The 56,709-nt window shown below is 68.1% G+C and carries 59 protein-coding genes (2 of these 59 running past the window's edge); 43 read left to right on the top strand and 16 right to left on the bottom strand.

The features are described 5' to 3' along the window. The 16 genes from infB to SK803_RS26225 all read left to right on the top strand — a co-directional run. Positions 1–1,658, top strand: partial view of a translation initiation factor IF-2 gene (gene infB, locus SK803_RS26300; RefSeq protein ID WP_319968771.1) — the 3' portion only. 1,519 nt of this gene lie to the left of the window's left edge; only the last 1,658 of its 3,177 coding nucleotides appear in the window; its start codon lies beyond the left edge, outside the window; it ends in the stop codon at positions 1,656–1,658. 72 nt (positions 1,659–1,730) lie between these two features. Beyond that, positions 1,731–2,027: a DUF503 domain-containing protein gene (locus SK803_RS26295; RefSeq protein ID WP_258947864.1), complete on the top strand. Its 297-nt coding sequence runs from the start codon at positions 1,731–1,733 to the stop codon at positions 2,025–2,027. Positions 2,028–2,040: 13 nt separating this feature from the next. Continuing rightward, positions 2,041–2,490, top strand: a complete 450-nt coding sequence (gene rbfA, locus SK803_RS26290) for a 30S ribosome-binding factor RbfA (RefSeq protein WP_319968770.1) — start codon at positions 2,041–2,043, stop codon at positions 2,488–2,490. A gap of 518 nt (positions 2,491–3,008) precedes the next feature. Beyond that, positions 3,009–3,995 (top strand): DHH family phosphoesterase, encoded by a 987-nt coding sequence (locus SK803_RS26285; RefSeq protein WP_319968769.1) that lies wholly within the window; start codon positions 3,009–3,011, stop codon positions 3,993–3,995. Then, complete coding sequence (locus SK803_RS26280) at positions 3,992–5,125, top strand: ROK family transcriptional regulator (protein WP_319968768.1); 1,134 nt, start codon at positions 3,992–3,994, stop codon at positions 5,123–5,125. The genes SK803_RS26285 and SK803_RS26280 overlap by 4 nt, the downstream gene beginning before the upstream one ends. A 678-nt stretch (positions 5,126–5,803) precedes the next feature. Further along, positions 5,804–7,105, top strand: coding sequence for an MATE family efflux transporter (locus SK803_RS26275; RefSeq protein ID WP_319968767.1), 1,302 nt, complete (start codon positions 5,804–5,806; stop codon positions 7,103–7,105). Positions 7,106–7,566: 461 nt separating this feature from the next. Then, positions 7,567–8,892 carry an MFS transporter gene (locus SK803_RS26270; protein ID WP_319968766.1) on the top strand — a complete coding sequence of 442 codons (1,326 nt, stop codon included), beginning with the start codon at positions 7,567–7,569 and terminating at the stop codon, positions 8,890–8,892. Between the two features lie 11 nt (positions 8,893–8,903). Further along, entirely contained in the window at positions 8,904–9,791 is an 888-nt protein-coding gene (gene truB / locus SK803_RS26265) for a tRNA pseudouridine(55) synthase TruB (RefSeq protein WP_319968765.1), read from the top strand. Positions 9,792–9,824: 33 nt separating this feature from the next. Then, on the top strand, positions 9,825–10,757 hold the full coding sequence (locus SK803_RS26260) for a bifunctional riboflavin kinase/FAD synthetase (protein WP_319968764.1): 933 nt from the start codon (positions 9,825–9,827) through the stop codon (positions 10,755–10,757). An 83-nt stretch (positions 10,758–10,840) separates the two neighbouring features. Next, positions 10,841–11,320, top strand: a complete 480-nt coding sequence (locus SK803_RS26255; protein ID WP_319968763.1) for a helix-turn-helix domain-containing protein — start codon at positions 10,841–10,843, stop codon at positions 11,318–11,320. A gap of 32 nt (positions 11,321–11,352) precedes the next feature. Continuing rightward, the gene (locus SK803_RS26250; RefSeq protein WP_319968762.1) at positions 11,353–11,763 is read left to right on the top strand and encodes a 2'-5' RNA ligase family protein; all 411 of its coding nucleotides are present in this window, start codon (positions 11,353–11,355) and stop codon (positions 11,761–11,763) included. Positions 11,764–11,891: 128 nt separating this feature from the next. After that, a complete protein-coding gene (gene rpsO, locus SK803_RS26245) occupies positions 11,892–12,161 on the top strand; it encodes a 30S ribosomal protein S15 (protein WP_045318466.1) in 270 nt (89 codons plus the stop codon). 228 nt (positions 12,162–12,389) lie between these two features. Beyond that, positions 12,390–14,636 (top strand): polyribonucleotide nucleotidyltransferase, encoded by a 2,247-nt coding sequence (locus tag SK803_RS26240; RefSeq protein ID WP_319968761.1) that lies wholly within the window; start codon positions 12,390–12,392, stop codon positions 14,634–14,636. A gap of 107 nt (positions 14,637–14,743) precedes the next feature. Continuing rightward, positions 14,744–16,036 (top strand): M16 family metallopeptidase, encoded by a 1,293-nt coding sequence (locus tag SK803_RS26235; RefSeq protein ID WP_319968759.1) that lies wholly within the window; start codon positions 14,744–14,746, stop codon positions 16,034–16,036. Continuing rightward, on the top strand, positions 16,033–16,770 hold the full coding sequence (gene dapB / locus SK803_RS26230; protein WP_319968758.1) for a 4-hydroxy-tetrahydrodipicolinate reductase: 738 nt from the start codon (positions 16,033–16,035) through the stop codon (positions 16,768–16,770). Before SK803_RS26235 ends, dapB begins: the two co-directional genes overlap by 4 nt. Continuing rightward, positions 16,767–17,204 (top strand): tetratricopeptide repeat protein, encoded by a 438-nt coding sequence (locus tag SK803_RS26225; RefSeq protein ID WP_319968757.1) that lies wholly within the window; start codon positions 16,767–16,769, stop codon positions 17,202–17,204. The genes dapB and SK803_RS26225 overlap by 4 nt, the downstream gene beginning before the upstream one ends. 8 nt (positions 17,205–17,212) lie before the next feature. Here the strand turns inward: SK803_RS26225 and SK803_RS26220 are convergent, their stop codons facing one another. Then, the gene (locus SK803_RS26220; protein ID WP_319968756.1) at positions 17,213–17,974 is read right to left on the bottom strand and encodes an SDR family NAD(P)-dependent oxidoreductase; all 762 of its coding nucleotides are present in this window, start codon (positions 17,972–17,974) and stop codon (positions 17,213–17,215) included. Positions 17,975–18,063: 89 nt separating this feature from the next. Between SK803_RS26220 and SK803_RS26215 the strand changes: the two genes are divergently transcribed. Continuing rightward, positions 18,064–18,645 carry a TetR/AcrR family transcriptional regulator gene (locus SK803_RS26215; RefSeq protein ID WP_319968755.1) on the top strand — a complete coding sequence of 194 codons (582 nt, stop codon included), beginning with the start codon at positions 18,064–18,066 and terminating at the stop codon, positions 18,643–18,645. Here the strand turns inward: SK803_RS26215 and SK803_RS26210 are convergent. After that, positions 18,635–19,840, bottom strand: a complete 1,206-nt coding sequence (locus tag SK803_RS26210) for a winged helix-turn-helix domain-containing protein (protein ID WP_319968754.1) — start codon at positions 19,838–19,840, stop codon at positions 18,635–18,637. The two genes, SK803_RS26215 and SK803_RS26210, sit on opposite strands and share 11 nt — an antisense overlap. 70 nt (positions 19,841–19,910) lie before the next feature. Here SK803_RS26210 and SK803_RS26205 point away from each other — a divergent pair, with 70 nt between their 5' ends. Beyond that, positions 19,911–20,453 carry a GNAT family N-acetyltransferase gene (locus tag SK803_RS26205; protein WP_319968753.1) on the top strand — a complete coding sequence of 181 codons (543 nt, stop codon included), beginning with the start codon at positions 19,911–19,913 and terminating at the stop codon, positions 20,451–20,453. Between the two features lie 21 nt (positions 20,454–20,474). Further along, on the top strand, positions 20,475–20,987 hold the full coding sequence (locus tag SK803_RS26200; RefSeq protein ID WP_319968752.1) for a hypothetical protein: 513 nt from the start codon (positions 20,475–20,477) through the stop codon (positions 20,985–20,987). 171 nt (positions 20,988–21,158) lie between these two features. Here the strand turns inward: SK803_RS26200 and SK803_RS26195 are convergent, their stop codons facing one another. Together SK803_RS26195 and SK803_RS26190 are read right to left on the bottom strand one after the other, a co-directional pair. Beyond that, positions 21,159–22,034: an SRPBCC domain-containing protein gene (locus SK803_RS26195; protein WP_319968751.1), complete on the bottom strand. Its 876-nt coding sequence runs from the start codon at positions 22,032–22,034 to the stop codon at positions 21,159–21,161. Beyond that, positions 22,031–22,573, bottom strand: a complete 543-nt coding sequence (locus SK803_RS26190; protein WP_319968750.1) for a helix-turn-helix domain-containing protein — start codon at positions 22,571–22,573, stop codon at positions 22,031–22,033. Before SK803_RS26190 ends, SK803_RS26195 begins: the two co-directional genes overlap by 4 nt. Positions 22,574–22,702: 129 nt before the next feature. Here SK803_RS26190 and SK803_RS26185 point away from each other — a divergent pair, with 129 nt between their 5' ends. The 3 genes from SK803_RS26185 to SK803_RS26175 are packed head-to-tail and all read left to right on the top strand — an operon-like array spanning position 22,703 to position 24,813. After that, complete coding sequence (locus tag SK803_RS26185) at positions 22,703–23,686, top strand: aldo/keto reductase (protein ID WP_319968749.1); 984 nt, start codon at positions 22,703–22,705, stop codon at positions 23,684–23,686. Positions 23,687–23,691: 5 nt separating this feature from the next. Continuing rightward, a complete protein-coding gene (locus SK803_RS26180; protein WP_319968748.1) occupies positions 23,692–24,300 on the top strand; it encodes a TetR family transcriptional regulator in 609 nt (202 codons plus the stop codon). 18 nt (positions 24,301–24,318) lie between these two features. Beyond that, positions 24,319–24,813: a hypothetical protein gene (locus SK803_RS26175; protein WP_319968747.1), complete on the top strand. Its 495-nt coding sequence runs from the start codon at positions 24,319–24,321 to the stop codon at positions 24,811–24,813. An 86-nt stretch (positions 24,814–24,899) separates the two neighbouring features. Here SK803_RS26175 and SK803_RS26170 read toward each other — a convergent pair whose 3' ends face one another. Then, complete coding sequence (locus SK803_RS26170) at positions 24,900–25,805, bottom strand: DUF4097 family beta strand repeat-containing protein (protein ID WP_319968746.1); 906 nt, start codon at positions 25,803–25,805, stop codon at positions 24,900–24,902. Positions 25,806–25,810: 5 nt separating this feature from the next. Continuing rightward, positions 25,811–26,326, bottom strand: a complete 516-nt coding sequence (locus tag SK803_RS26165; protein WP_319968745.1) for a toxin-antitoxin system HicB family antitoxin — start codon at positions 26,324–26,326, stop codon at positions 25,811–25,813. Positions 26,327–26,393: 67 nt separating this feature from the next. Here SK803_RS26165 and thyX point away from each other — a divergent pair, with 67 nt between their 5' ends. The 8 genes from thyX to atpB all read left to right on the top strand — a co-directional run bounded on the left by thyX (position 26,394) and on the right by atpB (position 33,714). Continuing rightward, complete coding sequence (gene thyX, locus SK803_RS26160) at positions 26,394–27,098, top strand: FAD-dependent thymidylate synthase (RefSeq protein WP_319968744.1); 705 nt, start codon at positions 26,394–26,396, stop codon at positions 27,096–27,098. A 5-nt stretch (positions 27,099–27,103) separates the two neighbouring features. Then, positions 27,104–27,505, top strand: coding sequence for an ACT domain-containing protein (locus SK803_RS26155; RefSeq protein WP_319968743.1), 402 nt, complete (start codon positions 27,104–27,106; stop codon positions 27,503–27,505). A gap of 71 nt (positions 27,506–27,576) precedes the next feature. Then, on the top strand, positions 27,577–29,019 hold the full coding sequence (locus tag SK803_RS26150) for a serine/threonine-protein kinase (protein ID WP_319968742.1): 1,443 nt from the start codon (positions 27,577–27,579) through the stop codon (positions 29,017–29,019). A gap of 172 nt (positions 29,020–29,191) precedes the next feature. Beyond that, entirely contained in the window at positions 29,192–29,605 is a 414-nt protein-coding gene (locus tag SK803_RS26145; RefSeq protein WP_319968741.1) for a hypothetical protein, read from the top strand. A 25-nt stretch (positions 29,606–29,630) separates the two neighbouring features. Next, on the top strand, positions 29,631–30,242 hold the full coding sequence (locus SK803_RS26140; protein ID WP_319968740.1) for a TIGR03085 family metal-binding protein: 612 nt from the start codon (positions 29,631–29,633) through the stop codon (positions 30,240–30,242). Positions 30,243–30,261: 19 nt separating this feature from the next. Continuing rightward, positions 30,262–31,158, top strand: coding sequence for a 4-hydroxy-tetrahydrodipicolinate synthase (dapA, locus tag SK803_RS26135; RefSeq protein WP_319968739.1), 897 nt, complete (start codon positions 30,262–30,264; stop codon positions 31,156–31,158). Further along, the gene (locus SK803_RS26130; RefSeq protein WP_319968738.1) at positions 31,155–32,834 is read left to right on the top strand and encodes a ribonuclease J; all 1,680 of its coding nucleotides are present in this window, start codon (positions 31,155–31,157) and stop codon (positions 32,832–32,834) included. The genes dapA and SK803_RS26130 overlap by 4 nt, the downstream gene beginning before the upstream one ends. A 76-nt stretch (positions 32,835–32,910) precedes the next feature. Then, positions 32,911–33,714 carry a F0F1 ATP synthase subunit A gene (gene atpB / locus SK803_RS26125; RefSeq protein ID WP_319968737.1) on the top strand — a complete coding sequence of 268 codons (804 nt, stop codon included), beginning with the start codon at positions 32,911–32,913 and terminating at the stop codon, positions 33,712–33,714. 40 nt (positions 33,715–33,754) lie between these two features. Here the strand turns inward: atpB and SK803_RS26120 are convergent, their stop codons facing one another. Continuing rightward, entirely contained in the window at positions 33,755–34,369 is a 615-nt protein-coding gene (locus SK803_RS26120; protein ID WP_319968736.1) for a class I SAM-dependent DNA methyltransferase, read from the bottom strand. Positions 34,370–34,507: 138 nt separating this feature from the next. Between SK803_RS26120 and SK803_RS26115 the strand changes: the two genes are divergently transcribed. Together SK803_RS26115 and SK803_RS26110 are read left to right on the top strand one after the other, a co-directional pair. Further along, on the top strand, positions 34,508–37,279 hold the full coding sequence (locus SK803_RS26115) for an AfsR/SARP family transcriptional regulator (RefSeq protein ID WP_319968735.1): 2,772 nt from the start codon (positions 34,508–34,510) through the stop codon (positions 37,277–37,279). Between the two features lie 51 nt (positions 37,280–37,330). Further along, entirely contained in the window at positions 37,331–38,011 is a 681-nt protein-coding gene (locus SK803_RS26110; protein ID WP_319968734.1) for a hypothetical protein, read from the top strand. On the opposite strand, the gene SK803_RS26105 is transcribed toward SK803_RS26110, so the two are convergent. Further along, entirely contained in the window at positions 37,908–38,651 is a 744-nt protein-coding gene (locus SK803_RS26105) for a lysophospholipid acyltransferase family protein (RefSeq protein WP_319968838.1), read from the bottom strand. The genes SK803_RS26110 and SK803_RS26105 overlap by 104 nt on opposite strands. A 148-nt stretch (positions 38,652–38,799) precedes the next feature. On the opposite strand from SK803_RS26105, the gene SK803_RS26100 reads away from it, so the two are divergent. After that, the gene (locus SK803_RS26100; protein ID WP_319968733.1) at positions 38,800–41,181 is read left to right on the top strand and encodes an FtsK/SpoIIIE family DNA translocase; all 2,382 of its coding nucleotides are present in this window, start codon (positions 38,800–38,802) and stop codon (positions 41,179–41,181) included. Between the two features lies 1 nt (position 41,182). Here the strand turns inward: SK803_RS26100 and SK803_RS26095 are convergent, their stop codons facing one another. The 7 genes from SK803_RS26095 to SK803_RS26065 form a co-directional block, all read right to left on the bottom strand. Then, positions 41,183–41,650, bottom strand: a complete 468-nt coding sequence (locus SK803_RS26095) for a phospholipase (protein ID WP_319968732.1) — start codon at positions 41,648–41,650, stop codon at positions 41,183–41,185. 91 nt (positions 41,651–41,741) lie between these two features. After that, positions 41,742–42,398 (bottom strand): nitroreductase family protein, encoded by a 657-nt coding sequence (locus tag SK803_RS26090; RefSeq protein WP_319968731.1) that lies wholly within the window; start codon positions 42,396–42,398, stop codon positions 41,742–41,744. Between the two features lie 4 nt (positions 42,399–42,402). After that, positions 42,403–43,557, bottom strand: a complete 1,155-nt coding sequence (locus SK803_RS26085) for a YcaO-like family protein (protein WP_319968730.1) — start codon at positions 43,555–43,557, stop codon at positions 42,403–42,405. Next, the gene (locus tag SK803_RS26080) at positions 43,554–44,084 is read right to left on the bottom strand and encodes a hypothetical protein (protein WP_319968729.1); all 531 of its coding nucleotides are present in this window, start codon (positions 44,082–44,084) and stop codon (positions 43,554–43,556) included. Before SK803_RS26080 ends, SK803_RS26085 begins: the two co-directional genes overlap by 4 nt. Next, positions 44,056–44,847, bottom strand: a complete 792-nt coding sequence (locus tag SK803_RS26075) for a hypothetical protein (protein WP_319968728.1) — start codon at positions 44,845–44,847, stop codon at positions 44,056–44,058. Before SK803_RS26075 ends, SK803_RS26080 begins: the two co-directional genes overlap by 29 nt. Beyond that, positions 44,831–45,682: a MerR family transcriptional regulator gene (locus SK803_RS26070; protein WP_319968727.1), complete on the bottom strand. Its 852-nt coding sequence runs from the start codon at positions 45,680–45,682 to the stop codon at positions 44,831–44,833. The genes SK803_RS26075 and SK803_RS26070 overlap by 17 nt, the downstream gene beginning before the upstream one ends. Positions 45,683–45,745: 63 nt before the next feature. Next, positions 45,746–46,246, bottom strand: a complete 501-nt coding sequence (locus SK803_RS26065) for an amino-acid N-acetyltransferase (RefSeq protein ID WP_319968726.1) — start codon at positions 46,244–46,246, stop codon at positions 45,746–45,748. Between the two features lie 134 nt (positions 46,247–46,380). Here SK803_RS26065 and SK803_RS26060 point away from each other — a divergent pair, with 134 nt between their 5' ends. From SK803_RS26060 to SK803_RS26015, 10 genes are all read left to right on the top strand, one after another. Then, positions 46,381–47,745 (top strand): AAA family ATPase, encoded by a 1,365-nt coding sequence (locus SK803_RS26060; protein ID WP_319968837.1) that lies wholly within the window; start codon positions 46,381–46,383, stop codon positions 47,743–47,745. Further along, on the top strand, positions 47,726–48,289 hold the full coding sequence (locus SK803_RS26055) for an RloB family protein (protein ID WP_319968725.1): 564 nt from the start codon (positions 47,726–47,728) through the stop codon (positions 48,287–48,289). Before SK803_RS26060 ends, SK803_RS26055 begins: the two co-directional genes overlap by 20 nt. Positions 48,290–48,328: 39 nt before the next feature. Continuing rightward, positions 48,329–49,732: a 30S ribosomal protein S12 methylthiotransferase RimO gene (gene rimO, locus SK803_RS26050; protein ID WP_319968724.1), complete on the top strand. Its 1,404-nt coding sequence runs from the start codon at positions 48,329–48,331 to the stop codon at positions 49,730–49,732. After that, the gene (gene pgsA, locus SK803_RS26045; RefSeq protein ID WP_319968723.1) at positions 49,729–50,307 is read left to right on the top strand and encodes a CDP-diacylglycerol--glycerol-3-phosphate 3-phosphatidyltransferase; all 579 of its coding nucleotides are present in this window, start codon (positions 49,729–49,731) and stop codon (positions 50,305–50,307) included. The genes rimO and pgsA overlap by 4 nt, the downstream gene beginning before the upstream one ends. Next, complete coding sequence (locus SK803_RS26040; RefSeq protein ID WP_319968722.1) at positions 50,304–50,783, top strand: CinA family protein; 480 nt, start codon at positions 50,304–50,306, stop codon at positions 50,781–50,783. The genes pgsA and SK803_RS26040 overlap by 4 nt, the downstream gene beginning before the upstream one ends. A gap of 102 nt (positions 50,784–50,885) precedes the next feature. Further along, entirely contained in the window at positions 50,886–51,308 is a 423-nt protein-coding gene (locus tag SK803_RS26035) for a helix-turn-helix domain-containing protein (protein ID WP_319968721.1), read from the top strand. Positions 51,309–51,670: 362 nt separating this feature from the next. Further along, on the top strand, positions 51,671–52,522 hold the full coding sequence (locus tag SK803_RS26030; protein WP_319968720.1) for a PspA/IM30 family protein: 852 nt from the start codon (positions 51,671–51,673) through the stop codon (positions 52,520–52,522). 28 nt (positions 52,523–52,550) lie between these two features. Further along, a complete protein-coding gene (gene pspM / locus SK803_RS26025) occupies positions 52,551–53,372 on the top strand; it encodes a phage shock envelope stress response protein PspM (RefSeq protein ID WP_319968719.1) in 822 nt (273 codons plus the stop codon). Positions 53,373–53,539: 167 nt separating this feature from the next. Continuing rightward, the gene (locus SK803_RS26020; RefSeq protein WP_406601583.1) at positions 53,540–54,799 is read left to right on the top strand and encodes a uracil-xanthine permease family protein; all 1,260 of its coding nucleotides are present in this window, start codon (positions 53,540–53,542) and stop codon (positions 54,797–54,799) included. A 165-nt stretch (positions 54,800–54,964) separates the two neighbouring features. Further along, complete coding sequence (locus SK803_RS26015; RefSeq protein ID WP_319968717.1) at positions 54,965–56,179, top strand: glycosyltransferase; 1,215 nt, start codon at positions 54,965–54,967, stop codon at positions 56,177–56,179. On the opposite strand, the gene SK803_RS26010 is transcribed toward SK803_RS26015, so the two are convergent. Beyond that, positions 56,160–56,709 carry the 3' portion of a quinone-dependent dihydroorotate dehydrogenase gene (locus SK803_RS26010; protein ID WP_319968716.1) on the bottom strand. Its footprint extends 428 nt past the window's final position, so only the last 550 of its 978 coding nucleotides appear in the window; the start codon falls outside the window, past its right edge; it ends in the stop codon at positions 56,160–56,162. The genes SK803_RS26015 and SK803_RS26010 overlap by 20 nt on opposite strands.

Here is a 56,709-nt window from a genome sequence, read left to right as displayed (position 1 = left end):
ACGAGATCCTGGAGCTGCTCGGCTCCGAGATGAACTACGTCGTGCAGGTCGTGTCCCCCGAGGAGGAGGACCGCGAGCTGCTCGAGACGTTCGACATCACCTACGGCGAGGACGCCGGTGGTGAGGACGAGCTGCAGGTCCGTCCGCCGGTCGTGACCGTCATGGGTCACGTCGACCACGGTAAGACGCGACTCCTCGACACCATCCGCAAGGCGAAGGTGCACGAGGGCGAGGCCGGTGGCATCACCCAGCACATCGGTGCCTACCAGGTCCAGACCGAGCTCGAGGGCAACCCGCGGCTCATCACCTTCATCGACACCCCCGGTCACGAGGCGTTCACCGCCATGCGTGCCCGTGGTGCGAACGCGACCGACATCGCGGTCATCGTCGTCGCCGCTGACGACGGCGTGATGCCGCAGACGGTGGAAGCGATCAACCACGCCCAGGCGGCCTCCGCGCCGATCGTGGTCGCGGTCAACAAGATCGACAAGGAGGGTGCGAACCCCTCCAAGATCCGTCAGCAGCTGACCGAGTACGGCCTGGTCGCCGAGGAGTACGGCGGCGACACGATGTTCGTCGACATCTCGGCGAAGCAGGGCATCAACATCGACAGCCTGCTCGACGCCATCCTGTTGACGGCCGACGCCTCGCTGGACCTCCGGGCCAACCCGGACATGGAGGCCCAGGGTGTCGCGATCGAGGCGCACCTCGACCGCGGTCGCGGTCCGGTCGCCACGGTGCTCGTCCAGCGCGGTTCGCTCCGCGTCGGCGACTCGATCGTCGCGGGTGACGCGTACGGTCGCGTCCGCCGCATGGTCGACGAGCACGGCGATGACGTCACCCTCGCGACCCCGTCGCGTCCGGTGCAGGTCATCGGTCTGACCTCGGTGCCGCGCGCCGGTGACTCGTTCCTCGTCGTCGACGAGGACCGCGTCGCCCGCCAGATCGCCGAGCGTCGTCAGGCCCGCACCCGCAACGCTGCCAACGCCGCGAAGCGCAAGCGCGTCAGCCTGGAAGACCTGGATGCGGCGCTGAAGGAGACCAGCGCTCTCACCTTGATCATCAAGGGTGACAACTCGGGTACCGTCGAGGCCCTCGAGGACGCGCTCATGAAGATCGAGGTCGGCGACGACGTCGAGCTGCGCGTGATCCACCGCGGTGTCGGTGGCATCACCGAAGGCGACATCAACCTCGCCGTGGCCGGCTCCGCCATCGTCCTGGGCTTCAACGTCCGGGCCGAGGGCAAGGCGACCGAGCTCGCGAACCGCGAGGGTGTGGACGTCCGGTACTACACGGTCATCTACCAGGCCATCGACGAGATCGAGGCCGCCCTCAAGGGTCTGCTCAAGCCGGAGTTCGAAGAGGTCCAGCTCGGCCGCGCCGAGGTCCGCGACGTCTTCAAGTCCTCCAAGGTCGGCACGATCGCAGGCTGCATGGTCCTGTCGGGCGAGATCCGCCGCAACGCGCGCGCTCGCCTGCTCCGTGACGGCAAGGTGATCGCGGAGAACCTCCCGATCAGCTCGCTCAAGCGGTTCAAGGACGACGCCACCGAGGTCCGCGAGGGCTTCGAGTGTGGTCTGACGCTCGGCAACTACAGCGATCTGAAGCTCGAGGACATCATCGAGACCTTCGAGATGCGCGAGAAGCCGCGCGCCTGATGGTTTAGGTGAGGGGGTGCGGAGCCGTTTAACCGGTGGCTCCGCACCCCTTTTCTCTGGAGGATCTTTCCCATGTACGTGGGGGCTCTGGAATTGGACGTGCTACTTGGCGACGTCCACTCGTTGAAGGAGAAGCGCTCGGTCGTCCGGCCCGTGGTGGCCGAACTGCGCAAGCGCTTCGAGGTCGCTGTCTCCGAAGCCGGTCATCTCGACCTGCATCGGCGCAGCTTGATCGGGGTGGCGGCAGTCGCCGCTGACCTGGAGCACGTCAGGGACGTCCTCGCCGGCTGTGAAAGGCTGGTCGCCGGACGTCCCGAACTGGAACTGCTCTCCGCCCGGACGCGTTTCGTCGGGCCGGAGGACGACTAGGAAGGGGAGGCTCGTGGCCGACACGGCACGTGCCCGCAAGCTCGCCAAGCGGATCTCACAGATCGTTGCCTCGGCCTTGGAGCACGAGGTCAAGGATCCGCGTTTGGCTCGGGTCACGATCACGGACACCAAGGTGACCGGGGACCTGCACGACGCGACTGTCTACTACACCGTTCTCGGTGAGCGGCTGGATGTTGAGCCTGACTACGCCGGGGCTGCCGCGGCGCTGGAGAAGGCCAAGGGTGTGCTGCGCTCCATGGTGGGGCAGCAGACCGGGGTCCGGTTCACGCCCACGCTGACGTTCATGACTGACACCGTGCCGGACACGGCTCGGAAGATGGATGAGCTGCTGGCGCAGGCTCAGGCCGCTGATGCTGAGGTTGCTCGGCTGGCGGTGGGGGCTTCGCCTGCTGGTGAGGCGGATCCGTACAAGGCGCCGCGTGAGGATGACGACGAGGACTGATCTGTTGTTGGTTGGGTTGGGTGCGGTGGTCACCTTGCTCAGGGATGGTCCCGTTTAGGGATTTCGGGGCTCCGCCCCGGACCCCGCCAATCTGATCAAGGACCTTGTCCACGCCGTGCGCGGGTTGATGGCACGCCTGTTGCTTTGGGCGGAGTTGCGTTGCGTAGGTGGTGCGGTTCGGGTGGGTGGTCCCGTCACAAGCCGGGCCAGAGCGAGCCACACGCAAGGAGGGGTGTCAACTCGACGAAAAGCGTGTCGAGTTGACACCCCTCCTTGCGTGCAGCGAGTGCTGTGGCACGACTCGTGACGGGACCACCCACCGGAACCTCCCGTTTCAAGCGTAAGGACGCCTCGGCTTCGCCTTCGGGTCGCCTCGCCTGCGGCATCGGCTGGGGGTCTGCCTTCTGGATCCTTGTTGATCGTCCATTTGGCACTCGGGGTCATTTAATCGGATGGAAACTGTCTTGTCCGAGGGCGCCCTGCAGCACATTGAGACGGGTAGCAGCTAACGTCTCCCTGTGGCAGACGATCTGAGCACCACCATTGCCGAGGCCGCGCGGTTACTGGCCGGCGCCCGTGATGTGACCTTGCTTAGTCACATCAACCCCGATGCTGACACGCTCGGGAGTGCCTTGGCGGTGGGGCTTGCGCTGCACCGGCGTGGGGTGAGCGTGCGCGTTGCGTTCGGTGAGCCGGAGGCGGTGCCGGAGTCGCTCAAGGCGTTGGACACCGCTGGGCTGTTGGTTCATCGGGACGAAGTGCCTGCGCAGCCTGAGTTGCTCGTGGTCATGGACACCGGCAGTTTGCAGAGGCTTGGGCCGTTGCAGGATCGGGTCGCTGGTTGCACTGGGCCCGTCATTGTCATTGACCACCACGTGTCGAACACTCGGTACGGGACGTTGCACTGCATTGACGAGCACGCGGAGGCTACTGCCCTCATCGCGTTGAAGTTGCTCGACGCGATGGACGTTGAGATCGATGAGCCCATTGCGCGGTGCATTTACGCCGGACTCGTCACGGATACCGGTGGTTTTCGCAAGGCTGGGCCTGCTGCGCATGAGACGGCGGCGCGGTTGCTTGAGACCGGTGTGGACGCTTACGGCGTCACGCGGCCGTTGATGGACGCGCATCCGTTTGCGTACTTGGGCATGTTGTCGCGTGTGTTGGCTCGGGCTGAGTTGGATCAGAAGGCCGCGCACGGGCTGGGGCTGGTGCACGCGGTGGTTGGCATGGACGACGCGCGCGGTGTTCGCAGTGAGGAGGTGGAGAGCGTGATCGATGTCGTGCGCTCTACTTCCGAGGCTGAGGTGGCGGCCGTGTTGAAGGAGTTGCGGCCTGGGTTCTGGTCGGTGTCGTTGCGGGCTGTGAGCAGGGTCGACGTTCGTGAGGTGGCGCAGGTGCTCGGCGGCGGTGGGCATCGGCTGGCGGCCGGGTTCACCTTCGACGGGGCCGCGGAGCAGGTCGTTGCCGCGCTGAAGGGCGCGTTGGAGCGGGTGGAGTCATGACACGGACAGGAAGCCCGCGGCTGCTGCGGGAGATCAACGACCGGGCCGCCATCGAGACGTTGCTGCGCAGCGGGGCGATGACGCGGGCCGAGTTGGAAGAGGTCATCGGGCTGTCCAAGCCTGCGACGGCACAGTTGCTGGCGCGGCTCGAAGAAGACGGCATGGTCGTGCGCACCGGCTTGCGTGGTGGCGGACGCGGGCCGCGCGCGCAGATGTGGGCCGTCAACGGTGGCGTCGGGCACGTGGCGGCGGTGGCGTTGACGCCAGAGCTGATCGACGTGGCCATCGCGGACATCACCGGGTCGTTGCTGTCGGAGCACAGCGCGCCGATGCCCAAGGAAAACACGCTGCAGGCGTTCCGCGAGACGGTGCAGAAGGCGGCGGCCCTGGCCGGCCTCCGGCTGGACGCTCTGTCGCACGTCGTCGTGGGCACGCCCGGCGCCGTCGACCCGTCCACCGGCCACCTCGGCTTCGCACCGCACCTGCCGGGCCTGGTGGACGTCGACCTGCCGTCGACGCTGCGCGAGCTGCTGGGCGCGTCGGTGTCGATCGAGAACGACATCAACCTCGCCGCACTCGAGGAAATGAGCTCCGGCAAGGCCGTGGGCGTGCGGAACTTCGTGCTGTTCTGGCCCGCGGACGAGATCGGCTCGGCGGTCGTCATCAACGGCGTGCTGCTGCGCGGCGTCACCGGCGGCGCGGGCGAGATCGACTCGATGCAGATCCCCGGCGGCCGCTACGGCGACCAGGTAGACAGCGACGCGATCGTGGCCCTGGCCGCCTCGCACGGGATCTCGGCGGACTCCGGCCTGGAAGCCGTAGCGCACGCTCTGACCGCGGGAACCGAAGGCCGCGAGTTTCTGTCGGACCTCGCTCGTAGAATCGCTTTCGGGTTGGCGAACGTCGTCTGCGTGCTCGACCCGGAGCTCGTGCTCCTGTCGGGCGGCGTGGCGCAGGCGGGCGGCGAGACCTTGTGCGAGCTGGTGGCCACGGAACTGCTGAAGCTGGTGGTGCCGCGCACCCCGGTCCAGCTCGCGCAGATCACGGCGAACCCGGTGCGGTCGGGAGCGCTGCACTCGGCGCTCGCGGTGGCGCGGGAGCAGGTGTTCGGCCTGCCCCAACGGGCGTAGCCAGCCCGACGGGCGTAGTCCGGCCCAAGGGGCGTGGGTGCGGCGGCGCTGTGGCCTGGGTGGGGCCAGAGGGGCGCGGGCTGGGCGGTCTGGGTCGCTCGATCGGGTGAAGGTGGCCCGGAAAGCGTCCTGAAACGCTGTTACCAATCCCTCGCGTAGGAGGAAGCGCGTGGGGAGCGGAACAGGAGTGGGTGCGTGCCGAGCTGATGGTCGCCGGATGGGATGTGGCGGGCTCACCCTGTGGCTGGGTCGGCTGCGGCAGGTCGAGCATTCGGGCTGAGGCCGGACCGGCTGCCTGGGTCGAGCACTCGGATTGAGGCTCGACCGGCTGCGCTCGAGTGCAGGGTGGTTGCTGGCAGGGGCTGCCGGCAGGTGGGACCGGCTGGGCTGGGCCGGGCTGTCGGGTGGCTGGGCTGGGCTGGGTTGTCGGGTGGCTGGGCTGAGCTGAGCCGGGCTGTCGGGTGGGCTGGCCGAGCCGGGCTGTCGGGTCGGCTGGGCTGTCGGGTGAGTTGGCAGGTGGCGAGCCGGGGGCGGTCCGGGTGGGCGCGCTCGCACCGGCTGCGGACACGGGCCGTGTGCTGCGGCGGTGGGGTAGTGGGGCGCCGTCACCGGCTGCGGCGGTGGGGTAGTGGGCGCCGTCACCGGTTGCTGTGGCGGCTGAGCGCATAGGTTCGGTGCGTGGAGGATCGGGTTCCCGCGCGGCGGGTCATCGGGCTGGCCGTGCCTGCGTTGGGTGTGTTGGCGGCCGAGCCGTTGTACGTGTTGGTCGACACGGCTGTGGTTGGGCATCTTGGGGCGCTGCCGTTGGCTGGGTTGGCGTTGGGCGGTGTGTTGCTCACGCAGGTGTCTACGCAGCTGACGTTTTTGTCGTATGGCACCACGGCTCGTACGGCTCGGTTGCATGGGGCTGGGCGGCGGCGGGAGGCCGTTGAGGAGGGCGTTCAGGCCACTTGGCTGGCGTTGGCGGCCGGGGTGTTGGTGGTGGTGCTCGGGCAGGTGTTCGCGCGGCCGCTGGCGGAGTTGCTGGCCGGTGGTGGGGCTGTGGCGGATGCGGCGGTCGAGTGGGTTCGCATTGCGTTGTTCGGGGCGCCGTTCATCCTGGTGACGATGGCCGGCAACGGGTGGATGCGCGGTGTGCAGGACACGCGGCGGCCGTTGAAGTACATCTTGGTGGGCAACGGGATCAGTGCTGTGTTGTGTCCGGCGCTGGTTTATGGGGCCGGGTGGGGGCTTGAGGGGTCGGCCGTCGCGAACGTGGTGGCGCAGGTGTTGTCGGCCGGGTTGTTCTTCCGCGCCCTGTTTGCGGAGCGGGTGCTGTTGCGGCCGCATTGGGGTGCCATGCGCGCGCAGTTGGGCATGGGGCGCGATTTGGTGTTGCGGAGCTTGGCGTTCCAGGCGTGTTTTGTCAGTGCGGCTTCGGTTGCGGCGCGGACGTCTGTTGCGGCTGTGGGGGCGCATCAGGTCGTGTTGCAGTTGTGGACGTTCCTGGCGCTTGTGCTTGATTCGCTGGCGATTGCGGCGCAGTCGTTGGTGGGGGCGGCGTTGGGGGCGTCCCGGCGGCGGCAGGCGGAGGCGCTGGCGTGGCAGGTCACGCGGTACGGGTTGGTGTTCGGGATTGGGCTCGGGGTGGTTTTTGCCGCGCTGTCAACGGTGTTGCCGCAGGCGTTCACGTCGGATGCCGGTGTGCTGGGCGAGATTCCCAACGCCTGGTGGTTTTTTGTTGCGCTGCAACCGATTGCTGGGGTCGTGTTCGCGTTGGACGGGGTGTTGCTGGGCGCTGGGGACGTGAAGTTCATGCGCACGGCGACGCTCGGGTCCGCGGTGGTCGGGTTCTTGCCGTTGGTGTGGGCCTCGTACGTGTTTGGGTGGGGGCTCGCGGGGATCTGGACCGGGTTGTCGGCGTTCATGGTGTTGCGGTTGGTTGCCGTGGTGTGGCGCACGCGCTCGGGGGACTGGGCGGTCGAGGGCGCGGTTCGGTAGCGCGAGGTTCGACGACCCGAGATCGACGATGCGAGGTTCGACGACCGGAGATCGACGACGCGAGGTTCGACGACGTGCGATCGACGACGTGCGATCGACGACGCGAGTCCGACGACGCGAGCTCCGATGGCGCGAGATCGACGGCGGGAGTTTCGACGGGACGAGTTTCGACGGGGCGGGGGTCGACGACGCGGGGTGGACGGCGGGAGGTCCGACGGGGGCGAGATTCCATGAGGCGGGGTGCCGACGGCGCGAGGTGCGACGGCGTGAGGTCTGGGCGGTTCAGGGCGACGACCAGGGGCGATCCACGGCGAAGGATTGCGGGCGGTGTGAGGTGGCGCACGGGTGGAACGCCCGAACGGGCGCTGTGTCCGACCTCACGGCATGAAATCGTTACCAAGAAGGTTGTTTAGGCGATGTAACTAATGTCTGCCCGCCTCCGACCTGGGGAGAGTGCCGTCTTGCCAGCGGTCGATCGCGCCACCCGAACCTCGTGGCTGATCTGGACCACCGCCGTTTTCGTCTACTTCGCCGCCGTTTTCCACCGCAGCACGCTCGGCGTGGCCGGGTTGGAAGCGAGTGAGCGGTTCGGGCTCGGGCCCGCGCAGCTCGGTGTGTTCACCGTGCTGCAGATCGGTGTCTACGCCCTCATGCAGATCCCTACGGGTCTGCTCGTGGACCGGTTCGGTCCGCGCAAGATCCTCACCGTCGCCGCGTTGCTCATGGGCACCGGCCAGCTGTTGTTCGCCGTCGCCGACTCGTACGGGCTCGGGCTCGTCGCGCGGGCCGTGCTGGGCATGGGTGACGCGATGACGTTCATCAGCGTGATCCGGATCGTGGCCACGCACTTCCCGCCGCGCCAGTACTCGCTCGTCGTCGCGGTGACGGCGGCGTTGGGCGGTGTTGGCAACCTCGTCGCCACCGTGCCGTTGACGCTCATGCTCGGCTCGATCGGGTGGACTTGGGCGTTCCTCATTGCGGGCGGCCTCACCGCCGTGTACTCCGCCGTGGCGTTCCTGCGGGTGCGTGACGTGCCGGACGGGTTCGTGGCGCCGAAGCCGGAGATCGTGCCGTTCAGGAGGATCTGGCCGAAGGTCCGGCAGGCGTGGGGCGTGCCCGGCACCCGGCTCGGGTTCTGGGCGCACTTCAGCACGATGTCGACGCCCGCCGTGCTCGGTCTGCTGTGGGGGTACCCGTACCTCGTCCAGGCGCAGGGCATGTCGGCGAAGGCCGCGTCGTCCACGCTCGGACTGCTGGTCATCGGCGCGATCGTGACGAGCCCGATCATCGGCGCGCTGTTCTCGCGCAACCCCGAGTGGCGCATGCCGATCGCGGGCGGGTTCCTGGCGTTCGCGCTCGTCGGGTGGGCTGTGCTGCTGCTGTGGCCGGGCGGGCGCGTGCCGGTGCCGGTCATCGCCGTCGTGTTCCTCGTGCTGACCGTGGGCGGGCCGATCTCCGGTGTCGCGTTCGCGTTGGCGCGGGACTACAACCCGTCGCACCGCCAGTCCACGGCGAGCGGCCTGGTCAACGTCGGCGGCTTCCTCGCCGTGACGGTGACGGCGCTCGGTGTCGGTGTGCTGCTGGACCTGCTCGAGAACCTCATGACTCCGCAGACCGCGTTCCGGATCGCGCTGAGCTTCTGCGTGATCGTGCTCGCGTTCGGCGGCTGGCGGATGCTCGTGTGGTGGCGGCGCGCGCGTGCGGCGGTGTTCGCGGCGGAGGAGCGCGGTGAGACGGTGCCGGTGCAGTTGCGGCGCCGTCGTTGGGACGCTCTGCGCGTCGCTTAGGATTCCCGGCCGTGAAAGCTTCCGCAGCACCGGGCCTGGTCGTCGTCGACAAGCCGGACGGCATGACCTCGCACGACGTGGTGGCGCGTGTGCGCAGGATCCTCGGCACCCGCAAGGTCGGGCACGCCGGCACGCTCGACCCGATGGCGACCGGCGTGCTCGTGCTCGGCATCGAACGTGCGACGAAACTCCTCGGCCACCTCGCGCTCGACAGCAAGGCCTACCTCGCGACGATCGTGCTCGGCGCGTCCACCACCACGGACGACGCCGAGGGCGAGGTTCTGTCCACTGTGGACGCCTCGGGGGTGACCGACGAGGCGATCGCCCCCGAGGTGGCGAAGCTGACCGGACCGATCCAGCAGGTGCCGTCCGCCGTGTCGGCGGTGAAGATCGACGGCAAGCGCGCCTACGCACGCGTCCGTGCGGGTGAGCAGGTCGAGATCCCCGCACGGCCGGTGACGGTGCATCGCTTCGACGTGCTGTTCACCCGCCGTGAGGACAAGACCGTCCTGCTCGACGTGATGGTCGAGTGCTCTTCCGGCACCTACGTGCGCGCGTTGGCCCGTGACCTCGGTGCGGCGCTGGGCGTCGGCGGGCACCTGGGTGCGTTGCGGCGCACCAGGGTCGGTCCGTTCGACCTCCGCGTGGCCAAGACCCTGGAGCAGCTGGAGGAGACGCCCGGCCTGTCGCTCGACCTGGACTCGGCGGTCGCCACGGCGTTCCCGCGCCGGGAGATCGACCCGATGGAGGCTTCGGCTCTGTCGCACGGGCAGCGGCTCAGCGCGGGCGGGATCGACGGCACCTACGGGGTGTTCGGGCCGGACGGGCACGTCATCGCGCTGGTGAAGGACGAGGGCGCCGCGTGCAAGCCGGTGGTCGTCCTGAGCCCGGCCGGCTGACCCGTGCGGGCGGCAGGTCGTAGGCTGATCACCGTGCAACGCTGGCGTGGACTAGATCACCTTCCCGGCGGCTGGGGCCGCTGCGTCGTGACCATCGGCGTGTTCGACGGTGTCCACAAAGGCCACCAGGCGCTGATCGGGCGCGCGGTGGCGCTCGCGGAGCAGCGCGGGCTGCCGGGGGTGCTGATGACCTTCGACCCGCATCCCTCCGAGGTGGTGCGGCCCGGTAGTCACCCCGCGCAGCTCACGACGCTGCGGCGCAGGGCGGAGCTGGTGGAGGAACTGGGGATCGACCACTTCGTCGTGGTGCCGTTCAGCCTCGAGACGTCGCGGATGCCCGCGGACGAGTTCGTGCACGAGGTGCTGGTCGAGAAGTTGCACGCGGCGGCCGTCGTAGTAGGTGAGAACTTCACTTTCGGGCACAAGGCGGCGGGTAACGTCGCGATGCTGCGCCAGCTCGGGCAGCGGTTCGGATTCGTGACCGAGGGGGCTGATCTGGTGTCCGCTGACGACGTGACTTACTCGTCCACCTACATCCGGGCGTGCATCGACGCGGGGGACGTGAAGGCCGCCGCGGAGGCGCTGGGGCGCCCGCACCGGCTCGAAGGCATCGTCGTCAAGGGCGACGGGCGGGGCAAGGACCTGGGGTTCCCGACCGCCAACCTGTCGACGCCGAAGTTCGCCGCGGTGCCCGCCGACGGCATCTACGCGTGCTGGTTCACCGACGCCAAGGGCAAGACGCTCAAGGCCGCGGTGAGCGTGGGGACGAACCCGACGTTCTCCGGGCGTGAGCGCCGCGTCGAGGCGTTCGTGCTGGACGTGAACGAGGACTACTACGGGCAACGGGTCGCGGTGGACTTCGTCGACCGGCTGCGCGAGATGGAGAAGTTCGACTCCGTGGAGGCGCTTCTCGAGCAAATGCATCGAGATGTAGACCGAACGAGGGAACTGCTGACCGACTCGTGACCGTCAGATTGGGCGAAGCGGACGTGAGGGCGTCCACAGGCTGGCAGGATGCTGGTCGGAATACGGCTACGGGAGAGGCCAAAGTGGAGGACCACAAGATCGTTCAGCGCAACCTCGCCCTGCAACGGGAGTGGTACGGGGAGCCGCTGGGTGACCGCGTGCGCCGGCTGGTCGTGGCCTTCAACGTGTCCCAGGCTCAGCTCGCGGACGTGCTGGGGATCAGCGCGCCGATGCTCAGCCAGGTGATGAGCGGCCGCCGCGCCAAGATCGGCAACCCGTCCGTGCTCGCGCGGATGATCATGCTGGAGCGCAAGGTGCTCACGCCGGACGTGGCGACCGGGGCGCCGGAGGCGTTGCAGCGCGCGCTCGACGACGTGCGCGAGTCCAAGCCGACCGTGTCCCGTGACTCCCTGACGGTCAACGGCGAGGAGAGCGTCGCGTACCCGGTGCTGCGCCGCGTCGCCGACCGGACCGAGCTCCAGCAGGCAGCGGACATGCTGCACGAGGAGTTCCCCGCGATCGCCGAACTGTTCCGCCGCGCCATCCGGGCCGCGGGTCGTTGACCTTCTTCACCGCGCTCTACCCACCTCGGCACGTGATCGACGAACTCGAAGCCGTGCTCGATCGAAGCCACGACATGGAGTGGACGAAGCCGGAGAAGTGGCACATCACGTTGTGCTTCCACGGCGAATCCGCTGATGAGGAACGGTTCCGGGCGCTCGAGGGCCATGAGGTTCCCGAAATCCGGCTGAAGAACTTCGGCGACTTCCGCGGCAAGGTCCTGTGGGCCGGAACAGACGGCGATTTAAATCGGTTGGCACGGGCAGCGGGTGCGAACGACAATTGGTTCGCGCACCTGACGGTGGCGTACGGGTACCGGGGACAGCCGATGCCGGCCTTCCTGAGCAGCCCGTGGCAGCCGACCGAAGCAGTGCTCGTGAGCAGCGCCGACGGCGTGTACACACCCGTGGACCGGGTGGGGTTGCGCACGTCAGCGCGCCACTGACCACCGTGCCTGATAGCCTTCGCAGTTGGGTCTGGCTGCGGTCCGTGGCGGCCAGTACCGGCTACCCCGGCCAGCAATTCGGCGGGCGTGGGGCCGCACGGACCTGAACGAAGTAGGAGAAGTACCTAGTGGCACTGTCCACGGATCAGAAGAAGTCCATCCTCGGTGAGTACGGTCTGCACGACAGCGACACCGGCTCGACCGAGGCGCAGGTCGCTCTGCTGAGCAAGCGCATCGCGGACCTCACGGAGCACCTCAAGCAGCACAAGCACGACCACCACTCCCGTCGGGGTCTTCTGCTGATGGTCGGCCGTCGCCGCCGTCTGCTGAACTACCTGACCAAGGTGGACATCAACCGCTACCGCGCGCTGATCCAGCGCCTCGGTCTGCGCAGGTGATACTTGCCGAGGGGGAGTGACCGGCCGGTCACTCCCCCTCGGCGCACAGCCGGGTGTATAGAGATCCCCGGCTGCAAAGAGGCAAAAACAGGACCCGCATCGCGCGAAGCAGTTATCGCCGGTCCTCGGTAGTGGCCCCCTGGCAAGACAACCAGGGGACTTCGATCGAAGACCGGCCTCGTCAGAAAAGCGTGTTGCGGTGTCCAAAAGACGAGGAGTAACAAGTAAATGACGGACATCGAGGTCCACGAGGCGACTGCCGTTATCGACAACGGCAAGTTCGGCTCGCGCACCATCCGCTTCGAGACCGGGCGCCTCGCGCGTCAGGCCGCCGGCAGCGTGGTGGCGTACCTGGACGACGAGACCATGCTTCTGAGCGCCACGACGGCGTCGAAGCACCCCAAGGAGCACTTCGACTTCTTCCCCCTCACGGTGGACGTCGAGGAGCGCATGTACGCCGCGGGCCGCATCCCCGGCTCGTTCTTCCGGCGTGAGGGCCGTCCGAGCACGGACGCCATCCTCACCTGCCGCCTGATCGACCGTCCGCTGCGCCCGTCCTTCGTGGACGGCCTGCGCAACGAGATCCAGGTCGTCATCACGGTGATGAGCCTGAACCCGAAGGACCTGTACGACGTCGTGGCGATCAACGCCGCGTCCGCGTCGACGCAGCTCGCCGGCCTGCCGTTCTCCGGCCCGATCGGTGGCGTTCGCGTCGCTCTGATCGAGGGCCAGTGGGTGGCGTTCCCGACCTACGAGCAGCTCGAGAAGGCCGTGTTCGACATGGTCGTCGCGGGTCGCGTGGTCGCTTCCGGTGACGTCGCGATCATGATGGTCGAGGCCGAGGCCACCGACAACGTGATCGACCTGATCGGCGAGGGCGCCGTCGCCCCCACCGAGGAGGTCGTGGCCGCGGGTCTCGAGGCCGCCAAGCCGTTCATCAAGGTCCTCTGCGAGGCCCAGGCGCAGCTCGCCCAGGTCGCCGCGAAGGCCACCGGCGAGTACCCGACGTACCCGGCCTACCAGGCCGACGCGTTCGAGTCCGTCGAGCAGTCCGCTTCGGCCGAGCTGGCCCAGGCGCTGACCATCGCGGGCAAGGCCGAGCGCGAGAACAAGCTCGACGAGATCAAGGCGGCGACGCTCGAGAAGCTCGCCGAGCAGTTCGAGGGCCGCGAGAAGGAGATCGGCGCGGCGTTCCGCTCGCTGACCAAGAAGCTCGTGCGCCAGCGCATCCTGCGCGACCAGATCCGCATCGACGGCCGTGGCCTCACGGACATCCGTGACCTCGGTGCCGAGGTGGCCGTGATCCCGAGGACGCACGGTTCGGCGCTGTTCGAGCGCGGCGAGACCCAGATCCTGGGTGTCACCACGCTGAACATGCTGCGCATGGAGCAGCAGATCGACTCGCTCGCCCCGGAGACGCACAAGCGTTACCTGCACCACTACAACTTCCCGCCCTACTCGACCGGTGAGACCGGCCGCGTGGGTTCGCCGAAGCGCCGCGAGATCGGCCACGGCGCGCTGGCCGAGCGGGCGATCATGCCCGTGCTGCCCAAGCGCGAGGAGTTCCCCTACGCGATCCGCCAGGTGTCCGAGGCGCTGAGCTCCAACGGCTCGACGTCCATGGGCTCCGTCTGCGCCTCGACGCTGTCGCTGCTCAACGCGGGCGTCCCGCTGAAGGCGCCGGTCTCCGGCATCGCGATGGGCCTCGTCTCCGACGAGGTCGACGGCGAGACCCGCTACGTGGCGCTGACCGACATCCTCGGTGCCGAGGACGCGTTCGGCGACATGGACTTCAAGGTGGCAGGCACCAAGGAGTTCGTGACGGCGCTGCAGCTCGACACGAAGCTCGACGGCATCCCGTCCGAGGTGCTGGCGGCGGCGCTGGGCCAGGCCCGCGACGCTCGCTACACGATCCTCGAGGTCATGGCCGAGGCCATCTCCGACCCGGACGAGATGAGCGCCTTCGCGCCGCGCGTGACGTCGGTCAAGATCCCGACCGACAAGATCGGCGAGGTCATCGGCCCGAAGGGCAAGATGATCAACTCGATCACCGAGCAGACCGGTGCCGACATCTCCATCGAGGACGACGGCACGATCTACGTCGGTGCGGCGGACGGCCCCTCGGCCGAGGCCGCGATCGGCATGATCAACGCGATCGCGAACCCGCAGCTGCCGAAGGTCGGCGAGCGCTTCCTGGGCACCGTGGTGAAGACGGCCGCGTTCGGCGCGTTCGTCTCGCTGCTGCCCGGCAAGGACGGCCTCGTCCACATCTCGAAGCTGGGCAACGGCAAGCGCATCGCGAAGGTGGAGGACGTCGTCAAGGTCGGCGACAAGCTCCGCGTCGAGATCGCCGACATCGACCAGCGCGGCAAGATCAGCCTCGTCGTCGTGAACGAGGACGCTGCCGAGGCGCCCGCCGACGCCCCGGAGGCCGTCGAGGCCACTGAGGCTGCTGAGGCGGCTCCCGCGCAGTGAGTGCGACAGACAACAACGTGACGGCCGCGGGTGCATCCACCCGCGGCCGTCCGCGTACCGGACGGTTGGGGCACCTCCAGCGGCCGGGCAGCACGCGGGTGCTCGAGATGTCCGCCGGGTCGGAGGTGCGGCGCAGCATGCTGCCCTCCGGCCTGCGGGTCATCACCGAGCGCATCCCCGGCGTGCGGTCCGCCTCGGTCGGGCTGTGGGTGCAGGTCGGGTCCCGTGACGAACGGCCCGAAGTCGCGGGTGCCGCGCACTACCTGGAACACCTGCTGTTCAAGGGAACCGCGCGCAGGTCGGCCGCGGGCATCGCCGAGGAGATCGACGCGGTCGGCGGCGAGCTGAACGCGTTCACCGCCAAGGAGCACACCTGCTACTACGCGCACGTGCTGGACGAGGACCTGCCGCTCGCGGTGGATCTGGTGTCCGACGTGGTGTTCGAGGCGATCTGCGGCCCGCGTGACTTCGAGACCGAACGCGGTGTCGTGCTCGAAGAGATCGCGATGCGCGACGACGACCCCGAGGACCTGCTGCACGACGCGTTCATCGAGGCGTTGTTCGGCGGGCATGCGCTGGGGCGCCCGGTGCTGGGCACCGAGAAGTCCATTCAGGACATGGAGAGGGACAACCTCTACTCGTTCTACAAGAAGCGCTACACGTTGCCGCGCATGGTCTTCGCCGTCGCGGGCAACATCGAGCACACGCACGTCATGCGCCTGGTGCGCAAGGCGATCGGTGAGCGGCTGTCGCGGGAGGGCAGCGCGGTCACGCCACGGGCGGGTCGCGCACGCATCGCGGACGCGCGCAAGCTGGTGCTGCACACCGATGACACCGAGCAGGCGCACATGATGCTCGGCATGCGCGGTATCGACCGTCACGACGAACGCCGGTTCGCGTTGAACGTCCTGAACGCGGCCATCGGCGGCGGCATGAGCTCCCGGTTGTTCCAGGAGGTCCGCGAACGGCGAGGCCTGGCCTACCAGGTGTACTCGTCGGTCGGCCTGTACGCGGACACCGGCACGTTCGCCGTCTACGCGGGCTGCCAGCCCGATCGGCTGGGCGAGACCGCCGGCGTCATCCGCGAGGTGCTCGTGGACGTCGCACGTGGCGGACTCTCCGACGCGGAAGTGGCTCGCGGCAAGGGACAGCTGCGCGGTGCGCTCGTCCTGGGCCTGGAGGACACCAGCTCCCGGATGTCGCGCATCGGCAAGTCCGAACTGAACTACGGCGACCACCTGAGCGTCGAGGCGACCCTCGCGCGCATCGACGAGGTCACCGCCGACGAAGTGGCGCTGCTCGCACGTGATCTGCTGCGCCGGCCCGTCGCCGCGGCGGTGGTCGGACCTTACGATCACGCTGACGATCTGCCGGACCAGGTACACGAGGTGATTGCATGATTCGCGTCGGAGTTCTCGGCGCGCGGGGCCGCATGGGTTCCGAGGTGGTCCGCGCGGTCGAGGCCGCGAAGGACATGGAGGTCGTGGCGGCGATCGACGCCGACGACCCGTTGCAGGCTCTCGTGGATTCGGGTGCGCAGGTCGTCGTCGACTTCACGCATCCCGACGTGGTGATGGGGAACCTGGAGTTCTGCATCGCCAACGGGATCCATTGCGTGGTCGGCACTTCCGGCTTCGACAACGAGAAGCTCGCCGCGGTGGAACAGCTGCTGGCGGATCGTTCGGACGTCGGCGTGCTCGTCGCGCCGAACTTCGGCATCGGTGCCGTGCTGCTGATGCGCTTCTCGGAGATCGCCGCCCGCTACTACGAGTCGGCCGAGATCATCGAGCTGCACCACCCGCGCAAGGCCGACGCGCCCTCGGGCACGGCCGCCCACACCGCTCGCCTGATCGCGGCGGCGCGGGAGGGCATGGACCCGATGCCCGACGCGACCACGCAGGAAGAGCCGGGTGCGCGCGGTGCTGTCGTCGACGGCGTGCGGGTTCACTCGCTGCGGATCTCCGGGATGATCGCGCACCAGGAGGTCGTGTTCGGTGGCGAGAGCGAGACGCTGACGATCCGTCAGGACTCGTTGCACCGCACGTCGTTCATGCCCGGTGTCGTGCTGGGAGTGCGGGAGATCGTCGGTCGTCCCGGGCTCGCGGTGGGCCTCGACAAGTACCTGGACCTGTGAAGGTCCGCGTCACCGTCGGGGTGCTGATCGCGGCTCTCGCGGTCTACTTCGTCCTGCTCACCGGTCGGGCTGTCGCTCTGCTGCGGACCGGTGAGCTGGTCGGGATCCTCCTCGGCGTGGGTGTGCTGATCCTGCCGTTGCTCGGCGTCTGGCTCGTGTACTCGAACCTGCGGTTCGGGTGGGAGACCGAGAAGATGGCCCGCGAGCTCGACGCGGACGGGCTGCTGCCCGATGTCTCGCACCTGCCTCGCCGTCCGTCCGGCCGGGTCGACCGGGACGCGGCGGACTCGTGGTTCGAGGAGCGGCGGGCCGAGGTCGAGGCTTCGCCCGAGGACTGGCGGATGTGGTTCCGGCTCGCGTACGCCTACGACATCGCGGGGGACCGCGGGCGGGCGCGCGAGACCATGCGGAAGGCCATCGAGCTGCACGCCTGATCTCGTGGTCAGATCAGGACCTGGGCCTCACCTCCGTCGGCGAACAGCTCGCTGCCGGTCACGAAACTCGACTGGTTCGTGGCCAGGAACAGTGCCGCCTCGGCGATCTCGTCGGGATGTCCCACACGGGCGAGCGCGACCCTGCTTGCTTCGCGTTCGAGCATCGCGTCGACGCCTGCGGGGGTGTTGGCCAGCGCGTTCTTCAGGCCGGTGGTCTCGGTCGGACCCGGCACCAGCGTGTTCACCCGGACGCCGCGAGGCGCGAGTTCCAGCGCCCAGACCCTGCTGAGCTGGCGGATGGCGGCCTTGGTCGCGGAGTAGGTGCCGAACGCCGCGGTCGCGCGGGACGCCGAGGTCGAGCCGAGGGTGATGATCGACGCGTCGGCGTTGAGCAGCGGCAGTGCCTTCTGCACGGTGAAAGCCGTGCCGCGCACGTTGATCCGGAAGTCGGAGTCGAACGCCTCCGGGGTCAGCGTCTCGATGCTCTCCACGGCCGCGGTGCCGCCAGCGTTCGCGACGACCACGTCGAGTCCCTTGCCGTGTGCGGCGATGCGGGCGAACAGCCGGTCCAGGTCGTCCAGATCAGACACGTCACCGCGGACACCGACGGCTTTCGGGCCGAGCTGGGCCACCGCCGCGTCCAGTTCCGGCTGACGCCTGCCGGTGATGAAGACGTCGGCTCCTTCCTCGACGAACCGCGCGGCGATCGCGAGACCGATACCCGACGTACCACCCGTGACCAGCGCGGTCCGTGAAGCAAGCGCACCCATCCGACTGTCCTCCTGGTTAGTTCTGTACCTCTCGGTCCAAAACTAACCAGTTATGGACCGATCGGTCAACAACCGCTATCGTCGGAGGCGTGGCACGACCGCGGCAGTTCGAGGAACAGGACGTCCTGCGCGACGTCCGCGACCAGTTCTGGGCCGCGGGCTACGCGGCCACCTCCCTGGAGGACCTCACCAGGGCGTCCGGGCTCGGCAAAGGCAGCCTCTACGGCGCTTTCGGGGACAAGCACAAGCTGTTCATGCGGACCCTCGACGACTACGTGACCGACTCCTGCGCGGGGCTGCGGCAGAACCTGGAGGAGTCCGAGCGTGCCGTCGACGGGCTGCGCGGGTTCCTCCTGGCCGGAGCCCTGTCCCTGGTCCAGGGCTGCTACCTGGCCAACAGCACCACCGAACTCGCCGGCACCGATCCGGAAGTCGCCGAGAGGGCGCGCGAGGCGTACGAGCGCATCGTGCTGCTGGTCGCGGCCACCGTGGAACGGGCGCAGCGCGAGGGCGACCTGCCCGCCGGGATTGACCCGGTGGCGTTCGCGCGCACGCTGCAGGCGGCCCAGCAGGGCCTCGTCCACATGGGACGCAGCGGCCTGCCCGCCGAGCAGTTGACTCAGGTCGCGGAAGACTTCGTGGCCAGGCTGCTTCCGCCGGTCAGCCGTTGACGACGGCGGCGATCAGGTCCGCGGCCAGGTCTCCCTTCTGCACCACCAGCACGTCCTCCAGCGCCAGCCACTCGGCCATGTGCTTCAGCTCCCCGGCCAGCTCGGCCGCCACCCGAGACCGATCGACACCTTCCTCCGCGAACGCCGACTGCACCCGCAGCACCCCGGCCGCCCGGTCGGCCTTGATGTCCACGCGGGCCACGAGTTCGCCGTCCAACAGGAACGGGAACACGTAGTAGCCGTGCACCCGCCGCGGCTCAGGAACGTAGATCTCGATGCGGTACCGGAAGCCGAAGATGCGCTCGGTCCGCGCCCGCTCCCAGATCAGCGGGTCGAACGGGCACAGCAACGCGCGCCCGAGCACCCTCCGCGGGGCTTTCGCGTCGACGTGCCGGTAGCCGGCCCCGCGCCAGCCGTCGACGGAGACGGGCTCCAGCACGCCGTCCTCCACCAGGGACGCCACCGCGGCCTGGGAACGGCGCGGGTCGAGGCGGTAGTAGTCGCGCAGGTCCGGTTCCGTGGCCACTCCCAACGCCACCGCGGAACGGGTGATCAGTTCGCGGGCGCCCTCTTCCGGCGTCCACTTCTGGGCCAGGACGTCGGAGGGAATGACGCGTTCGGTCAGGTCGTACAGGCGCTCGAAGCTGCGGCGCGTGCCGGTCGTGAGGACGCCGACGCCGAACAGGACCTCGCACACGCGCTTGACCTCGGACCAGTCCCACCAGGGGCCCTTCGACCGGCCGGAGTCGCCGATCAGCGCCTTCTCCAGGGCACCGGCGCCGATCGGGCCGAGCTCCTTCACCGCGGCCAGCACCTCGTCGACCAGCTGGGGTGAGCGTTCGAGAATGGTCTGGTAGTTCTGCCACCAGCCGCGCTTCTTCGCGCCCGAGTGGAACAGCGGCCAGTCGAGCACCGGCACCAGCGACGCCTCGTGGGCCCAGGTCTCGACCAGCATGCGGGGCTTGCGGGTGGAGTGCGTCCACGCGGCCTCGTCCAGCAACGCCGGGTCGTAGGAGCCCAGGCGGGAGAACAGCGGCATGTAGTGCGCGCGCACGGCCACGTTCACGGAGTCGATCTGCAACAGCTGCACGCGCGAGAGCACCCGTTGCAGGTGCCTGCGCGTGGCCACCGCGGGCCTCAGATCGGTGAAACCCTGTGCGCCCAGCGCGATCCGACGGGCCACGTCCGCACTCATCCTCTGCACGTCGCCGATGTTGCCACGCACCCCTGACAATTCCGCGACACGGCGTCTATAAGGTGCGGTTATGGCCGACGCCGGCGTGCAACTCGCCACCGCTGCTGACCTTTCGGAGATCGTCCGCATCCATCGGGAGACGTGGCGGCTCGCCTACGCCGAACTCCTCCCGCAGGAAGTGCTGGACACGCTGGACGCCGACGAGGCGTGGGCGCTGACCGTCCAGAGCGGCGCCGTGCTCAAAGCGACGGAAGGCGACTGGACGGTCGGATTCGTGGTGGCGAGCAAGGCTCCGGACGAGGAGGTGGCCAAGGCGGACGGTTCGCTGCCGGACGACGCCGCGACGACCGCACTGCTCAGCGTTCTCGTGGAGCCTCGGTGGGGGAGGAGGGGCCACGGCACGCGGCTGGTCGCTGAGGCCTGCGCACGCCTCAAGGAATCGGGTGCGACGCGCGGCATCGCGTGGGTGCCGGAAGCCGACAAGGCCTCGAAGAGTTTCTACGAACGACTGGGCTGGACGGGTGACGGCACGGTGCGCACATTGGACGCAGGCGGTCGTCCGTTGCGCGAGATCCGGGTTTCCGGGCCGCTCGCGGTCCGACTCGACGCCTGAGACCTGTGTAGCCTCGGCCGGGTGCTCGGCTTGGTTGGCCTCACCTTCGGGGTCGCGTTCGGCTCGGCCCTCATCCCCTTCATCAGCGTCGAAATGTGGGTGGTGGGCATCGGCGCGCGCTGGCCCGGCGTCTCGTGCTTCCTCGTGGGTCTGGTGGTCGCCGTCGCCCAGGTGCTCGGCAAGCTGCTGTACTTCTACGCGGCACGAGGCGACATCAAGCTGCCCAAGTTCATGCACCGCACCAAGCCGGTGCGCACCAAGCCATCGCGTCTCGCACGCTGGTTCGGACCGGGCACGCGCATGCACCGCTGGGGTGACTGGATCCACGTGAAGTGCAAGGCGCACCCGAACTGGATGGCCGGCACGCACGCGGTGAGCGCGCTGGTGGGGGTGCCGCCGTTCATGGCGACGAGCGTGCTCGCCGGGCTCGCGGGGATGTCCACGCTGATGTTCATCGTGACCGGCATGGTGGGCCGCTTCGCGAGGTTCAGCTTCCTCGCGGCCTCACCGTCCATGGTCATGGCGTGGTTCTAGCTGAAGATGATCGACGCCGTCACGGAGAAGGCGATCAACACGGCGGCGACGGCGACTCGGGCTGAATCAAGCACGACCCCGAAGTTATCGAGCCTGCGCCGACGAAATCCAGGCGCAAACGGGTGAGAACCGAATGATCTGGCTCTCACCCGCCTCCTGACGCCTGATTGTTCAGTAGGTGAGCACTCCGTCGGGCAGGCCGGGGATGTCGTACGAGTGCCACATCGGGCGCCAGTTGGGCAGCTCCAGCATGCGCCGCAGATCCGCGAACCCGCTGAGCCAGCCCATCCACGGACCGTACGGCGGGTTGGCGGTGTCGAACCCGCTCTGCACGAACGTCAGCCGCGTCCTGCCCTCCGAGCCCTTGAGCTCCCAGGACGCCACCATCCCTTGCGGGAAGTCCAGGGTGAAGTGCTCCTCGTCGAGTGCGAGGATCTTCGCCGCGTTCTCGTCGGTCTCGAGGCTGCCCATCGTCCACCGGCCGCCGACGTGCGGCTCGATCTCCATCCGCGCGCCGAACCACCGCGCGAACACCTCCGGGTCGGTCAGCGCGTCGATGATGGCCGCGGGCGTCGCCGCGATGTCGGTCTCGAACCGCTGCTCTGGCGTGGTGAAGTCGCAGAACCCGAACACCGGCCGGCCTTCGAGGTGCTCGACCAGGTTCGCCAGCACCAGCGGCCAGAACGTCTGGATGATCTCGGCCATGTCGTCGTCGTTGCCGATGCCCTCGCCCCAGGCCGGGTACGGGGACTGCGTCATGGCGATCACCGTCTCGCCGTCGCGTTCCTCGATCCCGAGCGAGATCGTGTGGTCCGTGCCGTTCAGGAACCACGAGAAGCGCACCGACGTGTCGTCCACGCCCAGCAGTTTCTGCCGTCCCCGCTCGCCCTCCGGCGTGTAGCGCCCCCAGAACTCGAACGTCCCCTGTTCCAGATCCACGGCGGCGTGCTCGGCGAGCCACGTTCGCAGGCCCTCTGCCGTCGTCAGCGCCTCGTAGATCCTCGCGGTGGGTGCCGTCGTGCGAACGCGGATGGTGCCCGTGCTCATCGGTTGTCTCCCTTCGGGTAGCAGGCGAGCGCGATGCGGAACGCATCCCCCTCCGCGCCGCCGTATCGGGTGAAGAGGTCCTGCAACGTCGTCTGCAGCTCGGCCAGGAACTGCTGCCGGTCTTCCGGGCGGACCCTGATCTCGCCGGAGACGCCGACGGAGGGCAGTTCGGTGTCGCGGTCCAGCGCCGCCACGTCCGCCTGCACCTGCTCGGCGAGGTCGACGAGGTGCCCCAGCGCCAGCTCGTCGCGTGATCCGATCCGGCCGACCAGCCGCGGTGACAGCCAGTACGAGCGCGCCACGGCCTGGTAGAGGCCTTCCTGGACGCCGCGCACCTTGCGTTCGGCGACCTGGGTGGCAAGACCGGCCTTGACCAGCTGTTTCACGTGGTAGTGCACGCGTTGCGGCGTCTGGTCGAGCACCTCGGCGACCTCGGTGCACGAACGCGGCGCGGCGAGCTGCCGCAGCACCTCCACGCGCTGCGGCTTGAGCAGGGTCTCGGCCTGCTCCATCCGGTCCAGATAGATCACGTCTCTCATCGCAAAAACAACTTTGAACGTTCAAAACTATTTTGTCAATGGTGCTGACAACTGACGACTGACAGATATTGAAATCTGTCAGCTGATCGGGCAGGCTGGACCTCACCGAAGAGACGAAGGAGTTCGGCAATGCAGAAGCGTCAGCTCGGAGCCACCGGCCCGGTCGTGTCCGCCATCGGGCTGGGCTGCATGGGCATGTCCAACGCGTACGGTCCGGCCGACCGCGACGAGAGCATCGCGACCATTCGCGCCGCCGTGGACGCGGGCGTCACGCTGCTCGACACCGGTGACTTCTACGGGCAGGGCCACAACGAGCTGCTCATCAGCGAGGCCATCAAGGGCCGCCGGGACGAGGTGCTGCTCAGCGTCAAGTTCGGCGGCATGCGCGACGCCGACGGGGCGTTCATCGGGTTCGACACCCGGCCGGTCGCGGTGGCCAACTTCCTCGCGTACTCGCTGAACAGGCTCGGCACCGACCACGTCGACATCTACCGGCCGGCGCGGCTCGACCCGTCCGTGCCGATCGAGGACACCATCGGCGCCATCGCCGAGCAGATCGAGAAGGGCCGCGTCCGGCACATCGGCCTGTCCGAGGTCGGTGCGGAGACCATCCGCCGGGCCCACGCCGTCCACCCGATCGCGGACCTGCAGATCGAGTACGGCCTGCTGGAGCGCGGTGTCGAGCGGGAGATCCTGCAGACCACGCGGGAGCTCGGCATCAGCATCACCGCGTACGGAGTGCTGTCGCGCGGCCTGATCTCGGCCACGCCGCCCACCATCGCCTCCGACGACTGGCGCGGTCACACGCCCCGGTTCCAGGGCGACAACCTGACCCGCAACATCGCACTCGTCGCGAAGCTCAACGAGATCGCCGAGAACAAGGGCGTCACGGTCGCGCAGCTCGCGATCGCGTGGGTCGCGGCGCGCGGGGAGGACGTGGTGCCTCTCGTCGGCACGACCAAGCGTGCGAGGCTGAAGGAGGCGATCGGTGCCGTCGACGTGACGTTCACCGAGCGGGAACTGCAGGAGATCGAGGCCGTTGCTCCTGTTGGGGCCGCTGCGGGCACGAGGTACGCGGCCGAGCAGATGGCCATGCTGGACAGCGAGAGGTGAGGTAAGTGGCGGAGGCGTTGACCGGCGAGGCGATCCTCGCGGCGACCGAAGAGGTGCTGCGACGGTACGGGCCCGCCAAGGCGACGGTGGTCGACGTCGCCAAGGCGCTCGGGGTCAGCCACGGCAGCGTCTACCGCCACTTCGCCACGAAGGCCGCGCTGCGGGAGGCGGTGACCCGGCGCTGGCTCGACGCGGTGCACGTCGAGATGGCGCCGAAGTTCGACCAGGGGCTCACCGCCGCGGAAACCCTGCGGGCCTGGCTGCAGGCGTTGTTCGACAAGAAGCGGCACGGCCACAGCGAGGACCCTGAGCTGTTCGCGACGTTCCAGGTGCTGGTCAAGGAGAGCAACGTCATCCCCGACTACCACCTCGAGCACATGGTCGGGCACGTCGCGCGCATCATTTCGGCCGGAGTGGAAACCCACGAGTTCGTGACCGACGACGTCCAGAAGACAGCGCAGGCGGTGTGGGACGCGACCGAGAAGTTCCACCACCCGGCCCACGCCCAGGAGTGGGGGAATCCTCACATTCAGGACGCGTTCGACGCCGTTGTCTCACTGGTCGTCGATGGATTGCGGTACAACCGAATCCCGAGTGCCGCAGGCGATGCTTGAGGGTCACGGAGGTGAACGGTGCCGCCTGACGAGTGGATCGATCTGCTGGGAGCGCCCGAAAGGCGTCCGGACCCGGTTGACTGGGACGCGGTCAAAGCACGGGCGGGCACAGCGCTTCCCAGCGACTACGTGCACCTCGCGGAGGCGTATCCACCGCTGATCGTCGGCGGTTACGTCCGGATCCTGCACCCCACCGCCCGTGCCGGGTTCATGAACTGGATGGCGCAGGCGCCCAAGCTCCTGCGCGCCCTTCGCCGGCAACCCGGTTTGCGCGTGCACCCCGACTCGCCTGGCCTGTTGCCGTGGGGGTGCACGGTCAACGGCGACCACTGCCTCTGGTACACCCGCGGCGAGCCGGACGAGTGGTCCGTGATGATCACGGACCTGCAGCGGAGCTGGTCGTTCGACGGCAGCTTCTCGGCGTTCATCAGGAAGTTCCTGACCGGCGAGATCCGGTGCCCGATCTTCCCGGACGACGTCCCCGGCGGCTCCAAACCGTTCCAGGAGCCCTAGCCGCGCCTCCACTTGCCGCACGCGGGGACCTTTCGTGCCGCACGGTGGTACGAAAGGTCCCCGCGTGCGTTTTTCCGACCCCCCGGTCAGCTTGCGGCGGCGGTCACCAGTGCGTTGCCGCTGCCCGTGCGGCCCGTGATCGTCAGCGAGGCGTCGCCCAGCGGCTGCGATGAGACGTCGAAGTCGCTGCGGGCGGTGCCGGACGTGGACACCAGGTCGATGCGGGCGAGCGTGCCCTGCCGGATGCCGACGCGGATGTGGCCGGAGCCGGTGCCGAGCTGGATCTCGCCGGAGGCGGCGTCGGCCACGGTCAGATCGCCGCTGCCGGTGCGGACCTGGACGTTGCCCTGCACGGCGCCCAGCCACACGTCACCGGTGCCGGTGATCAGCGTGGTGGTGCCGCCCACCGACGACACCTCGACGTCACCGCTGCCGGTCTTGGCCTTCAGTGACGAGAGCATCGTGCCCAGGCGCACGGTGCCGGCGCCGGAGTTCACCTTGGCGTCGCCGGTCGCCCGGTCCGCGGACACGCTGCCCGTGCCGGTGTTCAGGTCGAGACGGCCCGCGCCGCCCGTCACGATGACGTCAGCCGCACCGGTCCGTGACGACACGTGCGAACCCACGGGCGCTGTCACCACCACCGAGAGCGGCACCGCGCGCAACGGCAGCGCCTTGGACGACTCGATGCGCAAACGGTTGCCCAGCAGTTCGACGCGTGCGTCGCGCACGGCCTCTTCCGGACCTGCCGCAGGGGTCGTCTTGTCCGGGCCGAACTGGCCGCTGACCCAGCTCAGCACGCTGGACAGGCCCTCGGTCCACGAGTTGCCCGCGTTCGGGTCGTGCCGCACCTCGACGTGCACGCCGGGGTCGTCGACCAGCTGCACCTGCACGCGGCCGCTGAGCAGTGAGATGTCGATCTCGGCGACGCCCGCGAACTCGAAGCTCTGCTGGCGCACCACGCCGGACGGTTCGCTGTCTGTCGGTTCGGTCATCCCGCTCACCCCTGCACCCATCCGCGGACGCGCGAGCCCGAGCCGGCGTTTCCGCTCCACCCCTTGTGCTGCTGATGCTTGTGCTTGCCGTGCACCGCGCCACCCACGGCCTGCTGGATGAACGAGTTCAGCGACACGCCCTGGGCGGACGCTGCCGCCTCGGCCTTCGACTTGAGCTCGTTGATCATGCGCAGCGTGATGCGGCTGATGTCACCGGTGGCGTCACCTGCGCCAAAGTGCGGCACCTCGTGCTGAGGGCCGGTCTCCTGCTCCGGTTCGGGCGAGCCCGTGACGACCACCTGGACGTCCCGGCCTGCCAGTCGAACGTCCACGACCTGGCCGTCCAGGGAGGCGGTGACCTCCGCGGCCAGGTCGGACAGTGCGTTCATGATTGCCAGTCGCGCGGCTGGCTCGAGCGCTGCGGACAACGCGGCGGCCGTTCGACGGGTGTTGTCGTCCCCCGCTGATGCGGCCGTCGCCAGGTCCTCGCGCAGTGACGCGATGTACGGCGACAGATCCATGACACCACTATGACGTCACTTTCGACATCGTGCAACCATCAGCTGGTGTCAGGGCTAAGTTCGGCACATGCCGAGAGTGCGCTTGGTGGCGAAGACGGAGTTCATCCCGCCGGACGACGTGCCGTGGACGACCGACGCGGACGGCGGCGCGGCGCTCGTCGAGTTCGCCGGCCGGGCCTGCTACCAGTCCTGGGACCGCTCGAACCCGAAGACGAACACCAACGCGACGTTCCTGCACCACCTGCTCGACGTCGGCCACCTCGCCGCGTTCGAGCACGGCAGCGCGACGCTCTACCTGACCGAGCTGCCCCGGTCGCTCACCCACGAGCTGATCCGGCACCGGCACTTCTCGTACTCGCAGCTCTCCCAGCGCACCGATCCGACCGACGTGGTGGAGCCGGACCTGATCGCGCGCGACCCGGAGCTGCACGCGCGGTTCGTCGCCGCGACCGAGGCGAGCCTGAAGGCGTACGAGGACCTGGTGCACAGCCTCGAGAAGACGGTCAACGGCCGGCGCGCGCGGCAGATGGCCAGGTCGGTGCTGCCCAACGCGACCGTCACCGAGATCGTCGTGACGGGCAACTACCGCTCGTGGCGGCACTTCATCGCGATGCGCGCGACCGAGCACATCAACGTGGAACTGCGCGAGCTCGCGGTCGCCTGCCTGCGTGAACTGACGAAGGCGGCACCGAACGCGTTCGCGGACTTCGTGATCTCGACACTCCCGGACGGCACAGAAGTTGCTTCCAGCCCACTGGTGGTTGAAGGCTGACATCCATGAAGCGGCTCATCGTGGACGTCCGGCCCGGCGAATACGCGGTCACGCGCCTGGCGGCGGACGCCCCGCTCCCCGCAGGGCTGCTCGATCCGGCCGACGGGCTGGTCTCCGTGACCAGGACCCCGGCGGAACTGTCGATCATCGCGCCGTCCTCGTTCACTCTGGAGAGTGACACCTCCGAGAAGGGCTGGCGGCTGCTCACCGTGCGCGGGCCGCTGGAGTTCACGCTCACCGGCATCATGGCCGCGCTCGCGGGTGAGCTGGCTGCCGCTGGTGTGTCCCTTTTCGCACTGTCCACGTACGACACCGACCACCTGCTCGTGAAGCACACCGATCTCGGCCGTGCGGTTCTGGCGTTGCGTGCGGCAGGTCACGAACTGGTTGTAGCGCCGGAAGCCTAGGAACCGATCCTCCGTGTGGCGGGTCTGAAGTACCGTCAACGCCCCGGCTCATCGGTTTGTAGGAGCGCACGTTGCACGGACAGGCAGTCGAACCGCGCGTCATCGCGGGCAGGTACGCCCTGGTTGCCGAGCTCGGCCGCGGTGGCATGGGAATCGTGTGGCGTGCCCAGGACCGCCACATCGGACGCTTCGTCGCGATCAAGGAGCTACACCTCCCGGACGGCATCGCGTTCGAGGAACGCCGAGTGCTCGAAGAGCGCGCTCTGCGTGAGGCGCGCACGGCCGGCAAGCTCAACGACCCCGCGGTCGTGACCGTTTTCGACGCGATCAACGAGAACGGCACCACGTACATCGTCATGGAGCTGGTCGAGGCGGCGACGCTGTCGACGTTGATCGGCACGCACGGCCCGATGCCGCCGAACCAGGTCGTGTCGATCGCGCTGCAGTCGCTGTCCGCGCTGGAGGCCGCGCACCAGGCAGGGATCGTGCACCGCGACGTCAAGCCCGGCAACCTGATGGTCCGCCCGGACGGCAAGGTCAAGCTCACCGACTTCGGCATCGCCCAGGCCGTCGACGACCCGCGGCTGACCACCAGCGGCAGCCTCATCGGTTCGCCCGCGTACATGTCGCCGGAACGCATCCACGGCCACGAGGCGGGCCCCGCGTCCGACCTGTGGGCGCTCGGCGCGACCCTTTGCTACGCCGTCGAGGGCTGGAGCCCGTTCGAACGCTCCTCCACGGCCTCGACGCTGCACGCGATCATGAGCGAGACCCCGCGCCTAACCCGCGCGACCGGCGTGCTCGGCGCCGTGATCACCGGTCTGCTGATCGCCGACCCGAACGCCAGGCTGTCCGGCCCGCAGGCCCGCGCGATGCTCGCCAGCATCGGCAACCAGCCGACGCCGCCCACCGGGATCGCGCCCGCCCAGACCCAGCAGTACCAGCAGGCTCCCGCCGCCGACCCCGCGAAGAAGAAGCGCAACCGCCTCCTCGCGCTGGTCGGCGCGGTCGTCATCGCCGCGGCCGCGTTCACCGGTGGCATCTACGCGCACAAGGCGTTCACCTCGCCCGGAGCAAGCAGCGGCAGCAGCGCGCTGACGTACGGCGAGGGCGGTGAGGTCCCCGTCTTCGGCCTGTCGGAGAACGTGTGCGGCAACGGTGCGGTCGCGCCGACCAAGCAGCTCGACTCCGACGCCCGCGAGGAGTGCGACAAGCCGCACGACTTCGAGGTGTTCGACGTGGCCGAGACCCTGCCGCTGCAGTCGAACATGCCCGACGCGGCATACCCCGGTGTCGAGTCGCTGACGAGCCTCGGCGTCTCCCGTTGCGAGCTGACGCTGAACTCGCCGTGGATCAAGGACGGCGGCACGCTCAAGCTCACGACGCTGATCCCCACCGAGTCGGCGTGGAAGAAGGACAAGAACGACAACGCGCAGCGTCGCATCTACTGCGTCGCGAGCAAAAAGGACGCCAGTCAGATGAACAGCACCATCAGCGCGAAGAAGGACAACTAGCGCCGCGACCGGCAACCTTCACCGCGTCTTCGGCACTCAGCAGGGCGCCTCGCGGCACCGGCCCCACGCCCACAGCCAACCAGGATGAGGACGCGGGGCCGGCACCACGACGCACCCGTCTGAATGTCGAATACGGGGCAAAGGCTGCCGGTCGCGGCACTAGTCTGCCCGCGTGAAGAGAAGGATCATTTCCGCCCTGCTCGTCCTCGGCTGCACGGCCGGCCTGTCGGCCTGCGCCAGCAACGAGGACAAGTTCGTCTCCGAGCTCAAGGCCGCCGGCTTCACCAACGTCGGCGAGCCCAGCACGGAGACGGCGAAGAAGGCCAAGAAGGTCGGCAAGCGCACGATCAAGTCCTCGGAGAAGACCATCGAGGTGATGGTGCGGGTGAAGGGCTGCGACCTGGAGTTCGCCAAGACCTCGGGGCAGTCCGGCTACTGGCTGGACGAGCTCCACGTCAAGGGGCAGGAACCGGACTGGCCGAACTACCCGGAGAACCTGACGCGCGACCAGGTGGTCAAGCTGCTGGCCGACAACTCCGCCAAGCCGGACGGCTTCAAGGACTGCTACCAGCCGAACGAGGCCTGAGCACCGCCTGTGGTGAAATGGCGGGGTGAGTGTTGCCCGCGATGAGCGCAAGGCCCTTGTCGACCTGATGACCGAGCTCGGCCCTGACGCGCCCACGTTGTGCGGCACCTGGACGAACAGGGACCTGGCCGCGCACCTCGCGATCCGCGAGCGGCGCCCGGACACCGCGCCGGGCATCCTGCTCAAGCCCTTCGCGAAGTGGGCGGAGAAGGTGCAGGGGGACTACGCGCACAAGGCGTGGGGGGAGCTCCTGGATCTGGTGCGCACGCCGCCGTTCTGGATCCAGCCCCTCGACTCGTACATCAACACCACCGAGTACTTCGTGCACCACGAGGACGTGCGGCGGGCACAGGCCGACTGGGAACCGCGGCCGTACGACGGGAAGCGCGAGCACGTGCTGTGGAAGTTCCTGCCGTTCACCGCGAAGTTCACCTACAAGTCGTCGCCCGTCGGCGTGACGCTGGTGAGGCCTGATGGCGAGCACATCGTCGCCAAGCCGGGGGCGAACGGCGTGGTGATCACGGGCGAGGTGGCCGAGCTGGTGATGCTCGCGTTCGGGCGCGACCAGGTCCGCGTGGAATACAGCGGAGACCCCGACGCGGTCGAACGAGTGCGGTCGTTGAACCGAAGTGTCTGAACTCGGGTAGTTTCTGCGCATGCCCGGAAGCCCCTACGCAGGGCCGAACCGCCCGTTCGGCCGCGTTCTCACCGCCATGGTCACGCCGTTCGACTCGCGCGGCGAGGTCGACCTCGCCAAGGCGCAGGAGCTGGCGAAACACCTGGTGGACCTGGGCAACGACGGCCTGGTCGTGAACGGTACGACCGGGGAGAGCCCCACGACGACCGACCGCGAGAAGGCGGCGCTGATCACCGCCGTGGTCGAGGCCGTCGGTGACCGCGCGACCGTGGTCGCCGGTGCGGGCACGTACGACACCGCGCACAGCATCCACCTCGCGCAGCAGGCCGAGAAGGCGGGCGCGCACGGCGCGCTGGTCGTGACGCCGTACTACTCGCGGCCGCCGCAGGAAGGCCTGCTCGCGCATTTCACCGCCATCGCGGACGCGTCGGACCTGCCGGTGATGCTGTACGACATCCCGCCGCGCGCGGTCGTGCCGATCGAGGTCGACACGATCCTGCGGCTGGCGGAACACCCCCGGATCCTGGCCGTGAAGGACGCCAAGGGCGACCTGCACGCCGGCAGCCGGGTCATCGCGAGCACCGACCTCGCCTACTACTCGGGCGACGACCCGCTGAACCTGCCGTGGCTGTCCGTGGGCGCCGTCGGGTTCGTGAGCGTCATCGGCCACCTCGCGGCCGACCGCCTGCGAGATCTTGTTGAAGCGTTCGAATCCGGAGACGTGGTCCGGGCAAAGGAAATCCACGAGTCGCTGCTGCCGCTGCTGCGACCATTCCGCCGGGTTCCCGGCGTGACGTACATGAAGGCCGCACTGCGCCTGCGCGGACTGGACGTGGGCAACCCACGTCTGCCGCTGGTGCCCGCCGCGGCCGAAGACATCGAGGCCATCGCGGCCGAACTGGGAGTCAACGCGTGACCCACTCGACCGAATTGCCGCCCGCACTGCCGGAAGGCGGCCTCCGGGTCGTCGCACTCGGCGGAATTGGCGAGGTCGGCCGCAACATGACAGTTTTCGAGCACGCCGGACGGCTGCTCGTGGTCGACTGCGGCGTTCTGTTCCCCGAAGACGACCAACCGGGCGTGGACCTGATCCTGCCCGACTTCCGCGCCATCGAGGATCGCCTGGACGACATCGAGGCGATCGTCCTGACCCACGGCCACGAGGACCACATCGGTGCCGTGCCGTTCCTGCTGAAGCTGCGCCCCGACCTGCCGGTCGTCGGCTCCCGCTTCACGCTGGCATTGCTCGCCGCGAAGTGCCGCGAGCACCGGCAGAACCCGCAGCTCGTCGAGGTCCGCGAGGGCGAGCACCGCTCGTTCGGGCCGTTCGAGCTGGAGTTCTTCGCGGTCAACCACTCGATCCCGGACGCGCTGGCCGTCGCCATCCGCACCGCCGCAGGTCTGGTGCTGCACACCGGTGACATCAAGCTGGACCAGCTGCCGCTGGACGGCCGCCTGACCGACCTGGCCGGGTTCTCGCGGCTGGGCGACGAGGGCGTGGACCTGTTCCTCGTCGACTCGACCAACGCCGAAGTGCCCGGTTTCGTGGTGCCCGAGCGCGAGATCGGCCCGGTGCTGGAGAACGTGATCCGCAAGGCGTCGCAGCGGGTCATCGTCGCGTGCTTCGCCTCGCACGTGCACCGGGTGCAGCAGGTGCTCGACGTGGCCGTGCAGTACAAGCGCAAGATCGCGTTCGTCGGCCGCTCGATGGTGCGCAACATGGGCATCGCGTCCGACCTGGGCTTCCTGAACGTGCCGGACGGCCTCTTCGTCGACCTCGACGTCGCCATGCGGATGGAGGAGGACGAGGTCATCTTCGTGTCCACCGGGTCGCAGGGCGAGCCGCTGTCGGCGTTGTCGCGGATGGCCCGCGGCGAGCACCGGCAGATCTCGATCCGCGCGGGCGACACGGTGATCCTGGCGTCGTCGCTCATCCCCGGCAACGAGAACGCGGTCTTCAACGTCGTCAACGGCCTCGCCAAGCTCGGCGCGACCGTGGTGCACCAGGGCAACGCCAAGGTGCACGTCTCCGGCCACTCACCGGCCGGCGAACTTTTGTTCCTGTACAACGCTGTCCGGCCGTCGAACGTGATGCCGGTGCACGGCGAGTGGCGTCACCTGCGCGCGAACGCGGCCCTCGCGGTCGCCACGGGCGTTGCCGAGGACCACGTCGTGATCGCTGAAGACGGCGTCGTCGTCGACCTGATCGACGGCAAGGCCGCGGTGTCCGGACGCGTTGTCGTGGGCCACGTCTACGTCGACGGGCTGTCCGTGGGCGACGTCGGCGAGTCGACGCTGTCCGACCGGCTGGTGCTGGGCGAGGGCGGCTTCATCTCGATCTCGGTCGCCATCGACCGGACGACGGGACGTGCCGTGACGGCGCCGACGATCTCCGGGCGTGGCTTCTCCGACGACCCCAAGGCGCTCGAAGCCGTGGTGCCGCTGGTGGAGATGGAGCTCGCGCGGACCGAGGCCGAGGGCATCGCCGACACCCACCGGATCGCTCAGGCCGTGCGCCGGGTTGTCGGCCGTTGGGTGGCGGAGACCTACCGCCGCCGGCCGATGATCGTTCCCACGGTCATTCCGGTGTGAACGTGACCCTGCTGTGATCTGCGTCCCCCTCGTTCGGTAAGGTCAGATCCCAAGACCTTGGACGAGGGGGACGCCCATGGCCGACAGTCCTGTCTTCACCCCACCCGGCAAGCCCGACATCTTCTTGCCGCCGATCTTCACCTGGCGCGAACCGTTCGGGCTGCCGTTCGACCTCGAGATCACCAAGCCGATGGTGCTGCTGGTGCTCTCGGTCGCGATCATCGTGGTGTTCTTCCTGGCCACCACCAGCAAGTTGAAGCTCGTGCCGTCGCGGTGGCAGTTCGCCGCCGAGTCGGTCTACGACTTCGGGCGCAACACCGTCGCGCGTGAGCAGATCGGCGCGAAGGAGTTCGCGCCGTACGTGCCGCTGATCGTCAGCATCTTCTGCTTCGTGCTGGTGAACAACCTCTACGGGTTGATCCCGCTGGTGCAGTTCCCGACTTTCACGCACTTCGGGTTCCCGGCGGCGGTGGCGTTGCTCATCGTCTTCCCGCTCTACCACTTCGTGGGCATCAGGAAGTTCGGGTTGCGGGGCTACCTGCGCAACCAGTTCATCATCGCGGACGTGCCGAAGCCGGTGCTGTGGGGCCTGCTGATCCCGACCGAGGTCATCCTCAAGTTCTTCTTCGACCCGGTGAACCTCGCCATCCGGGTGTTCGCGGCGATGTTCGCGGGCCACCTGCTGGTGCTGGTGTTCACGCTCGGTGCCGAGTTCCTGTTGCTGCAGAGCAACGTCTGGCTCAAGCCGGTGTCCGCGCTCGGCTTCGGGCTGGCGATCGCGATCGTCTTCCTGGAGGCGTTGATCCAGGTGTTGCAGGCCTACATCTTCGCGACGCTCTCAGCGCACTTCATCGGTCGCGCGCTGGCCGAACAGCACTAGGAACACGCACGCTCTGAGCCGCCGGCGGCGGCCCGGGGCGTCAGGGGCGCTGGCACACCAGGTGCAGCGACTCCTCCGGCATGGCGCCGGGGAAGGACGGGGTGAAGACCGGCCGGCTCCGGCGCACGACGCGCAGGCCGACGTTGCCGAGGTGCTCCTCGAACTTCTCCTCGGAGAACGACGACACCTCGATCTCCTGGCCCATCCACGGCAGCGTGACCTGCTCGACGTCGATCGCGACGGTGGCGAGGAAGAAGTGACCGCCGGGCCGCAGCCAGGTGGAGATGTCGCCGAGGGTCTGGATGATCTCGGCCTGGGTCATCTGCAGCAGCGAGAACACCGCGCAGATCACGTCCCACGAGCCGGGCGGCGACTCGAAGTCGCGGATGTCGATCTTGTGGAACGTCGCCTCCGGGACCTGGGCGGTCGCGATGTCGACCATCACCGGGGAGACGTCGAGGCCGGTGACCTTCATGCCCGCTTTGGCGAGGACGCGGGCCACCGGAACTCCGGTGCCGCAGCCGATGTCGAGCACGCGGGAGCCGGAGGGCTGCGTCGCGGCGAACCAGGCCAAGGTGCCGTGCAGCGCGGGTTGGTGCGACCAAGCGCGTTGGTATTCCATCCCCAGCGTGTCGAAGACATCCGCCGCGTTCATCGCCGCCCCCTCATTTCGACCCAATCCACCTCATGTGAAGTGTGGAGAACGTCTCTGCACGTGCTCTGGATGGCTTCTGGACGAAATCTGACGGTAGGTTGCTGGGTGACTGCGGACAGCGACGAAGTGAGACACAGGGTGCAGAACGAGTTGCGCGTCAGCCTGCTGGGCGCGCTCGCGGCAACGGTGGACGGTCAGGAGCTCACCCTGGGGCCGCCGCGGCAGAGAGCTGTGCTCGCGGTGCTCGCCTTGCGCGCCAACCACGTCGTGTCGCGCAGTGAGCTGATCGACGCCGTCTGGGGCGATGATCCACCTGCCAGCGCGGACAACGGCATCCACACCTACGTCGCCGGGCTGCGGCGGCTTTTCGAGCCGGACAGGGCTTCACGCGCGCCGAGTTCCGTGTTGCTCTCCACAGACGCTGGATATTTGCTGAGGCTCTCGTCCGCCGGCTCGGACGCGGCCGAGTTCCGCATCCATCTGGACGACGCGGGCCGGCTGCGTGACCGGCCCGCGGAGGCCATCAGCGCGTTCGACGCCGCTTTGGGGTTGTGGCGTGGCATCGCTCTGGACGGCGTTCCTGGACCGTTCGCCGCGGTGGAACGCGCGCGCCTGGCCGAACTGCGACTCACGGCCGTGGAGCAGCGTGCGGCGTTGATGCTGTCCGTCGGCCGTGAGACAGAGGTGGCGGGGGAGCTCACGACGCTGGTCAGCGCGCATCCGCTGCGGGAGCGGTTGCACGGCCTGCTGATGTCCGCGCTGTACCGCGGCGGCAGGCAGGCCGAGGCGCTCGCCGTTTACACGGACTTGCGCCGGTTGCTGATCGAGGAACTCGGCATCGAGCCGGGTCCGGAACTCCGTCAGCTGCACGAGCAACTCCTCGTCGGCCGCCACGACCCGCAGCCGGAACCCGCGGCGCCCGTGCTGGTCCCGGTCCAGTTGCCGCACGGCGTCCGCGACTTCACCGGCCGCGAGAAGGAACTCGCGAAGCTCGCCGACGTCGTTCCGCACGACCACTCACCGGTTCTGGTCGCCATCACCGGCACCGGTGGCGTCGGCAAGACCGCTCTGGCTGTCCGATTCGCGCACCAGGTGGCGGCCAGGTTCCCCGACGGGCAGCTGCACGTCGATCTGCGCGGGTTCGACGCGTCGTCACCGCCGGTCCAGCCCGGCACCGCGTTGCACCAGCTGTTGCAGAGTCTCGGCGTGCCGGCCGAACGCATCCCGGACGACCTGCCCGCGAAGTCCGCGCTGTACCGGAGTGTGCTGGCGGGCAAACGGGTGCTGGTGCTGCTCGACAACGCACGGCTGGCGGAGCAGGTGCGCCCGCTGCTGCCTGGCCGGTCGACGTCGATGGTGCTGGTGACCTCGCGCAACCACCTCGGCGGCCTGGTCGCGCGGGACGGCGCGCACTCGCTGACGTTGTCGACGTTGACGCCCGACGAGGGGCTGGCGCTGCTGACCTCGGCGGTGGGCGCGGACCGCGTCGCCGCCGAACCCGCCGCCGCGGCCAAGCTCGTCGAACTGTGCGGGCATCTGCCGCTGGCGGTGCGGATCGCGGCCGAACGCGTGGTCACCCGGCCGCATCTGACGCTGGCCGACCTGGCGAGCGACCTCGCCGACGAGCGCGACCGGTTGAACGTGCTGGCGACCGGCGACGACGAGGACACGGCCGTGCGTGCGGCGTTCTCGTGGTCGTACCTGGCCCTGAAGCCTGACGCCGCCCGGATGTTCCGGCTGATCGGCCTGCATCCGGGTGCGGAGATCAGCCTGAACGCCATCGCCGCGGTGTCCGGGGTGCCGGTGTCGCGCGCACGGACGTTGGTCGACGTGCTGGCGGGCGGGCACATGATCGAGGAGGTCGCGCGCGGACGTTTCCGCCTGCACGACCTGCTTCGCCTGTACGCCACGGAACTCAGCGCCACCGAGGAGTCGTCGAGCGGCCGTGACGAGGCCGTGTCGCGCATGCTCGGGTGGTACTTCGACACCGCGAACGCCGCGGGCACCGTCATCGCGCCCCCGGACCACCCGGCGTTCCTGCTGCCGCCACTGTCCACTCAGGACTTCGCCTCGCACGACGAGGCGTTCACCTGGTGCCGCACCGAATCCTCGAACCTGCTGGCCGTCACGAGGCTCGCCGAGGACCACCACTCGCCCACCTCGTGGCAGATCCCGGTGGCGCTGTGGAACTACTTCATCGTCTCCAGCGCGCTGGACGAGTGGACGCGCACCTACCGCGTCGCCGAACGCACTGCTGCTCGTGACGGCAACCAGGCCGCACGTGCGTGGGCGATACACGGCCAGGGTCTTGCCGCCTTCCGCGGCCAGCGGTTCGCCGACGCCCTGGAACTCTTCGACCGCGCGCTGGCGATCCGCGGCGAGATCGACGACCGCGTCGGTGCCGCTTGGAGCCTCACCGGGCTGGGCATGGCGTACGGCGGCCTGCGTCAGTTCGACCTCGCCGTCGACAGGTTCGGCGAGGCCCTGACCCGGCACGCCGAGGTCGGCTCGTGGTTCGGCGAGGGCGGCACCAGGCTGTTCCTCAGCGACATCCTGCGCTCGGCCGGCCAGCACGAGGCCTCGCTGGAGTCGGCGCGGATGGCGTTCGAGCTGATGGACTCGCACGACGCGATGCACGGCAAGGCGATGGCACTCGTCAGCATCGGCTGGGCGCAGTGCAAACTCGGCCGGCCCGTCGAGTCGCGCGAGTCGTTCCGGCACGCGCTGGCGTTCCTGCGGGTGCTCGGTGACCGCAAGAGTCTCGCGGAGGCGCTGCACGGCCTGGGTGAGGCGAGCGCGGGGCAGCCGGACGTGGCGCGGACGCACCTGCTGGAAGCGCTGACGATCTACGAGGACTACGACCACCCGCTCACCCCGGAAGTGCGGGCGCGGCTGCACGAGCTGGCCTGATCGGGGACATCCCTGATGCGCCCGGCGTGATGCGTAGGCAAGCTACATGTCATGCAGAAGCGCGCGCGGACCCTGTTGGTGTGGCTGCACGTCGTCACGTCGGTCGGCTGGCTCAGCCAGGCCGTGGCGTTGCTGGCCCTGCTGATCTACGGCATGAAGACGAGTGACGTCAACGCGTTCAAGATGGCGCGGGTGCTCGACCACCAGGTGCTCGCGATCATGGCCAACACCAGCGCGTTCACCGGCCTGGCACTCAGCGCCACGACGCCGTGGGGCTACTTCCGGCACTGGTGGGTGCTCGCGAAGTTCGTGATCACCGTCAGCCAGCTCTACATCGGCATCTTCATCCTGAGCGACAACCTGCAGGCCGCGACGGAAGGCCATGTCACCGTCTGGATGCCGGTCGCGACCGGGCTGATGGTCGGCGCCATCGCGTTCCAGACGTGGCTCAGCGTGGCCAAACCGTGGGGTCGCACGCCGTGGGCGGACCCGAAGGTCAAGCTGCCCACGGCGAGCGCGCTCACGTTCGTCGCGGCGATCACCATCCCGGCGGCCGACTTCGCGATCAGCCTCTACACCGGCAGGCCGATGCCGTTCCTGATGCTGATCACGGTGCTCGCCTGCTCGATCAGGCTGGCCGCCAGGGGGAGGAGCCGGTCGTCGGCCGCGTCGGGTCGTGGAACTTCGGCACGTCCGGCTCGTCGAGACGCAACGGCACCAAGCCCTCGGTGATCGCGATCATGATCCGCTCGTGGGCGCGGCGGGCGTCGCCCATGGTCTCGGCGTTCAGATCCGACAGCTCGACGGGCTTGCCGAAGTGGACCTTGAACGTCGGCCGCTTGCGGACCGCGCGCAGCCAGGACGTCAGGTACGGCAGGAGGTCCTTCCAGCCGCCGACGCTGAGGTTGCCCCAGTACACGGCCTCGTGCGCGCCCCACTGGCTGATCGGGATCACCGGGATGCCGCCGCCCAGCGCCATGCGCGCGACGCCGGTCTTGCCGCGTTCGGGCCACATGCCGGGGTCCAGGCTGATCTTGCCCTCGGGGTAGACGGCGATCGGGTCGCCGCCCTTCCGCAACGCCTCGACGGCCCGGTGCATCGCCTCGCCGACGTTGGCAGACCTCCGGTCCACGCGCAGGTGACCGCAGGCCTTCAGAGCCGGGCCCATGATCGGCGCGTCGAGCAGGCCGCCCGCGAGCATGAAGCGCGGGTTGACGCCGATCTTGCGGCAGGCCGCGATCAGCACCATCGGGTCGAGGTTGCCGATGTGGTTGGAGGCGAGCAGCAACGGCTTGCCGAGCAGTTCCGGCGGGATGTCGCCCGATACCTCGAGCTTGCCAGTCAGCGCGATCAGGCCCCGGTCGACCACCATGAGCACGCGCCAGAAAAGCGGTGTGGACACGCGGGGCAGCGTACGGCGTGTCGGAACGACACCGTGCCGGATCGGGGGAACCATGAGCTTTCGCACGCGTCCCAGTTGCAAACGTGGCTGGTGAGACGCGAGGGACTACCTTATACACATGGCCGGGCGTACAGGGACTTCACGAAAGACCACGTCACGCGGCAAAGCACCAGCCAAGCCGCGGGCGCGCTCCACCGCGTCCAGAAAGCCCGCTCCCCGCAAGAGCAGCGGTGCGATCAGTGCGGTGTGGGGCGCTTTGGGACGTGGTGTCGGCAGTCTGGTGCGCACCGTCAGCCGTACCAAAGACCTGGATCCGGAACACCGCCGTGACGGCCTGGGGCTGCTGCTGATCGCACTCGCGGTCATCACCGGCGCCGGTGTGTGGTGGCAGGCCGGTGGACCGGTCGGGCAGTGGGTCGACGTCGCCGTGCGCAGCTCCGTCGGGTTCCCCGCGGTGATCGTGCCGGTGGTGTTGCTCGGCATCGGCGTGACGTTGATGCGCACCGACCCGAAGCCGGACGCGCGGCCGCGGCTGATCATCGGCTCGTTGCTGATGATGATCGGCGTGCTCGGCATGTTCCACCTCATCGGCGGCCTGCCGATGGACCCGATCGAACGCCGCACCGCCGGCGGGGCACTCGGTTATCTCGCCGGCGGGTTCCTGGCGCAGGGCCTCACGCCGTGGGTCGCAGGGCCGCTGCTGTTCCTGATCTTCGGGTACGGCCTGCTGGTCGTGACGCACACGCCGATCCGCCAGGCGCCCGAACGAATCCGCTCGCTGCTGCACCCCGGTGCCAAGAACGAGGAGTCTCCGGCCGAGGACGAAGAGGCCGAGGAGCCGAAACCGGTCAAGCTGCGCCGCCCGTCGCGCCGTCGTCAGGCCGTGGCACCCGTGGAGGAGGAGCCGCAGGCCGAGCTTCCGCTGGAGGAACCGGAGCCCGCCCCGAAGCCCGCGCCGAAGAAGGAGAAGGCCGCCGCCCCGGCGATGGCCGTGCGCGCGGTGGAGGGCGAGTACCAGCTGCCGCCGCCGGACGTGCTCAAGGACGGCGACGCGCCGAAGACCCGCAGCAAGGCGAACGACCTCATGATCGAGGCGATCTCCGGCGTGCTGGACCAGTTCTCGATCGACGCCCAGGTCACCGGCTTCACCCGCGGCCCGACGGTCACGCGTTACGAGGTCGAGCTCGGCCCCGGCGTGAAGGTCGAGAAGATCACCGCGCTGACCAAGAACATCGCGTACGCCGTGGCGACGGACAACGTCCGCCTGCTGGCGCCGATCCCCGGCAAGTCGGCGGTCGGCATCGAGGTGCCGAACAGCGACCGCGAGATGGTGCGCCTCGGTGACGTGCTGCGCGCGTCGTCCACGGTCAAGGACACGCACCCGATGGTGATCGGCCTCGGCAAGGACATCGAGGGCCACATGGTCACCGCGAACCTGACGAAGATGCCGCACCTGCTGGTCGCGGGCTCCACGGGTTCCGGCAAGTCGTCGTTCGTGAACTCGATGCTGGTGTCGCTGCTGGCCCGCGCGACGCCGGACGAGGTCCGGATGATCCTGATCGACCCGAAGATGGTCGAGCTGACGCCGTACGAGGGCATCCCGCACCTGATCACGCCGATCATCACGCAGCCGAAGAAGGCCGCGGCGGCGCTGGCGTGGCTCGTCGAGGAGATGGAGCAGCGCTACCAGGACATGCAGGTCAACCGGGTGCGCCACGTCGACGACTTCAACCGCAAGGTGAAGTCCGGCGAGATCAGCGCGCCGCCGGGATCCGAGCGCGTCTACCGGCCGTACCCGTACATCATGGCCATCGTCGACGAGCTCGCCGACCTGATGATGACCGCGCCGCGCGACGTGGAAGACGCGATCGTCCGCATCACGCAGAAGGCGCGTGCGGCCGGCATCCACCTGGTGCTGGCCACGCAGCGACCGTCCGTCGACGTCGTCACCGGTCTGATCAAGACGAACGTGCCGTCCCGGCTGGCGTTCGCCACTTCCTCGCTGACCGACTCGCGGGTGATCCTGGACCAGCCAGGTGCGGAGAAGCTGATCGGCATGGGTGACGCCCTGTACCTGCCGATGGGCGCCTCGAAGCCGGTGCGCATCCAGGGCGCGTTCGTGGGCGACGAGGAGATCTCGGCGATCGTCGAGTTCACGAAGAACCAGGCCCAGCCCGAGTACACCGACGGTGTCACGGCCCAGAAGGCGGCGGAGAAGAAGGAGGTCGACGCCGACATCGGCGACGACCTGGAGCTGCTGGTGCAGGCGACCGAGCTGATCGTCACGTCGCAGTTCGGCTCGACGTCGATGCTGCAACGCAAGCTGCGCGTCGGGTTCGCGAAGGCGGGGCGCCTCATGGACCTGCTGGAGACCCGCGGGGTGGTCGGCCCGTCCGAGGGCTCGAAGGCACGTGAGGTGCTGATCAAGCCGGACGAGCTGGAGTCCGTGGTCTACCTGATGCGTGGAGGCGGCCCCGCCGACGTGGACGACGAGGACTGAGTTACTTCAGCCCGGCTTTCTGGATGCTGCTCGCCGTGGACGACGCGCTGCCGCCGAACTCCCGGACCGCCTTGTAGTACAGGTCCGCGGTCCACTTGCAGGCGAAGTTGCTGCCGCAGGACCGGTACATGTCGGCCTTGAAGTTGTTGTCGATGCGCAGCCGGTTCGCCTCGGTCCACCGCGACTGCCGCTTGTAGTTGCGGTAGCCGAAGTCGTGCCGGTGGCAGGACGGCAGGAACTTGAAGCCGAAGGGGTTGTCCGGCGAGTACGAACAGCCGTCGGACGACCAGTCGAGCTGGCCGGGGTAGGGCTGCTGTGCGCGCGCTGTTGTGAACTGACCGATGGTCTTCGTGTAGAGGTAGTCGTCGGTCACCGCGACGATGTCCACGGCTTGAGCCGGGGCACCGGTGAAGATCAGGGCCAAGGTCGCGGCGGCACCCACGAATGCCGAGCGCAGGGTCTTCGACATGGCGAGCTCCTCGGAGTGTGAGCAGGGTCTCGCCAGTTGTAGCGGGTGATCGACTGTCCTCGGTAGACACGATCTGATGAACGTCAGGTGATCATGTGCCTCGGATGTGACCGCACGCGATCGCTGTGGCCACACGAAGTTCGCGCGGTAGGCCAAGTGCGTGAAGCATCTCGTTGTCCGCTACTCCGCCGAGCAGACAGCCGCCGAGTTTCTGCTCCGCCAAACGGAGGCAGATGCTCTGCGCGGCAGCTCCGGCTTCGATCAAGCCGAAGCGCCCTGCTCGCTCTCCGTACTTGTCGAAGGCCTCGTTGTCTTTTAACACGAGCACTATCGCGAGCGGCGGCACTTCGGGCGTGCCCAGGATCTCCGCCAGGTTCCCGGGCGCTTCGCCGATGTCCTGCAGAGCGTGCCGGCGGATGTCGTAGCGGACCGCCCGGTTGTGGTGGAAGGCGTAGCAGTGCAACGGGTTCAGGCCACCGGCGGACGGGACGCTGTTGTCTCCCAGCGCGCCGAGGACCGCGCCGAGTTGCCTGTCCGTCAGCGGTTTGTCCGTGAACTCCCGCGTGCTCTTCCGTGCCTGGAACAGCTTCTGCAGCCGGTCCGTGGGCTTCGGCAGGGGTTGAGGTGCGGTAGGCAGTTCCAGTGGATCGATCAACGGTGGCTGCGGGCGGAAGTCGCGCAGCCGTTCGCCGAGCCTGCGCTGGTGCAGCGGGGAGAACCGGCTGGCGGCCCAGAAGTCGTTGAACACGCGGTCACCCCAGCGGATGCGGTGCGGGATTGGGGAACACGCCCGGTGAGGCGTGCGGGTAGCGCCAGTGCGGCTCGCCCGCCCGGCCACCGAGGTGGGGCCAGCGGTGGTCGGCGTGCAGCGGCGCCAGGTCGGGGGAGAGGACGCGAACGCAGTGCAGCCCGACCGCGGACAGCTCGGGTGTGGTCAGTTCGCGGTAGGCGAGCCGGATGTCCGCGCGGTGCAGTGCGTGCACCAGCTCGGTCAGTTCTGCTTCGGTGCCAAGGTGTTCGGCGTCGCGAGGCGGTTCCGTCTCGAAGCCGCCGAACCACGGCAGTGCGTCCCACTTCTCCGGGTGAGTCGCGTAGTACACGGCGTGCTTGTCGAAGTCGGTGACGTTCTCGACGGGCTCGTCTCCGTTGCGCGCCAGCCACACCTCGATGAACACCGTGCCCTGCACCCACTCCTCGTAGGCCTTCCGCAACGCCTCTTCGACCGTTGCCCGGCACGCGAGGCCGAGCGTCGGCCGCGGCTTTCCGGCGATCGGCAGCGAGCCTGCCACCGTGATCACCGGGTGCGGGCTGTAGGCAGGCGTGAGGTCGAAGGCTTGGGCGCCGTGCGGAAGGTCTGCGGCGAACCGTTGAGGTGCAATGGAGTGCAGCCAGGTCGTGGTGAACGCGTCGCGCTCGACCAGTTCCTGCACCGCCCTCAGCAACGCGCTGGTCGTCGACGGACCGGCCGCGAGCCCGGACGAGGTCGCGGGCAGCCCGTAGGAGACGTCGAGGCCGACGAGCCCGGCCGGCACGCGGATCGGTTCGTTGTCCGGCAACGTCCACGCCCGCGTGTACTTCGTGTCGACGTATCCCTTGCGGTAGCGGTAGTCGCCCCGGACGCGTTGCTCGACCGTGTGCAGGCTGAAGTGTTCCAGCGGCCAGCACTCGCCGTCGGTGACGATCTCCAACGGCGAACGCGCGGCGGCGTGCCGTTCCAACGCCTCGGCGATCGCGGCGGTCTTGCTGGTGCCACCGGAAGTACCGCCCGTGGCGAACGGCTCGGGTACCGCGGCCCAGCCCTCGACGTCCACATCGGACAGACTGTGCGGAACGGGATGCAGCTGTGACACCACACCCTGCCGCCAGCCGACCGCGCGCTCGATCAGCGCCTCCGCGACGGTCTTCACCGCTTGCTCCGGTAACGCCGCCACAGCCAGTACCCGAACGCCAGCGCGCCACCGAGGTAGATCACCGACACGACGACCGTGAGCTCCGTGACCGCGGCGATCGGCCCGAGCAGCATCAGCACGACGAACGGCTCGACGCACCACAGCAAGCCCCAGCCGAGCAGCCGCACCGCGCTCATCCACGGTTTCGGTGACCTGGCGATGAACCCGGCCGCGACCGCCCAGCCCAGCGCGAGGACGAAGCCGCCGAGCCACCAGCCCCAGTGGACGTCGAAGACCGCGCCCATCGTGACGAACGGCAGCACGACGACCAGGAGCGGGAAGATCGCGGCGGGCAGGACGAGAGCACTGCGCGGGCGTTCCAGCTCTTTGGTGTCCTGGTACAGCGCTTCCGGGATGTGCACGGCGGCGCCGACCGAGGAAATCGCGCAACAGCAACAACAGCAGCAACAGGTGGGCGTCGCGGCGTTGGCGGCGGCCGCACCCGGCGAGAACTGGTCAGGTAACCGGACCGCTGTCCCGTTCATGATTCCCCCAAGGAAGTGTCACGCGCCCGAACTCGGCCTTCGGGCAGATCTCGCAGTCGGCCGCCGGCAGCACGCTCTCGCGCGTCGTCGTGAACTCGTCGAGGTTGACGGTCACGACCGCGTCGAGCAGCGCCAACGAGCCGTTGCGGATGTTCTGAACGGCTTGCAGGGCAAGTGAGATCGGGAAGTCGAAGGACATCGCCGCCGGACGCGGGGGAGGCGGTGGATCCCCCCACCGCCGCCCCGTCCGCACCGCGAGGCACGCCAGGCACGCGCCGGCACCGGGCACCACGAAGGGCCCGATAGCGGCGGTGTGGTGGTACGCGAGGTCCAGCAACAGGTGCGGGACCGTCGTTTCGCGCGCCACCTCGACCAGGTCGACCAACGTGCCTGTCGTCCGCACGACGAGCAGGAGGTCCGGATCGTCGTTGTGCGGCAACCGCTCCACCAGCCCGGCGGGCGCCTGTCCGACGAACCGCGTGCCGACCCCCATCGGCGACGGTCCATCGGATGGCAACCCGGCCGGGCGGAGAGCGCCCAGGGTCCTCAGCTGGGCCACGTGCCGGCTGACCGGTTCCCCCAACCGGCTTTCGTCGACTGTTCGAGCCACTCCCCTCAAAACTGGCTCGAACAGTCCCGCCAGCGCCACGGCCACCGCCCTGGGCAGGTCTGGAATCAGGTAGGCGAGATCAGCTCCCGCGTAGACCACAAGGCCTTCGTCTCTGACTTGGGCGTGCCACGCGGGATCAGCGACCAGGCTCATCCTCGTCCCCCCGTTTCAGGAAGTTCTCGATCTCCTGCTCGCTCGGCAGATCACCCGCCGGATCCATCAGGTTCTCGGCGATCGGCGGCAACGGCTGCTCGGCCCACGCGGGCTGGAAGTCGGCGCTGGGCAGCAACCCGTGCCGTGACGCGAACTCCTCCGCCGCGTCCCTGATCGACTCGCGCAGCGTTCCCACCACCGCGGTCTCCGCCGTGTAGGTCAGCTCGACCAGCAACGCCCGCACGTTCTCGAGCTGGTTCTCGTCACCGGCCTTGCGCGCCAGCTCTGGCCAGAACTGCCGCTCGAACAACCGCACGAAGTCCGCCGCCACCGCGTCGGTCGCCGTGCGCAGCCGCGTGAAGCTGTCCATGACGTCATCGCTGGGCACCCGCAGACCGGCGAGCCTTCCGCCTGCCTCGAGTGCCCAGCGACGCGCGTGCGGCCATCCGTACTTCCACCGCACCAAGCCCAACCGCATAGCCCGGAGGAGGAGTCGCGGTTGGACGTCTCCCATCGGAATCAGGTGCTTGATGTCGCGCACCTTGATCCGAACCCAGTCGTCGGGCCCCTCGGTCTCGCCCACGCCGAGCACCGCGGCGACCGACTCGCCCTTCTCTCGTGCCGTGATCAGTTCGGCGATCGCCGGCAGCGAGAACCCCCGCTGCTGCAACCGCTGCACCAACGTCAACCGCTCGACGTGCGAGGCGTCGTAGTACGCCACGCGTCCCTGCCTTCTCGGCGCGTGCAGCACACCCTTCGTCTGGTACATGCGAATGGTGCTGCTGGGCAGGCCGATCCGGGCAGCGAGCTCGTCGACGGTCAGCGATTCGGGCACACCGCAGATCTTGGAGCGCCAGGGCTAGTCGAGTCAAGACTCTTCGAGTAATTACTCGAAGAGTTACAACTCCAGGAGCATCCGGCTGTTGCCGAGCGTGTTCGGCTTCACGTAGCTGAGGTCCAGGAACTCGGCCACGCCCTCGTCGACGCTTCGCATGATCTCCTCGTAGACCTCGGGGCTCACCGGCGTGCCCTCGATCTCGACGAAGCCGTGCTTGTTGAAGAACTTGGTCTCGAACGTGAGCACGAAGATGCGCGCGAGTTCGAGCTCCTTGGCCGTCGCGATGAGCTGCGCCACGATCCGGTGCCCGACGCCCCTGCCCAGTGCCGTGGGGGAGACGGCGACGGAACGGATTTCGGCCAGGTCCTCCCACATCACGTGCAGGGCGCCGCAGCCGAGCAGCTCGCCGTCCTCCTCGGCCACCCAGAACTCCTGGACCGCCTCGTACAGCGTGACCAGCGGTTTGGTCAGCAGGACCTTGCCGGCATACCCGTCGATCAACGCCTTCATGGCGCGCACATCGCTGGTGCGGGCGCGCCGCACTACTACCCCACTGGTCACAACCGTCAAGTATGGGCCGCACTCGTGGCTGGCTACTCGGCGGTGTGCTTGGCTGTGAGATTGCAGCTAGGGAAAGCTTCAGGAGCTTCCGTGCGGTTTAATTGCACAAGGTGGCTCGAAAATCCTTGAAGGAGGTGGTCTGGATGCTCAGGAGCTTCCGGCTGGAGAATCATCGTTCGTTCCGTGACGAACACGAGTTGTTGCTCATGCCCGCGTACGCCAGAGGTCGCGAGACCCTGCCCGTCGTGGCGATCTACGGCGCCAACGCCTCCGGCAAGTCGAACCTCCTCGACGGCCTGAAATTCATGGCGGAGGCAGTGAGGGACTCGTTCGCCGTATGGGGTCCAGACGCCGGGGTGGTCGGCCGTCGCCCGTTCAAGCTCGACGCCGGCAAGCGCGCTGATCCGTCTACGTACGTGGTCGAGTTGATCCAGGACGGCGTGCGGTATACGTACGGCGTCGAAGTGGACGACGTGCGCGTTCGGGAGGAGTGGCTGTACAGCTATCCGGAGAAGCGCAAGCGGGTGCTGTTCGAGCGCGTCGGCGACGGCATCAAGTTTGGTAGCACGCTCGACGAGTCGAAGTCTGCGCTGGAAGTTCTGGAAACGATGCTCCGGCCGAACGCGCTTCTCGTCAGCCTCGCCGCGCAGCTCAAGGTCTTCTGGGTGCTGCCGGTGTACCGCTGGTTCGTCAACTCTCTTCGTTTTCGTGTGAACGCCGACGGACGTGTTTTCGGGAACGAGATAGCAGAATTTCTGCTGGAGCGCCCGGAGTTCAAGAATGAACTGGTCGATCTTGTTCGTGCTGCAGACGTCGGGATTGATGATGTTGTAGTGGCAGAAGAAGGCTTTTTGGAGCAGGCGCTCACCTCTCTTGTGTTTCAAAATGCTGGCGCAGGGAAAACGAGATCCGCGTTGATCGATGCGAGTATGTATCGATACCTTGCCGAGCTCGCGTCTGAAGGTTCAGCTTCTTCTCTGAAGCGGCATGTGTTTCATGGTGGTGCTCTGCCTCGCAGGCCGACGGTCCATCTGATCCATGGCGGGTGTGCAGAGCCATTCCGGCTCGACGAGGAGTCGGCTGGCACACGGTCTTGGCTGAGCGTGCTCCCAACGGTTCTGTCGGTCTTGCGTGACGGAGGCTGCCTGGTCATCGACGAGATCGATGCGAGTCTGCACCCGCTGCTGACGATGCGACTCATCTCGCTCTTCAACGATGACCGCGCGAACGCGGCTGGCGGGCAGCTCATTTTCACCACGCACGACGCGACACTGCTGAACGCCCCGTTCGCGGAGGAGGTGCTGGCTCGCGACGAGGTTTGGTTCGTCGAGAAGGAACGGAGCAGTGGAGCCAGTTCGCTCTACCCGTTGACTGATTTCAAGCCGCGTAACGAAGACAACCTCGAACGTCGCTATCTGGCCGGTCGCTACGGGGCAGTGCCGGAACTGTTCGAAGACAGGTTCACGGAAGTCGTTCGGGGTGATCGTGGCGAAGCGTGACAAGAAACGGGAGAACACGCAATCGCGAGGCGGTCGAAGGTGTGAACTGAGGCCAGGTCACGTTCTCATTGTTACGGGAGGTAGATGCACCGAGCCTGCATACTTCAACGGGCTCGCGCGCGTCCATCGCGCCCGCGTCAAGGTGAGGCAGAAAACAGACTCTCCTGAAAAGCTCGTGAGATATGCGAAGAGCATCTTCACCGAGGACGAGTACGACAGCATGTGGTGCGTGGTCGATGTGGACGAGTTCGACATCGAGGCTGCTCGCGCCGAAGCGGACCGTCAGGGTGTCGGACTCGTGGTGTCCGACCCCTGCTTCGAGCTCTGGCTCGTCCTGCACTTCGCCGACCACCGAGGTCACATCGACAGCGGCAAAGCAGCATGCAAGCTGCTGGCCAAGCACCTTCCCGGCTACGACAAGAAGCTCGACTACGCGGCGTTCGACGACCGCGTCGAGGTAGCGATCAAGCGTGCGAAGGAGCTTCCGGCTGGCAATCCGTCGACAGACGTGTGGCGCCTCGTCGAAGTGCTCTTGCGGCACTGAATTCAAGGTCTGACGCCCGACCCGGTTACTCTGAGCACCGTGTCTTCTCCCACCACTCCGCGACGCGTGTCGCTGCTGACCCTGGGCTGCGCCCGCAACGAGGTCGACTCCGAAGAACTCGCCGGACGCCTCGGCGAGGGCGGTTGGGAGCTGGTGGACGAAGGCGCTGACGTCGTCGTCGTCAACACGTGCGGCTTCGTCGAGCAGGCGAAGAAGGACTCGGTCGACATGCTGCTCGCCGCGTCCGACACCGGCGCCAAGGTCGTCGCGGTCGGGTGCATGGCTGAGCGGTACGGCAAGGAGCTCGCGGACAGCCTCCCGGAGGCGGCCGCGGTCCTGGGCTTCGACCAGTACAACGACCTCGCCGAGCGCCTTCAGGACGTGCTGCACGGCAAGCCGGTCGAGTCGCACGTGCCGGTCGACCGCCGCACGCTGCTGCCGATCACGCCGGTCGAGCGCCAGGGCGCCAAGAACGACGTGCAGGTGCCCGGCCACGGCTGGGGGCCGACCAAGGTCCAGCGCCGCAGGCTCGACGACGCACCCGTGGCGCCGTTGAAGATCGCGTCCGGCTGTGACCGGCGGTGCAGCTTCTGCGCGATCCCGAGCTTCCGCGGCGCGTTCGTGTCGCGGCACCCGGACGAGATCGTGTCCGAGGCCATGTGGCTCGCCGAGAACGGCGTCAAGGAGCTGTTCCTCGTCAGCGAGAACTCGACGAGCTACGGCAAGGACCTGCCGCGCGACCAGGGCGCCCTGGAGCAGTTGCTGCCGCGGCTGGCGAGCATCCCCGGCGTCGACCGGGTGCGGGTCAGCTACCTGCAGCCGGCCGAGACCAAGCCCAGCCTCGTCGCCGCCATCGCGAAGACCGACAAGGTCGCGAACTACTTCGACATGTCGTTCCAGCACTCCAGCGAGAACGTGCTGCGCCGCATGCGCCGGTTCGGCGACACCGACAGCTTCCTCAAGCTCGTGTGGCAGATCCGCGAGCACGCGCCCGAGGCGGGCATCCGCAGCAACTTCATCGTGGGCTTCCCCGGTGAGACCGAGGCGGACCTGCGGGAGCTCGAGCGGTTCCTCACCGAGGCGCGGCTCGACGCGGTCGGCATCTTCGGCTACTCCGACGAGGACGGCACGGAGGCCGAGGAGCTCGACGGCAAGCTCGACGCGGACACCATCGCGGAGCGCGTGCAGCGGATCGGCAACCTCGTCGAGGAGCTGACCAGCCAGCGCGCGGAGGACCGGGTCGGCACCGAGGTCGTCGTGCTGATCGAGCACGAGGCTGACGAGGAGAGCGACTGCGTCGGCCGGGCCGAGCACCAGGCGCCCGAGGTCGACGGCGAGTGCATCGTGCTCGAAGCCGAGGGCCTCAAGCGCGGTGACCTGGTTCGTTGTCGCGTGGTCGACTCCGAGGGCGTCGACCTGGTCGTAGAGGTAATCGCGACATGACAGAGGCCAGGAAGGTCCCGCTGCTCAACGTCGCCAACATCCTCACGATGGCGAGGCTGGCACTTGTTCCGGTCTTCCTGTTCTCCCTCTTCGAGGCCGGCGGCTTCGACACCACGTGGCGGCTGATCGCGTTCGGGATCTTCGCCGTCGCGAGCTTCACCGACCACATCGACGGCACGCTGGCCCGCAAGCACGGGCTGATCACCGACTTCGGCAAGATCGCCGATCCGATCGCGGACAAGGCGCTGACCGGGTCCGCGCTGGTCGGCCTGAGCATTCTCGACGTGCTGCCGTGGTGGATCACGATCGTCATCGCCGTGCGCGAGGTCGGCGTGACGCTGCTGCGGTTCTGGGTGATCCGCTACGGCGTGATCCCCGCCAGCCGCGGCGGCAAGGCCAAGACGCTGGCCCAGGTCATCGCGATCGGGCTGTTCGTGCTCCCGCAGAACGACGTGCTGCAGCTCATCGCGTGGGTGATCATGGCCGTCGCGCTGGTTCTCACCATCGTCACGGGAATCGACTACGTCGTCCGAGCGTTCAAGTTGAAGGCAAGAGCAGGTCGGGCGGTGCTGTGACCAGCGTCGTCGAGCTGCTCAAAGCGAGGCACCACACCGTTGCCACGGCCGAGTCGCTGACCGCGGGTCTGCTGTGCGCGACGATCGTCGACACACCGGGGGCGAGTGCCGTGGTCCGCGGTGGGTTGATCGTCTACGCGACCGAGCTCAAGCACGAGCTCGCGGGCGTGGATCAGCAGTTGCTCGACGAGCACGGCGCCGTGCATCCCGACGTGGCGATCCAGCTGGCCGAAGGTGCCCGGAACCGGTGCGGGTCGGACTGGGGAATCGGACTGACCGGGGTCGCCGGCCCCGATCCGCAGGACGGAGTCGCTCCGGGGACGGTCCACATCGGCTTGAGCGGACCTGGAGTGTCCACAGTGCGGACAATCACGGTGAGTGGCGACAGAAAAGCGGTGCGTTTCACAGCCGTGGAAAAAGCGCTGGTCCTGCTGTCGGAATACCTGCTGATGACCGAGGACGGGAACAAACGATGACTCGGCGTTCGTTCGCCCTTGGCGGACGTGTTCGGAAGTCACTGCCCGTTGTCGGTGTCGATCGGTAACGTAGGGACACGGCCGGCCGGAAGGAGGCGCGCGATGACCGTGCTGCTACGCGAGGCGATCGGTGATCGACTTCGCCATGCCCGCACCAACCAACGCCGCACGCTGCGCGAGGTCTCTCGGACCGCCCGCGTGAGCCTGGGGTACCTGTCCGAGGTGGAACGCGGCCGCAAAGAGGCGTCCAGCGAACTCCTCTCGGCCATCTGTGACGCGTTAGAGCTGCCGCTGTCCGAACTGCTGCACCACGTCGCCTCCGACATCGGCGCCGTCCAGCAGACGCCGGACACGGTGCCGGACACCGTTCCAGACGGACGAGCGGAACGCGGGAAGCTGGAGGGTGGCCGTGTGCTGCCGTCCACGCTGTCGGACGACCTGTCCGACCTGCGCCTGCAGCCGATGCTCAGCCACCGCCTCACCAGCAAGATCGGCGAGGCTCCCAAGGCAGTGGTTGCTGCCTGAACCCACTACTCACTCGACCCCGTTCGCCTTGAAGCGAACGGGGTCGCTGGCATTCGGGCGAATCGATCTGAAGCTGTGGCCGCCACCACGTGACGGTCTGCAACAACTTCGCCCCTTCGTACGTTCACCATGCAACGACGCCAGCAACGCTGAACGGCAGGCAACGGCTTGGCCACAGCACGTTGGGTCACCGCGTCCCGGGACGCGGGTGCGGGCAGGATTGGCACGTCGTCAGGCGTGTGTACTCCTAAGTCCCGGGGTGGGTCAGGGTGTTCCCGGATATCTCCCCGTGTCGGTGGATACGCCGACGCACAATTGAGACGATGGATCCAACACCGGCACCGAGAAGGCAGGCGTAGGAGATGGCCAGTCCGTTCGTGAAGTTCTGGAAGTACCTGATGGCGTCGTTCTCGTCGAAGATCGACGAGCACGCTGACCCGAAGGTGCAGATCCAGCAGGCCATCGAGGAGGCGCAGCGTCAGCACCAGGCGCTCTCTCAGCAGGCCGCGGCCGTGATCGGCAACCAGCGGCAGCTGGAGATGAAGCTGAACCGGCAGCTGGGCGACGTGGAGAAGCTCCAGGCCTCCGCACGTCAGGCACTCGTGCTCGCCGACGAGGCGCGCTCCAAGGGGGACGAGCAGAAGGCGACGCAGTTCGAGAACGCCGCGCAGAGCTTCGCCACCCAGCTCGTCACCGCCGAGCAGGGCATCGAGGACCTCAAGACGCTGCACGACCAGTCGCTGCAGGCCGCCGCACAGGCCAAGCAGGCCGTCGAGCGCAACTCGATGATGCTGCAGCAGAAGCTGGCCGAGCGCACCAAGCTCCTCAGCCAGCTGGAGCAGGCCAAGATGCAGGAGCAGGTCTCCGCGTCGCTGACCCAGATGAGCGAGCTCGCCGCGCCGGGCAACGTGCCGTCGTTGGAAGAGGTTCGCGACAAGATCGAGAAGCGTTACGCGACCGCGATCGGGTCCGCCGAGCTCGCTCAGAACTCGGTGCAGGGCCGCATGCTCGAGGTGCAGGCCTCGACCACGCAGATGGCCGGTTCGTCGCGGCTCGAGCAGATCCGCGCGTCCATGCACGGCGGCCAGGCCAGCACGCCGCCGCAGGTGACCGCCGGCAACAGCGCCGCCGCGCAGATCCAGGCCGAGATCGCCCAGCGCGTCCAGCAGGAGCAGAAGACCACGCAACAGCAGGTCCCGCCGGCTCAGAACTGAGCGGGATCGGAGGAGTCAGCAGGTGATCATGGAGCCCTGGAGAAACCGTCCCAACAACGAGATCGTCCGCAAGGTCGTCAACGAGTTGGGTGCGTCGCTCCAGGGCCACCCGCTGGCCGAGCAGGCGCGGTACCGCCTGCAGAAGTGGAACGACCCGGTCGCCAAGCTCGAACGCAGGCGCAAGCGCACCAACGCCGTGCTCACGTTCTGGCTGGCCCTGATCACGATCTTCGGCACGCTCGCCGTCTTCGGCTTCACCGGCGTGCTCGGCACGTGGGCCGCGGTCGGCGGCACGATCGGCGCGGCCGTGCCCGGTCTGCTCGCCGTGCGCAGCGGGTTCAAGCTGCGCGAGCTGAGTGCCGCCCGGCAGCGGCTGGCGTTGTCGCCGCCGCCACCGCCCCGGCCGCCGCTGCCCGCGCACGCCTCGTCGGCGCGCGTGCCGATGGAGAAGCTGCACGGCGCCGAGGACGCGATGAACCAGCTGCTCGTGCAGCTCGACTCGCCCGCGCTCACGACGATGCCGACCGAGTCCGTCCAGCACGCCCGTCAGACCGCCCAGGAGGCCTCCACGGCCATCCGTGCGGTGTCCGCGCAGCTGCAGGCCGTGGAGCGCGCACGTGACACGGCACCGCCGCTGGAGCGCGCGTCGTTGGTCGAGGGCGTGCGGGTGCTCAGAATCCAACTGGCGGACGGCGTGGACCGCTACTGTGCGTTGGTGGCCGCCGCCGGACAGGCGCTGGCGGCCAGCACGCAGTTCCAGGATCCGCGCGAGGTCCTGGACGACGCCACCGATCACATGGCGGGTCTCGCGTCTGCGATGCGAGACGTGTCAGGCTATTCAGCGTACTGATCGTGACTCTCTGTAATCACATGCGCCTATTCGGCGAGTCTCTCTAGAGATCTTTAGGGCAATCGTGTGATTATCAGACCGTTATCTAGCCGTAGCCACTACATGGCGTGGCAGGATTCCGGGGCCGGTCTGCGGGAAGTCCGGCTGAATTGCCGGGAGGCAGTGCGTTGGCGTTGTGGACCGTGCACGGGGACGGTCGGATCACCGACAGTGAAACCGTCGCACCCCAGGAACGGGTGAGCTGGCCGCTCACCATCGGGTTCGGAGTGCAGCACCTGGTCGCCATGTTCGGCGCGACGGTGCTCGTTCCCACCGCCACCGGCCTTCCCGTGGCCACCACTCTGCTGTTCTCCGGCCTGGGCACGCTGCTGTTCCTGGTGATCACCAAGAACCGCGTCCCGAGCTACCTGGGCTCGTCCTTCGCCTTCGTGGCGCCGCTGGTGGCCGCACGAGAACAGGGCATGGCCGCCCAGCTGGGCGGGGTCGTCGCCGCGGGTCTGCTGGTGATCGTCGTCGGCATCGCGGTCAAGGCGCTCGGCGTGCGACTGCTGGAGTCGGTCATGCCGCCGGTCGTCACCGGTGCCGTCGTGATCATCATCGGCCTGAACCTCTCGCACCAGGCCACCTCGAACTTCGCCGAGCAGCCGTTGCTGGCCGCCATCACGACCGCGGTGATCCTGCTGGCCGGCGTGCTGGGCCGCGGATGGCTGTTCCGGTTCTCGATCCTGGTGGGCTTCCTCGGGGTGTGGATCGGCGGCCTGCTGTTCGGTGCCGTGCCCGAGTCCAAGTTCGACGCGCTGCGGGACGCCGCGTGGGTGGGCCTGCCGCAGCTGCACCAGCCAGAGCTCCGGCCGTCCGTGGTGCTGCTGATGCTGCCCGTGGTGATCGTGCTGGTGGCCGAGGTCGTCGGGCACGTGAAGGCGGTCGCGGCGCTGACCGGCCGCAACCTCGACGGCAGCGTGGGCGACGCGATCATCGCGAACGGGCTGTCGACCGCGTTGTCCGGTCTGGGCGGCGGCGCCGGGACGACGACGTACTCCGAGAACATCGGCGTGATGGCCGTGACGCGCATCTACACGACGGCGGCGTTCGCGTTCGCCGGTGTGTTCGCCGCCGCGCTCGCGTTCTCCCCGAAGGCCATCGCGCTGTTCGGCACCATCCCGCCGGGAGTGCTCGGCGGCTGCACGCTGGTGCTCTACGGCCTGATCGTGCTGATCGGCGTGCGCATCTGGATGGACCGCGGTGTCGACCTGGCGAACCCGGCGAACGCGATGGTCGGCGGCGCGGCGCTGGTGGCCGGCGTCGGCGACCTGACCATCGAGATCGGCGAGCTCCAGATGGGCGGCATGGTGTGGGGCTCGCTGCTCGTCGTGATCCTGCACCCGATCATGCGCTGGCTGCGCGCTGCGCGGCGTAACCAGCCTTAACCCGTTTGTGTGGTTTTCCTCCCTCCACTTCGGACCGATCCTGTTTCCGGTCTACGGAGGGAGTTCCACCATGGTCGCCGCGTACTACGTGGTGCTGTTCACGGCCTGTGCGATCATCGCGGGCAGCCTCGTCGCGTCCCGCATCCGACTGCTGCGCCACCGCCGATGACATCGCTGACCTGGCTCATGGTGCCGCTCGCCATGATCGGTGTCGTGCGCGTGTGCGTGGTTCTGGTGGCGGCCGACCTCTACGACCTGTCGTTGCACCGCTCGCGCCCGTTGCCTTACACCCCAACGGTTTGGGTGGTCATTCCGGCGTACAACGAGGAACTCTGCGTTGCTCGTGCTGTTCAGTCTGTTTTGGACAGTTGCTACGCGGATGTGTCGGTGATCGTGGTCGACGACGGTTCGACGGACGGCACCCTCGCGGCATTGCAGGGCTTCGGATCGCGCGTTCACGTTGTCTCGCAACCGAACAAGGGCAAGGCGGCGGCGATCAACACCGGCATGCGCCTGGTCGGTGACGGCCTGGTGATGGTGCTGGACGCCGACTCGACGCTGTCCCGTTCCGCTGTCTCGCGGATGGTCGCGCACTTCGCGGACCCGCTCGTGCTCGCCGCCGCGGCGAACGTGAAGATCGATTCGCCGCGTGGCGTGCTGGGTTGGGTGCAGCGCTTGGAGTACGCGGTGGTGCACCGGCTGAAGCAGGGCTACACGGTGTTCAACTGCGAGTACGTGATCGGCGGTGTGGGTTCGATGTTCCGTACGTCGATCGTGCGCGCGTGCGGCTACTTCGACACGGACACGATGACCGAGGACATCGACTTCTCGATGAAGATCCTGTCCGTGCGCGGAAACTTCAACTGGCGCATCATCTTCGCCGCCGACGCGATCGCGTACACCCAGGCCGTGCCGTCACCGCACGGCCTGCTGCGGCAACGGTTCCGGTGGAAGTTCGGCCGCCTGCAAGCGTTCTACAAGCACCGCTCGCTCTTCTTCGGCACCTCCTGTTCGCGCCTTCTGTCGTGGGTGCACCTGCCGTACACGGCGGCGGGGGAGGTGCTCGTGCTGTTCGAGCCCCTCTTCATCTACGTGGTCATCAGCGCAACGCTCCAGACCGGCTGGTTCACCGGCATCCTGTTGCTGTGCGCGGTCTACACGGGCGTTGCGTTCTTCACCATCATCGGCGACCTGACCGAACCGTGGCGGGCCAAGGCGCCGTTGCTCGCGTTGGCGCCGTTGGCCTACCCGCTGCTGATGGTGATCGTGTTCGTGGACTTCGTGGCCGTGCTGCGCTCGCTGCTGACCGTGCTGCGCGGCTATCGCCCGATCGGCCGTTGGGAACACGTCGAGCGAACGCTCACCTCAGTGCCTGGTTGATCCTGCTGACGAGCCCAGGGCCTTCGTAGATGAACCCGGTGTAGATCTGCACGAGGCTGGCACCGGCGTCGATCATGCGCTTGGCGTCGTCGGCGCTCGCGATGCCGCCGACGCCGATGACCGGCAGCTCGCTGTTCTTGGTGATGAACCGCACCACGTCGTTCGCACGCTGGGTGAGGGGCCTGCCGCTGAGGCCGCCGGTCTCGCCCTTGTGCACGCTCGTGAGGCCCTCACGGCTGAGCGTGGTGTTCGTGGCGATGAGGCCCTTGATGCCGTTGTCGAGGCACACCTGGATGACCTCTTCGATGGCGTCGTCGGTGAGGTCCGGCGCGATCTTGACGAGCATCGGCTTGTCCGTGGCCCGCGTCAGCGCCTGCACCAGTTCGGTGAGCGCGCCCTTGTCCTGGAGGCTGCGCAGACCGGGCGTGTTGGGCGAGCTGACGTTGATCGCGTAGTAGTCGCCGTGGTCCTTCAGCGCGTTGAGCGAGTTCAGGTAGTCCTGCACGGCGTCCTCGACCGGCGTGATCTTG

It is taken from the genome of Lentzea miocenica, from assembly GCF_033949945.1.
Taxonomy (GTDB): Bacteria; Actinomycetota; Actinomycetes; order Mycobacteriales; family Pseudonocardiaceae; genus Lentzea; species Lentzea miocenica.
The sequence above is the reverse complement of the archived record's forward strand: the minus strand, read 5'-3'. Positions and strand labels throughout refer to the sequence as shown.

What these genes read in the sequence shown, in the direction of transcription:
- SK803_RS26295 (WP_258947864.1), top strand. Translation starts at nt 1,731, where the DNA reads ATGTACGTGGGGGCTCTGGAATTGGACGTGCTACTTGGCGACGTCCAC.
- SK803_RS26280 (WP_319968768.1), top strand. Translation starts at nt 3,992, where the DNA reads ATGACACGGACAGGAAGCCCGCGGCTGCTGCGGGAGATCAACGACCGG.
- SK803_RS26240 (WP_319968761.1), top strand. Translation starts at nt 12,390, where the DNA reads ATGACGGACATCGAGGTCCACGAGGCGACTGCCGTTATCGACAACGGC.
- SK803_RS26235 (WP_319968759.1), top strand. Translation starts at nt 14,744, where the DNA reads ATGTCCGCCGGGTCGGAGGTGCGGCGCAGCATGCTGCCCTCCGGCCTG.
- dapB (WP_319968758.1), top strand. Translation starts at nt 16,033, where the DNA reads ATGATTCGCGTCGGAGTTCTCGGCGCGCGGGGCCGCATGGGTTCCGAG.
- SK803_RS26220 (WP_319968756.1), bottom strand. Translation starts at nt 17,974, where the DNA reads ATGGGTGCGCTTGCTTCACGGACCGCGCTGGTCACGGGTGGTACGTCG.
- SK803_RS26210 (WP_319968754.1), bottom strand. Translation starts at nt 19,840, where the DNA reads ATGAGTGCGGACGTGGCCCGTCGGATCGCGCTGGGCGCACAGGGTTTC.
- SK803_RS26205 (WP_319968753.1), top strand. Translation starts at nt 19,911, where the DNA reads ATGGCCGACGCCGGCGTGCAACTCGCCACCGCTGCTGACCTTTCGGAG.
- SK803_RS26195 (WP_319968751.1), bottom strand. Translation starts at nt 22,034, where the DNA reads ATGAGCACGGGCACCATCCGCGTTCGCACGACGGCACCCACCGCGAGG.
- SK803_RS26190 (WP_319968750.1), bottom strand. Translation starts at nt 22,573, where the DNA reads ATGAGAGACGTGATCTATCTGGACCGGATGGAGCAGGCCGAGACCCTG.
- SK803_RS26185 (WP_319968749.1), top strand. Translation starts at nt 22,703, where the DNA reads ATGCAGAAGCGTCAGCTCGGAGCCACCGGCCCGGTCGTGTCCGCCATC.
- SK803_RS26170 (WP_319968746.1), bottom strand. Translation starts at nt 25,805, where the DNA reads ATGACCGAACCGACAGACAGCGAACCGTCCGGCGTGGTGCGCCAGCAG.
- SK803_RS26165 (WP_319968745.1), bottom strand. Translation starts at nt 26,326, where the DNA reads ATGGATCTGTCGCCGTACATCGCGTCACTGCGCGAGGACCTGGCGACG.
- thyX (WP_319968744.1), top strand. Translation starts at nt 26,394, where the DNA reads ATGCCGAGAGTGCGCTTGGTGGCGAAGACGGAGTTCATCCCGCCGGAC.
- SK803_RS26155 (WP_319968743.1), top strand. Translation starts at nt 27,104, where the DNA reads ATGAAGCGGCTCATCGTGGACGTCCGGCCCGGCGAATACGCGGTCACG.
- dapA (WP_319968739.1), top strand. Translation starts at nt 30,262, where the DNA reads ATGCCCGGAAGCCCCTACGCAGGGCCGAACCGCCCGTTCGGCCGCGTT.
- atpB (WP_319968737.1), top strand. Translation starts at nt 32,911, where the DNA reads ATGGCCGACAGTCCTGTCTTCACCCCACCCGGCAAGCCCGACATCTTC.
- SK803_RS26120 (WP_319968736.1), bottom strand. Translation starts at nt 34,369, where the DNA reads ATGAACGCGGCGGATGTCTTCGACACGCTGGGGATGGAATACCAACGC.
- SK803_RS26110 (WP_319968734.1), top strand. Translation starts at nt 37,331, where the DNA reads ATGCAGAAGCGCGCGCGGACCCTGTTGGTGTGGCTGCACGTCGTCACG.
- SK803_RS26105 (WP_319968838.1), bottom strand. Translation starts at nt 38,651, where the DNA reads ATGGTGGTCGACCGGGGCCTGATCGCGCTGACTGGCAAGCTCGAGGTA.
- SK803_RS26100 (WP_319968733.1), top strand. Translation starts at nt 38,800, where the DNA reads ATGGCCGGGCGTACAGGGACTTCACGAAAGACCACGTCACGCGGCAAA.
- SK803_RS26095 (WP_319968732.1), bottom strand. Translation starts at nt 41,650, where the DNA reads ATGTCGAAGACCCTGCGCTCGGCATTCGTGGGTGCCGCCGCGACCTTG.
- SK803_RS26080 (WP_319968729.1), bottom strand. Translation starts at nt 44,084, where the DNA reads ATGAACGGGACAGCGGTCCGGTTACCTGACCAGTTCTCGCCGGGTGCG.
- SK803_RS26075 (WP_319968728.1), bottom strand. Translation starts at nt 44,847, where the DNA reads ATGAGCCTGGTCGCTGATCCCGCGTGGCACGCCCAAGTCAGAGACGAA.
- pgsA (WP_319968723.1), top strand. Translation starts at nt 49,729, where the DNA reads ATGACAGAGGCCAGGAAGGTCCCGCTGCTCAACGTCGCCAACATCCTC.
- SK803_RS26035 (WP_319968721.1), top strand. Translation starts at nt 50,886, where the DNA reads ATGACCGTGCTGCTACGCGAGGCGATCGGTGATCGACTTCGCCATGCC.
- SK803_RS26030 (WP_319968720.1), top strand. Translation starts at nt 51,671, where the DNA reads ATGGCCAGTCCGTTCGTGAAGTTCTGGAAGTACCTGATGGCGTCGTTC.
- pspM (WP_319968719.1), top strand. Translation starts at nt 52,551, where the DNA reads ATGGAGCCCTGGAGAAACCGTCCCAACAACGAGATCGTCCGCAAGGTC.
- SK803_RS26015 (WP_319968717.1), top strand. Translation starts at nt 54,965, where the DNA reads ATGACATCGCTGACCTGGCTCATGGTGCCGCTCGCCATGATCGGTGTC.